The organism is Mesorhizobium sp. WSM1386 (assembly GCF_055901595.1).
In genome coordinates this window covers 6,202,216-6,259,886 of sequence record NZ_CM148373.1, presented here as the reverse complement: position 1 = coordinate 6,259,886, position 57,671 = coordinate 6,202,216, and the positions used below count along the sequence as shown (strand labels likewise).

The window sequence follows — 57,671 nt, the reverse complement described above, 5'->3', positions numbered from 1 at the left end:
TGGCTCATTCCATCGGGAATACTCGGAAGCACCGTGTCCGGGCTAATCAGCCGTTCGATACTGAACGAGGAGGTCACAGGTCCGGAAGACTTTCACGGTACAGTCAGATGGGATCACTTGATCTCCCACGACATCTCAGCTGCTTTCGTAGACAATGTATGGACACATGCCGTCACCGCATTAGACCAAAATATTGATCTCGCGCAGTGGACGGTCAACGACCGCTCAAGCCATCAGAGACGATCGCGGCAGGCAATCAATCGAATTGCTGCAGACTTTGCCGTTGAGAATACCAATCGGATCAAGCCAGGAATTGCGGAGGCCACGAGGGCAATTCTGCGCCGCATGCCTCAAATTGTACTCCTGTCTTCCGTTGAAGACGCTGAGCTGGCAGCGCTGCGGCATTTGATCCGGGAGAAAAATGTCCTATTTCAAGTCGTCCCGAAAAAAATCCAGCCATATCGCGCCATTACCTTGATCCGAAAAGTATGACAAAGTTGATTAAAAATATATCGCCTTTCGATCCAAATTTCCGCACCGATTCAACCGATCGAGCGCGGGGCGGGCATTCGATTCATCCGGCTTGCTGATCGGCGTCGTGACTGCAACTCTTGTTGGCGGACAGAATGTCAATTTGCGATTGTAACAGGGCTGGCCGTCGCTTTGAGGGAAGCGGTTGGCATAGATGTGAACGCAAAATCAAAGCATCTGCCCGGTAACTTTCCGAGTTGACGAAAACGGATTCCAAACATGTATGACGGATCGAGTGCAGTGCCTGATCAACCCGTCAAATTCGCAGATCACGCCATGCAGCCCATCGTCTTTGCCGATCTGGATGACACATTGTTCCAAACGCGCGCAAAGTGTCCGAAAGGCAGCCAGCATAAATTGGCGCTAGCTGCGATCTCCTCGAACGGACATCATTCGATGATGACCCCGCGGCAGGTTGCGATGGTCGATTGGCTGCTGAGTACGTCACAAGTCATTCCCGTCACGGCACGTGGCACGACGGCCTACGGGAACGTCAAGATCGCGTTCAACAGCTATGCAATTGTTGCCAACGGCGCTGTCATACTTAAACCGGACGGTGCGCATCTGAAGGAATGGCACGATGTCATTTCTAAGGAACTGATCCCTCACAGGGAGGCACTGAACAAGGTACTTGAAATAGGTCGGCAAGGAGCCGAAGCTGGCAAAATATCTGTTCGTTCGTGGCTCGTTGAAGAAATGGAGATGGCCACATACGCAGTCTTCAAAGAAAACAACGGCGATGGCAAGAGGCTGGCGGAACTGAAATTTGAGTTCGACGATGCGGGTTGGATACGGCATCACAACGGAAACAACTTCGCGCTTATTCCCCCACCGGTTTCAAAGCGCCGGGCAGTAGAGTTCCTCTTGAAGAAAATCCGCTCGGAGTCCGGAGATAGGCCAGCGATCGGGTTCGGTGACAGTGCAAGCGATCTCGGCTACCTCAATTTGTGCGACTGGTGGGGTGCGCCATCGCGCTCGCAGATTTCGGCGATGCTAAACGCGCCAACGAAGACTTTTTTTGCGAGCCTTGCTTGAACGACGGTTGTCGCTTGGCAGTTAATCAGGTTCTTCCTCAATTTGTGTGGCGCGGTGGCAGCATTCGTGCTCTCAGCAGTTCGGGGCCTGCCCTGCCGTACATTGCGCGCTTGAGGGTCTTGAGGCGGTTGATCTGACCTTCGGCCTGTCCGTTGCTCCAGGGCAGCTCGATGGCGTTGTTGACGGCATCGATGTCTCTGCGCAAAACACGGGCGAATCGCATGATCGGAATGATGTCGGAATCGATTGCATCGTCGATCCAGGGGTCCAGTGTTTCCGACCTCCTGCTCCGAAGGATACCGTTGAAGCGCATTGCCAGGCGTCGCATCTCGGCGAATGCGTCAGATCCCTGCTTCAGGGCATCGACTTTCCTTGCTTGTCGAGGCGTCAGCAGGCCTCTTGGCCTTATGCACAGCGCCGCGGCAATAACTGGCGAAATCGCGTGGCCGGTATCCGGATCTCGAACGGGTCCCAAGCTGATCGCCATCGAAGGAACATCATCGGCGCGCACTCTTTCGGCCCGCCGCCAAGCTCCCAGCAGTCGCTCCAGATTGGAGAAGCGCCGGTGTAGCCGCGCTGCTTGACATCATGAAAAAGATGCCGTGCGCCAGCTCCAGTCATCGATGCCAACCACCCGAATCTCGGAGGCGCGGTGAGTAACCGCGGCATCCCGCTTCAGTTGCCGCAGGATGGTGTCGTCACTGACCGGAATGCCGAGCCGTTGCATGAGGCGTTCGCCAGGACGTCAACCCGTGCTATGGCCGAGCAAGCCGACAATCTCCACGACCCTCGTCGTCCTGCGCGTATAAGGGGAAGCAACCGTCGGGAGTCGAGGCTCCTCAGTTCATTGAGACATCCTGGCGAAGGGCTTAGGCGAAGCCCAGCTTGTTCTGCGGTCGCCGGCGGAGTTCGCATTCCAATCTATCTGCCGGGTCCAGTGTAAAGTGACGGATCAGACTATCCTCGTTCGTCGCTATGCCCAGAAGTATCGCCGCTTCCTTTGAACTGACAAGCCGTCTTCTACCCACTCGCCTTCTCCCTCGGCACATTAAATGCCAAGGAGAATTGGGTCGCCATCGGCCGGAGGCTTTCAACCACCCCGGTGGCTTCATCTACAGATCTACACGCGTGTTCGCGCTTCGTTCGACCTTAGCGTGTCTGGCCTTTATCAACCAAAGACCGCAATATCCTTGTGATCTATGGCTTGTCATGCGATTCTTCAGCCGGATTTGAAGGAGGTGAGAATGCCTGAAATGCTTGCAACGCTTTCCAGCATTCGGACTGTTGAAGAAATGATTGCGGCCTTCCGGGATGAGCAGCATTGCCGTCGATGGCTGGAAAGCATGGTGTGGCCGGATGGCCGGATCTGCCCAGCCTGTGGTTTCAAACGCTCGATCGCGATAGCCGGCCGCGACATGGGCAAGCGGCGCGCCCGACCGGGTCTTTATCAATGTTCCAGCGGCGATTGCCGGTTCCAGTTCACTGTGACGACACACACGCCTCTGCACTCCACGAAGCTTCCCTTGCGCGTCTGGTTGAAGGCCATGTGGCTGCTGCTGCAATCGGATAAGGGCTTGTCGTCAGTGCGTCTGGCCGAGGCGCTCGGGGTCAGTCAGCCAACGGCCTGGCGGATGGGACATGCACTGCGTCTCATGGTGGCACGGGAGAACATGCTCACCGGCACAGTGGAGATCGACCATTTCCATCTCGGCGGAAGGTCCAGAAAGAATCCCGACGACCCGCCTCCGGGCCGCGGCCGGAAAGGCCAGGCGAATACGGACAAAACGCCAGACCGATGTCATGCCTGGCACTCCAGCCGGTGATGCGCGTGCCGCGGTCGTGACCGGTCTCTCGGTGCGGGCAAGCGCGCGTCATTGAAGCGCAGATTGAATCCGGAGCTCATTTGATGAGCGACGAGTGGAAGGCATTCATGGCCATTGGTGAGAGCTTTGCCAAGCACGAGACCGTCAAGCATTCCAGCGGCGAGTATGTTCGCGACGCCGTCCACGTCAATTCGGTGGAGGGCTTCAACTCCCGCGTCCGCCGTACCATCACCGGCGTCTTTCATCATATCAGCCCGCAGCATGCCGACCTGTATTTCCACGAGATCGGCTTCCGATGGTCGCAGCGCGTCGTCACAGGAAGCGTCATTCGTAAAGCGCCGGGCATGGCCGGGAGAGCGTGCGAACCCTGTGGTCGCGCGTGCCGCCTGCACTGCAATTAACGAATGTTTTTCGCACCGCCACGGGTCGTCAGATGCGCCGAAGCCGGTATGGCGGCATCGTCATCAAATCAGCCGTAGCGGTCTTTGGTTGATAAAGGCCGCGTGTCGCTGGGAACAGTTCTTGTTTTGCCCCCAATATTGCGGTTTCGTCACTTTTGTGGCACCATATGGTGTGCTTTTAATCCACTCATCTACTAAATGGAGTGCGCCACATGCGTGAACCGGGACTTGACGGCCGCCACCGCGACCAGGACGGACGAATCAGCGAAAAACATGGAAATACCGAGGTCGAGACGCTGCGTCAGACCTACGGCGAGGACTTCGCCCCCGGGGGCCGGGGCGATGCCAAGCTGTCGACACTGCTCAAGCGGGAAGGCGTCTCGTCGTTGAGCCAGCTTCTGAAGAAAAACTGGTCGAACTGGCCACGGGCGCTGGGCCTCTAGCGGCGGCTTCGGTAATAGGGACGGACATATGAGCTATGAATGAGTGGGACGCAGCATGGCGGACGATGGCTCCAGTGCAAAGAACGACCCGATTATTGCCCCCACCACGGACCCCAAGCGTGAGCTCGGTCGCACGTTCGTCGAGGTTATCGCATCAACAAACCCAATCACGGACGGCTTGGCGCGGCTCTATCAGGTTACCCACCCTTCCAAATCGACGCGGGATCGCGAAGAGTGGCAACGCGCGATCTCCGAACGCACCAATGAACACGGTAAGCGCCTTGATCGCCATTGGGCGCTGCTTTCACCGCCGGCAGAGACGCTGGCGGGCCTATCGGCCCGACTCGTTGAGTTTTTGGCACGCGCATGTCCAGACGGCCTAGCGGAACATTTCCACGACCTCGATGAAGTGTTGGCCGCCCTGCCGGGAACGACCGCAGACGAACTTCGCGAAGCGGCCGAGGATTTGGTCTCGTTTGAACTTGTTGATAAACAGTCGCTGATCGGCGCCGACAGGCTGCGACCCACTCAACGTTTCTATGAGCAGTTCGATCATCAGGTGATGGTCGAATGGGGTAGCGAGGGAACCCGTTGGGATGCCGCCAAGGTTGCGTCGCTCATACTTGAAACGGGTGAAAGCCAATCACCCGAGCTCCTGGCGCTGACGGGGTGGCCGTTGCGTCGCTTCAATCCCGCTCTTGCCCATTTGAAGAACGAGCATCCCGACTGGGGCTGGCGGGATCAATCCGGTTCCGATTTTCCGAGCTTGGGACTGCTGATCGGCCCGAAGGAAAAAATGGGACTTCGCCGATTCACCGGAGCGGTCGAGCGAGAAGGCAGTACATGAACCAGTGTCTCGGTTCTCGACGCCCTCTCCCGCCCTGATCGAGGCTGCATGCGTGAGACTGAGACCGCACGTGGAGTTCTGGACCGAGGCGTGGCGCTCACTGCAAGTTGTGGGTCGCATCCTATTGGCGAACTTCGATGCCGCACGATGAGGTACTTTGCGGCTAATGCCCTATGAGGGATGGATCAAGGACATCAGGGCATACCATCGCGCGATGGCCACCGATGATAAGGACGCGGCCCCGCCATCATTCGAAGGTGTTCTCTCCGCGATTGAGGAGTTCCGGAGACCATTAATAGCGCGGTCCGATTTGCCTTAATGAACTGACGACTAACCCTCGCAGAAACGACATCGGATCAAGGTCGCATTCTGCCATAAACGCTTCAGCCGACCAGCGACCGTCATCGAACTGGGCAATAATCTCGTCAACTATCGAATTCTGATAAGCGGCAAGCCACTCGAACTTCTCGCGTACCCGGCCGCTCGTCGCGGCCAGCTTGCCGCGGACGAGCTCCGCATGGCGTTCGAGGAAAACGAAATAGCCGGCAGGGTCGTCAAACTCGGACTCGCTTGCCCCAAGATAGTCGATGAAGCGTTTCCCGTCCGCGTCGACCCGCAGCAGACGGTCCACATATCGCAGCTCCTCCTCGAGGTCGTGGTCCTGCTGGCGCAGCCGCGCATCGTCGAGAAAGCTCTGATATGCGGCCTCATCCACGAGGATGCGGGGGTGAACCGCCTCATCGGTCTCGATTTCATAGGCGCGGACCATAGCAGGCCCGAAAACCGGTCCTTTGCCGTCGAGTCCGACATGAGCATTGCCAACGGCGACGCCGGCGCGGATCACCACCCCGTGTCCAATGCACTCGACTTGGGCATGAAGCAGATCGAGCAATTCGTGGAAGAAGGCGCCATCATTGTACTGGGTATCGAAGACCCGGACCCGCACGACCGCGTCCGATACAGAGTCTGCAAAGGCGCGGCTGAGCAGGCGGGCCTCCTTCACCGGCGGATCGGGAGTTCTTCGACCGGCGCGGTGAACTCTCGCAGTTGCAGCAGCACATCACGAATGTCATAGGCATGCCGCGTTTCGAGGAGATTGCGGAAGCCCATCACGTCGATGAAGCTCACAATGCACGGCTCGTAGCCCTCTCCTGGCACGCGAGCGGCGCTCTCCGCTGCGCGCTTTGCATGCGCCCTTTTCTTGCGCGCAGAAGATCGCTCGACCGAACGCAATGCTTCGTCGAGCGTTTCATATTGCTTTGCTTTTCTGGGCACCCCCTCAAACTCCTTATCATCCGCAGCGCCTGATACGTTATTTTGTATCGATGAAGCGCCTTCAATCATCATTCTATATCAGGCGGTTGACACAAGCCGCAGATCATAGATATATGATCCTGATCACAGCAGCTTTGTGATCGGGATTCTATATCATGTCCTATCAGAGCGATAGCCTGATCGCGCAAACTCGCGAGGTCCGCGAGGCCTCCGGCGTTAGTCAGCGTGCGCTCAGCGAGCGGGCCGGGCTCACGCAGAGCCATATCTCGCAAATCGAGAGCGGCAAAATGGAGCCGGGGCTGTCGAGCTTCATCGATATGACCCGAGCGCTCGATCTCGAGCTCATGCTCGTGCCGAAGAGACTAGTGCCGGCGGTGCTGAGCTTAGTCAAGGCCCAAGCAACGCCGGACATGCATATCCACGCCGGTCAGCCAAACGACAAGCGCTTTGCCCGCGCGGAGCGCTTGGTCAAGAAAATGAAGCACCTCTACGGGAGCTCGGCCGACCTTGATCGCATCGAGGAGACACTGCGATTCCTACGCCGGGCGAGCGTCGGGGATCAGGAGATGCAGCTGGTACGCGAACTGATTGCCCGCCTCGAGCGCTACCAGGCCAGCGACCAAGCGGCGCCCATCGCCCGAGACATCGCGCAGAACCTGCAGCGGTTGCGCAATTCCATCGCCCATCGCGCGATCTCTGAGCCGAGGCCGGCCTATTCGCTGGATGGAGACGAAGATGCCTGACGTCTCTGTTCTCGAGGTGCGGCTCTACAACGAGCCCATCGGAACTCTGACCCATCTGCAGGGAGACCGGACGATCTTTGCCTTCAACGAAGCCTACGTCGAGAACGCGGATCGGCCCACCCTCAGCCTTTCGTTCATGGACGATCTGGGCGGCCTCATTACCAAAATTCGACCCACCCAGCGAGTCGTGCCGCCATTTTTCTCGAACCTGCTGCCCGAGGGAAGCATGCGGCGCTATCTTGCCGAGCGAGCAGGCGTGAACCAGCAGCGGGAATTCTTCCTACTCTGGGTGTTGGGCCTCGATCTCCCAGGAGCTCTGTCGATCCATCCCGCGGCCGGCGAGGCCCTGCCGCCGGGTGCCGACGATGCCTTGCCGGAGAATGCCAAGCCCAACGCCTTGCGCTTTTCGCTCGCCGGCGTGCAGCTGAAATTCTCCGCGTTCGAGAACGCCGGAAAGGGCGGCGGCCTCACAATTCCCGTCGAGGGCGTCGGGGGCTCCTGGATCGTCAAGCTCCCCTCCCAGCAGTTCGCCGGCGTTCCGGAAAACGAGTTCTCGATGATGACGATCGCCGGTATGATCGGTATGGAGGTGCCCGTCATCAACCTGATCGATCTCGATGCGATCGCCGGTATTCCAGAAGGCATCGGCGAGTTGAAGGGGCAAGCGCTTGCGGTCAGTCGTTTCGACCGCACCGCCGACGGCCACGTTCACACCGAGGATTTCGCGCAGGTCTTCGGTGTCTTTCCGGACGACAAGTACAAGCGAGCGAGCTACGCAAACATCGCGCGCGTCATCGGCACGGAAGCGGGAGACGCCGGGGCCATCGAGTTTGTCCGGCGGATGGTGTTTAGCGCGTTGATCGGCAATGGCGACATGCACCTCAAGAACTGGTCGCTGATCTATCCGGACCGGCGGTCGGCCGCGCTTTCGCCGGCTTACGACCTGGTGTCGACCATTCCCTATATGAAGGGCGAGGACACGGCTGCGCTCAACTACTCTCGGACAAAGAAGATGGCCGAGCTCAATGCCGATGAACTACGCCACCTGGCGGCCAAGGCGCTCCTGCCCGAAAAGCTCGTCATCGACACCGCCGCCGAAACCGTCCAGCGATTTCGGCTGGCGTGGCAGGCCGAGAAGGGCCACCTTCCCCTCACGCATACCGTAGTGGAGGCGGTCGATGCCCACGCCCCGACCGTGCCGCTCTATAGTGAACTCGCATAGTAGGGAGTGATGGGAGCGTTCGTCAGCACCCAGCACCCGAGCATCAATCGAGAGGGCAGGACATGTCGCCTCAGGAGCCATCGCTAGAGTTTGTATGCCCGCGATGTGGGGATACGAGCAGCGAGACCATTGAGGAAGTCCCGAGCTATGACGTCTTGGCGGACCGGGAGTCCGACGCGCAGGGCTATGTCGAACAGACGGTGACTTGCAGTGGCTGCGAGCACCAATTCGCTGTCAGTATCCGAAACACCGGCGCCTGCCTCGTGGCCGAACTCGCGGATCACAAGACGCATGTGAGGGTGATCGATGATCCGATCCACGAGCCTGACGGCCCATGGGAAGCGGAAGCCTACCAGCGCGAGAACCTGCCGGAGGATCCTGCAAAGATCTTCAAATTCGCAACCTACGACATCGGTCACGTCGCAGCCGAGATGGAGGGGCGCGGGCTCGGTGACGCGCTGAACCGCATGCTGCTCGTCCAGTACTTTTCCGCCATCGAAGCATATCTCAGCGATCGTCTCATCAGGCTGGTGCTCGACGATCCGAAGGCAATGTCAGCTTTGGTGAAGGGCAACAAGGAGTGGGTTGGGGATAAGATCGAAGTCGTTGAACTCGCGTCCAATCCGAATGCTTTTCGGGATTGGGTACATACGCGGTTGCGCGAGCTGATGTACCATAACTTCGTGAAGATCGATCTGTACTATCGGAGCGCCCTCGGCTCGACCATTTTTCCAGATGAGGCGACCAAGAAAACGCTTATGGCGTTCGTGCCGGTGCGGCACGATTGCGTCCACCGCTACGGCCGCGATCACGACGGCCGAGAGCGATCCATAAGCAAGCCCGACCTTGAAAGGCTGAGCGACGCCCTCGAAGGCATGGTCACTCATCTCGAGGCTGCATTCGCTCGACGCGGGAAAGAGGGCTGAGGCGGGCGCCATGTCTATTCATTCCGTGGTCGTCGACGGGCCGCTGGCCATGCGAATGCAACGGCTCAATGCGGCTCGTGAAGGAGCCCCGGGGCGCCAGATACTGACCCTCCCCCCGCCGATACGCATCGCGCTGTACTCGTGCAGGAAAGCGGAAAACCAGCCCTTCGTTCCTCATAGAACCATGATGCTTATCCTAGTGGCATGGCAGCTCTGGTGCGCGTCGACGGGACATTTTGAAGCTGCCCATCGCTTCCCGAAACAATCGTGTCAATCACGAGTGGGGGGATCGCTGCCCGTTCATCCCCCAGCTTCGGTATTCCACGCCTCGGGGAGGGCGTCCGCCGCAGTGTGCATCAGGCATGCCAGCACACGGACTGCCGCGCCAAAAAGAGCGGGACGAGGCACGAATTCGAGGTGGATGCCTGGAAACTCAACCCAGGGAACGCCAATCCGCCGCGCAATTTCGACGGATGGCCGGGCATAGAACAGCCCGCGGTCAGCTGAACCCGCGCCGAGAATTATAGGGAATTTGGCGCTGCGCAGTGCTGCCTCGTCGGGAACAAAGCGTCCCCAAGCCGCCCATTCATTCCCAAACAGGTGGTCGGCATTCCCAAGGAACCTCGCCTGGAGATCTTCCGGCCAGATATATGTGCTTTCGCTGCCCTCGCCCCGGACGGCCTGGAGGAACTCGAAGACAGTAGCTTGAGCGCCCGCTTCACGGTAGCGCGCGGCGATGCGGTCGAAAAAACCCCGCAACGGGTCCCCGTCAGCGAGCATCCCGGTGACGGGCGGCTCATGCGCGATCACGCCGCGCAGGACATCGGGGTGGCGGGCTGCGATATCAAGCGCGACGATCGCTCCGGCGCTGTTTCCAAAAACCAGGGCCTTGCCGCCGGCAAGCTGGTCGATCAGCGCACGCGCATCATCCGACTGCTGCGCGACCGTGATCGGCGTCTCAGAGCAGCCCGTACTGCGTGAGTTGCCCCGCCTGTCGTAATTTATGACTGTGAAGGCGCTGGCAAGATCCTCAGCCAGACCTGAGAAATACCCGGCGTCACCGCCGGCGCCCGAAATCAGCAGAAGATGTGGACCGCTTCCACGAACTTCATAATATATCTGAGCGTCGCCACGGTCGGCCATTCCACTGAGCATCGTTTACTCCTCAAGATTACTTCTGAGAACGAGGGAAAAAGGAAACTGACAACCGGGAAGTCGAGCCCATTTTTCCGTCTCGCTCTTGCCCGCATCACCCGGTGGGACAACGCACGTCGGCCCGCCGGCATCGTGACCGGCGGCCAGGTGATCTCCCAAGACCTCGGCATCAAGCTCGAGAATGTCGGCATCAACATGCTCGGCCGCGCCAGGAAGGTGTCGATCCGTCTTCTCCTTGGTCGGGCACGTGTTTTCGAATGACGGGCGAGGCTGGGCTGGACCCCTTGTAGCTCGCCAGGGCCTGCAGCAAATCCGTTAGAAGGTGCTGTTTCAGTCCGTCCTCTCAAAGACGGGCACACGGGTTCAACGGAAGAGATCATGCTCGTCTTGCCGGTTCGCGTGCAGTCACCCTGATTCAGTGTCGCACTTATATGTGCAAAGCCCGTGCCAGCGCGCTCAGCGCGCAGTAAGCGCATGGATATGCTTTGAAAAACCTCCAAAGTGCCCAGATGGCGGGTTGTAAGAACCTGACATTTCGCCAATGTTTGTTTTGAACCTGGCATTTGTGTGCCGCTGTCAGGTTGTGGACACGCATCACGCGCCTGGCGGCGCCAGAACAGCGTGGCCCGCCCGCGCGGTCGCGAAGCGCCAAGACCATGAGGGCGCGTGCGGCACGCAGCCTCTGCCCGTCTTCCCGAAGCCGTTCGTTGCGCGATACCGGGCTTGGGTCGCGTGGCTCAGGGGTTTCGCCGCCAATGTTGATCGCGGAAGGGCTGGCGCAGCAGGAACGTGATCGTATCGTCCATCGCGCCAACATGGTGGCCGCGCTGCGTAGCCGCGAACCTAACGGCACGAACAAGCCGCCGTGAAGTATGAGCCAGCGCAAAAGATTCTGGCTAAGCACGGCCTGTCTTTTCAGCCAGGTCGAAAGCCGGTTCCACCGCAGGCCTATCACGAGCTCGACCATGACCTCACAGGTGGTGACGAATAATGTTCGTCGATGCATGTGCGATCGTCTCGATAATGGTGGGGAGGACACGGCCGACGCCTATGAAGCGGCGCTGCTCGATGCGGCATCGCCGCTCACATCGACACTTGCTCCCTGGGAAGCCATCATCGTCCTTTCACGGCCGGATCAGTTGAATTGCGCCTACAAAGCGGCTGAGGCGGTTGTCGTCGAATGGCTCGAAGCACGAAAGATTCGGCTCCGCGAGCCCGGTTCGCCCCGACGCGTCCTGTCCTACGCGGTCGCCGTCGCCGAACAGCACGGCATAGGAAAGCGGCGCCTCAGCAATTTCGGTCGCTTCCACTACGCCTAGCCAAGGCGATGCGCTCGCCGCTGCTCACCCTGCACCAGCTTTTAGGTCGAACAGACGTGGCAACCTTGCCGAAAGGATCCGATGACTGAGCGTCGTCGAAAAGTTGACTGAACTGCCGGAATTGACCGGGGCTCGTTGCCGAGCAGGTAAGCGAGGACATGGCCTGCCGAACGGCCCGGGCAAGCTGTCGAGGTCCGACCGGGCTACATAGCCGAGCTCCGGCCATCCCATGCCAAGGTCGCAAACACCGACGGCGACTCCGGGTTCGCGGTCGAACTCGGTCAAGAGCCAAGTCGCGCGCCGGTTGGCAGGAGAAGCTTCACGACGGGCTCGTGATCAAGCTCGGGCTGTTCGACCTCGCGGACAACGCAATTCGCTTGGTGATGGCGCTCCAGGCGGGCGTCATTTCTGCAGGAAGGTGAAAGAGGATCTCGTTTCGTCTCGATGACGGGAAGGGCGCATTTCGCGCGCGACAGGGGGAAGTACGATCCGATGTCATTGAGATGGGCAACCAAGGCCGCGACCAGCCTGATCGAGAGCTGGCCACCGCGCCTCCATCGCTAGCCCGCTCGCAATCGTCCGGTTGGCGGCGTGGTGCTTACCTCAACATAACGAATTCGGACCGGCCCGGCATCTGGCGATGTCATGCTTTGTGCGCGATGTTGCAACCAAAGTTCGAATGTCACGGCGCCAGCAAAGTAGAATGTCGCATGGCGGTGGGGACGGCCACAACGAGAGCGCGCGACTCGCGGCCGACCTGCATCTCGGCAACCATCTCCAGGGCGGCGTCCAGCCGCTTGTTCTCGACGATCGCCGAACGGTGAACCGAGCGCAGCTCATCGAAGGCTCTGTAGGGCAGGGCGACACCCTCATGCATGATCTCGAGACGGCCATCAGCATAGTCGCAGACGACCACCTTCTTGCAGGCAAGCTTCTTCGCCAATTCGGTCGGGTGGAGAATGAACATCACCTTATCGTAACGCAGCGTCAGAGCCTGCGTCAGCGTGCGGACCTCCTTGCGGCACAGGGCCATCAAGAATGCGGTTCTTGGAGGGACGGCCACGCGCCTTGTGGCGAAGAGCCGGCGCGCCTTCAGATTGAAACGTCTTCATTAGCACCTATCCCGCTTGTCGCCATCCTTGTTTTCGCTGGCGGCCTTGGTGCAATCGCGCTCGACATACTCATCTTGAAGGAAAGGGTAACGACGCGAAAGGCGTTCGCCATGACCATGGTCTTTCTTGGTGGCTACTTCGTGATTGCTGGGGACGGCCTGATGACCGGAAGCATTATCGGTGTCAGCCTCGCCCTTGTCGCGGGTCTAGGCTACGCCAGCTTTATCTTCGCCTGGAAATTCTTTAAGCTGCGCTCATCCCTAGAAACCTTCTGGTGGTTCCTGGCTTATGGCCTCGTTATGCTCGCTGTTCCCTATGCTTGGAGCGGAGCAGCAATCCCGTCAATGAACGCGCTGCCAAGCTTGCTAGCACTGGGGGTTATCACCTCGTTCTTTGGGTTCTACTGCACAATTCTCGCTCTTCAGCATATCGAGGCATACAAGACGCAGGTCATCGAAGAGCCGTTCTTTTCTGCGCTCTTCGCCGCCGCCCTCTTCGGCCAATGGCTGACAGGTCCAGGAATGTTTGCAGCGTTGGCCATTATCGTCGGTGCGTTGATTACATCCATGCCAGAGCGCCGTGCCGTCTCTATGCAAGTACGCCCAATTGGCGAAGAGGATTAGGGCACGTGCTTATTATCTATCCGAGGACCAATATGCTCATGAAAGCGCGGGCGGGTTATGGCGTGGACAGGGGTGCCCTGCTTCGACACACCAGAACGGCCGAAACGAATAATTGCTGGCCTTCGCAATGTGGGGTTCGAACGGATTCTAGCGCCGAAGCCGATTACGTCCAGGTCCCTGCAGACAGTTCACGATCCAGGCTTCATCCAGTTTTTAGAAGTCGCCGAGCGCTGGTGGCACTGTCGTTGCAGGACCCGCCTGGCGAGACGACGCACTGGACCGCCGACATGAGGGTGGCCGCAGCCGGCAGGGCGCACGGGCTGCAGCCCAACCGCTGGCGCCAGTTACCAATGATGCGCAGTTCGTCGACAAACTGCGCAATGTCGTCGGCCTCTACGTTGATCCGCCGGCTCACGCCATCGTGCTGTCGGTCGACGAGAAGAGCCAGATCCAGGCGCTCGACCGCAGCCAGCCCGGCCTGCCCATGAAGAATGGTAGACCCACCGAGAGGATTGTTGGATTGAAGAGGGCACTTCGTTCATCCGGCGGCTTGTTCATCATCCCAAGTGGCCGAAATCTCACTTTGATTAGCAAGGGTGTTTAATACGTACTTCTTGGCATTGGGCACGCTTTCTTCCAGCGACGCCCCAAGCGCAAGAGAGGCGGCAAATGGGTTCTGATCAGTGAGGAAGCGTATTATATTACATATGAAACGTAATATTACTTCACTGAGCGGGAATTTAGCGATAGAAAGAAAATAAATAATATTGATCGTTAGCAAGCACTATTAGAAGATATCGCGCGCGAGTATTTGGAACATGCTCGGTGGCAGGAGAGCGCCTTCCCCATATGAGAGGAATGCGACGTATTTAGGCTGAGAAATCGATTCTAATCCAAATGAATATCGCGGCAATCGCCGGCTAGCAGGATGCGTCTGCAGTGATTATTATCACCAAGTACAGAAAATGGCAAAGAGATCTTCTGACGCGACGTTAATTGCGCCTCCGGTGATCAGAAATTGTTATGCTGTGGCCAGCGTCTAATTTAACGGGGGAGGCGTTCTGAGGGCGGCCACGCTAGATCTCAAGAAATATAGCTATCACCGGAGAGCGGTATGCTGAACAATACCATCGCAAGAAATTCATTGCCGAGTATCGATCTTCTGTATGATTATGGACCGTTCTTGCGATTGAGCGAGTCTGAAGGTGGTATTGGGAGCTTTGCTCAAAACAGCCGGCGCCCGCGGGTTGGCATTGTGGGCGCCGGCATCAGTGGCTTGGTGGCGGCGACTGAACTTTTGCGCGCCGGAATAACGGACATCGTGCTATTTGAGGCGCGGGATCGTATGGGTGGGCGGGCTTGGTCACAAATCTTCGACCCGCGCGAACCGCATCTCATTGCCGAGATGGGCGCTATGCGCTTTCCTTCCAGCGCAACCTGCCTGTTCCATTATCTGGACAAATTGAGGATAGATACCGCAGCTTCCTTCCCCGATCCGGGCATCGTGGATACCGAGGTGCACTATCGAGGTGCGCGTCATTTATGGCAGGCCGGCGAGTGTCCGCCGCCACTGTTCAGACGCGTTCATCAAGGATGGCAGGCTTTGATAAGCGACGGTTACGTGCACGAAGGGATCCAACTGCCCGCACCGGCGAAGATCACAACTTTGCTTCGGTCGCGTCGCTTTGACCAAGCTCGTGACGCATGGCAGGCCTGGCTAGATTCGTTTCGCGACATCTCCTTCTATTCGGCCCTCGTCACCATCTTTACCGGACCGCAGCCACCAGGACGCGTACCTTGGAAAAGGCCGGAAGATTTTGAGCTTTTCGGATCGCTAGGGATTGGATCTGGAGGCTTTTTACCTGTGTACCAAGCCGCGTTTACTGAGATACTGCGTCTAGTAATTAACGGGTACGAGGACGATCAGCGCCTGATTATGGGAGGGATCTCTCTGTTGGTGAAACGGTTGGCTGAACAGGAGCTTAACGGTGTGAGTTTGCGGCAGCGTGTCCGCTACGGTCATGTAAGCCGTATTTACAAACAGGGCGGTCAGATTCTCGTAACATGCGCAGGAGGGCAGGTCATGCCTTTTGACCGCGTCATCGTCACTACCAGCAATCGAGCTATGGAGCTGGCCCATCGTCTCACGGCGGATGGAACCTTTCTTACTCACGAAGTTTTGCGAGCGGTCAGAGAAACTCACCTTACCGGCTCTTCCAAGCTGTTTATGCTGACGGAAAACAAGTTCTGGTTAAAAAAGGGCTCGCCGACAACCATCTTGTCAGATGGCCTTGCCAGAGGGGTTTACTGCCTAGACTATCAGCCAGATGATCCGGATGGTAAGGGCGTGGTACTGTTAAGTTATACATGGGAAGACGATGCTAACAAAATGCTTTCCATTCTGGACAAAAAGAAACGGTGCCAGCGTCTGGTCGATGATCTGGCCACCATTTCCCCTGATTTCGCCCGTCATCTAGTCCCGGCTAACGGTGACTATGAACGTCATGTCCTGCAGCACGATTGGCTGATGGATCCATATTCAGTAGGTGCCTTCAAGCTCAATTATCCTGGTGAAGACATCTATTCAGAACGGTTATTTTTCCAATTCGCTACCGCAAAAAGACCGGAAGAAGACACGGGCCTGTATCTCGCAGGATGTGGATGCTCCTTTACCGGCGGGTGGGTCGAGGGCGCGGTACAAACGGGCTTGAATGCCGCATGTGCTGTTATCCGCAGCAGTGGCGGCCAGCTCTTGAGCGGAAACCCTATTGATTCGATGAATTCCGCTTATCGATATTGAGAACCGGGAATTTAGCGTTCTTTAGAAAAGGCTTCTTAAATGTTTGCAACGTCCACACTCGAGGAGATTTGCAATCAAATACTGGCTGGGAAAACTTCGGCGTGGATATCAGGGAATCGGCACTTTAGGGCGCAAAAATCCATGGTCGACCGGTTAGGATGCGATTTCCTGCGCTGACAGGCGCGGGATGCAGTAGCATCGGTACTGGAACCGCCGCAACACCAAAGCGGCCAAGCGCTTGCTGACGCGGCTGCTGAAGAGCAAGGCGTCGCGCCGAAGCGCATGATCACCGACAAGCTGCGCTCCTATGGAGCAGCCAGGCGACAGGTGATGCCGGACGTCGAGCATCAGTCGCATAAGGGATTGAACAACCGTGCCGAGAATTCGCATGTGCCGCTGCGAAAACGGGAGCGGATTATGCAAGGCTTCCGATCACCAGGAGCACTGCAACGCTTCGTTTCGATCTTCTCGGCACTGCGCAATCTCTTCGTCCCGCCCCGCTCAAAACGCTCCGCTCTCGCTACACATATTCACCGCCTGCAGGCCATGGCGGAAGTGGCCATGGTCAGCTGACATCAGCGGCCTGCAGGTCTCAACGCGTGTATACGCAGACAACGTGACATCCCCCTCATCCCGTTGAAACGGGGCGACAGCCCCGGAACTCAGCGAAATGAGTCAATTGTCGGCGGCCCTTGCTGAATGCATGCTGCCGGAAGAGGGAGCAACTTAACCAACTTTGACCTAATAAGGGCGCGGCGACGCATGGCTATATTTTGGGCATAGCCATAGGACGCGGCCTAATGAGTACCGTCGTGGCGAAGCCAGAGCAAGCGTATTGGATGGGTTCCCGTCCTGCGGTTGCTGACGGCAAGAGCACAGGCCTGCTCGACCAGCCGCGTCGGATAGCTTCGCCATTTTGCCCGACAGAACAGTCGGCTTTCAAAACTGGGTTCACGGCGTGAAACACGACTGCTCCCTCCTTCGCGTTGTTCCAGAAACGCAGCGGCCAAAGGTTCTAACCTGACACACTCCTGAGATAGGCGATGACGTTTTTGAGGTCCTCGGGATTCGTGAGGCCAGGGAACCCCATTTTGTTCGCCGGGACTTTCACCTTGGGATTGGCCAAATATGCCATCAGGTTCGGCTCATCCCATACGAGGCCCACTGCGCCCGCATCCTTCATGGCTTTCGAGTACGAATAGCCCGGGACGGTGCCAGCTGTCCGGCCTACAACGCCTTTCAAGGTTGGCCCGACCTTATTCGCGTCGGTATCAGCGCTGTGGCAGGCGGCACACTTTTTGAAGACTGTCTTTCCGGCCTCGATATCCTGAGCCCGGGCGACCGGAGGCAAGCACGCCAAAACCATTGTGGCGCCGACGAACAGATATTTCACGCGGGAATTCCCCGAATGAAGGTACGGCAGGCGGTCGATATGTTCATAAGCCATGATCCAATCCTCGCTTAAAGTACGTTGCTCAGGAAGCCGGGGATGTCACGTTGTCTGCGTATACACGCGTTGAGACCTGCAGGCCGCTGATGTCAGCTGACCATGGCCACTTCCGCCATGGCCTGCAGGCGGTGAATATGTGTAGCGAGAGCGGAGCGTTTTGAGCGGGGCGGGACGAAGAGATTGCGCAGTGCCGAGAAGATCGAAACGAAGCGTTGCAGTGCTCCTGGTGATCGGAAGCCTTGCATAATCCGCTCCCGTTTTCGCAGCGGCACATGCGAATTCTCGGCACGGTTGTTCAATCCCTTATGCGACTGATGCTCGACGTCCGGCATCACCTGTCGCCTGGCTGCTCCATAGGAGCGCAGCTTGTCGGTGATCATGCGCTTCGGCGCGACGCCTTGCTCTTCAGCAGCCGCGTCAGCAAGCACTTGGCCGCTTTGGTGCTGCGGCGGTTCTGGACGATTTCGTCGAGCGGCGCGCCACAACCAGTGTTTCCTGCCGGCGATGGTGATGACGACCTCGTCCAGGTGCCAGACATCGTTTCGGCTGTGCTGCTTGCGGCGCAAGCGGCGAGCGTAATGCGGGCCGAACTTGATGCCCCACCGGCGGATTGTCTCATACGAAACCACGATCCCGCGCTCCAGCAGCATTTCCTTGACCAGACGCAGGCTCAAGGGGAACCTGTAGTAGAGCCAGACCGCATTGGCGATGATCTGCCGCGGGAAACGATGGCGCTTGTAGCTGACTGTTGCGGTGTTCATGACATCGGGTCTATGCCGCAAATCCCTGAACGCGAGTTAAGTTGATTACGCCCCCCGGTGACCTTGGCTACGGCATCCATCCTAAAACGCGGCCGACCGTCCGGTCCGATCCAGTTTGGCGAACGGGGGGCGAATTGGCAATGGGCGCAACCGATGGGGCTCGGCCCAGAAAACTGATCTTGATCGCGATCCCCGCGATAGCCACCTCTGCGATGAACTGGCGCCGCGAAACCCTGCCCTCATGCCGTCTCCCCCAACTGCCCATAGCCCGATCCCACACCCGGCCGGCCCGCCGTATAGTCCCGACTCGGGGCCGTTCCGTCATTCCAGCGTCGCCGACAAATGCAACGGCCTTGCCCGGTCATGAAAATCGCCGAGCCTTTTCCATCAGTCCGCAAGCTTGGAGGGCATGCCTTCTGCTTCGGATCCGCATGTCCTGATAGACGTGTCCTCTGTTGTGAGCCCTTCCGAAGGAGATGGTCGAATTCGATGCGGGCGAGCCGCGCCGGCTGGCTTGTGGTGGTAGGTCGCCCGGCGCCCCGCGGAACAACATGCGAGCTTTTCCCTTCCTGCGTCCGACGCCTGATCGGGCGGCTAATTTTCACAGCCAAGAGTGGCCGCCCACCTGCAGAGCTCCTGCCAAACCCAGCAGCGCGGCGCGGTTTCCGAAACGTCCAGTCACGTTTGCAACGCGCGTGTTGGAATCGGTGAATCTGCGACACGTTACCGTCACGGTTTGGCCACGAAGCTGCCACAACTTCCCACGACATAGCCGGCGTTGCCTGAGACGGTTCGGTCCGGCACCGGCTCACCCCAAGCCCCCCGCCCAAGGGTCAGTGCCGGATCGAACCACTTCCTTCTTGAGGGACTCAGGTCCGAGCCCGAATGCGCTCAGCAGAAGCAAGCTGATCCGCTTCATTGACGCGCGGTTTCCCAAATCGCACAGGGCAGACCTGTACAGCAACAATGGTTTGAGGCGCGCCTCGGCTTCAGGCGAGAGGCAACTCTTGCCGGCTCCCCGATGCCTTTTCTGTTAGAGACTCCTTCAAATTAGCAAACTGATGCTGGTCGCAAAGCAGGCTATGCATACCGCTCGCCGCTGTCGGTGCTTCGATCATATTGGTGTCCTCAACTGTGTCTGATGATCCAACGATCACGTCGATGTTGCAGTGATCGTGGTAGATCTCGGTCTCTGTGCCTGGCTCTGACCGTAGATCGACTCCCTGTTCCCGATCGTGGTCGAATGAATTTTGGAACCGAGTACAGCCACGTCCGAGGCTTCCCCACGTGAAAACACGCTGACCGTCTATGTTGCTCTGCGCAACCAGGGCGCCCGGGACGTGAGATGCCGCTTTGTAGGATCGGCCTCTAACGATATCAGGCTTCCGTCCCTCATGTTCCAACCTCTGGTAGCCGGACAAAGTCGACAGCGCGACCGACGCAATGATGCCTGTCATGTCAATTCCTGGGTTGCCCTCTCGGTATATCGCGGTTCCGTGTGATCTTTGAGGATCATCTGCTGCACTGAGCGTGCAAAAGAAAAAAGCTTTCAACGACACGGTTGTGGGCCGCCTATGTCAGTCGGACTTCCGACATTGTTGCACAGTCAACACTGACGTCCTGGCTGGCCATAAGGCTTGGATCTTCGGTCGCACCACGCAAGCCCAGAGCCGCCTCGGGACGAGGCGCGGGGGCATCGGCAAAAGACGCAACAAGGACCGTGCACATGCTCCCTGGCGAATACATCATTGCGGTCGGATGCACTCGAGACCTGGCGTGAAAGTTTGCGTAGATCCTTTGCCCTGGCATTGCGCAGAAATGGGGATGGTGAGAGCGTGCTAATGCCCGATCGCGACCGTAAGCTGAAACGTCCTTGAGTCTTGATGGGGCGTTCAATTCGGGCTGTGCCCAGAACAGGCATGGTGTCGGCCAGGATGGCTGCATTCGCTCACTCATGCAATCGCGTCTGACAAGCAGTGCGCGTCGCACACTTGCACCCTCCTTCATCCCCTTGCACCCGATAGTGTAGGACCATGCACAATTGGCCCAGGTGCTGGAGTGCGCCCCTCGGACCGGACAGGATGAACAAGCAGAATTGACTTGGAAGCCGGGCTTTCGAAGGATGGAAGCCCATGGTGACTTATCGCACGCACAGCATCGAGTTCAAACGTCAGGTAGTGCAGGAGTTCCTCTCCGGCGAGACTCTGCATGGTCTCGCCAAGCGGCACGAACTGCCGCGTAACCTGATCCGCATCTGGGTCCAGAAATACGAAGCCGGCTCCTTCGACGAGGACGTGGCGGCGGCCGACACGATGCAGACCTATGAGGCGCGGATCGCAGCGCTGGAGCGGCTGGTAGGCCGGCAAGCCTTGGAAATCGAGTTTCTAAAGGGGGCTCTGAAAAGCGCAGCACGTCCGAGAAGCGGGACTACATCCGTGATCACCGGCCCGGCGGTGTCTCCATCGCTGAAGGATGCCGGCTGATGGGGATCGCGCGATCAACCTACTACGATCAGCCCGAAACCGCCGTGGATGACACAGCGCTCGTCGAGACGATGGGTGAGATCTCCGACAGCTTCGAAGCTTACGGCTATCGCCGCATGCAGGCGGCGCTGCGGCAGCGCGGCATCGTCGTCAACCACAAGAAGGTCAGACGGTTGATGCGCGAGCACGATCTGCAGCCCAGGATCAGGCGGCGCTTCATCGCCAATACGGACAGCGATCACGAGTTGCCGATTTTCCCGAACCTGGCGAAGAACGTGACACCCGACGGCCCGAACCAACTCTGGGTGAGCGACATAACCTACGTGACGATTGCGGCGGGCTTCGTCTACGTCGCGGTCATTTTGGATGCCTGGTCACGCAAGGTCGTTGGTTACGCCATCGGCCGGTCGATCGACGCGCGCTTGACCGTTGCAGCATTGAAGGCGGCAATCGAACGACGAAACCCCCCGCCGGGCTGCGTCCATCACTCGGACCGAGGGTCCCAATATGCCGCACTCCTCTACCGCAACGTTCTCGCCGAGCACGATCTTATTGGATCGATGGGCCGGCGCGGCAATCCCTACGATAATGCGAAAGCGGAAAGCTTCATGAAGACGATGAAGGTCGAAGCCGTCTATCCGATGGCCTACGAAACCTTCGCCGACGTCGCTGAGGACCTTCCCCGCTTCATTGATGAGGTTTACAACACCCGCCGATTGCACTCAGCGCTCGGCTATCTCAGCCCGCAACAATTCGAGGACCAACACGCCCGGCAGATGGTCAAAACTGCGGCTTGATCCTGTCCGGTCCGACGGGCGCACTCCATGCAGCGTGAAGAAACTGACCGTCTTTGGGGAATTGAAAATTTCTGTGAGCCCTGGTTCGTCGAGGGCGTGGAAGGCGAGGGGTGTTGCAAGCCAAAGCAAATGATGTCGATGGTGCGCCTGCATCAATGCGGTTGGGGCGCAAAGCCGCGCAGCAATTGCATTGGTCACGGTGGCGCTGAAGTATACCGTCCGTTCCAAGGTGGCTGCGCCAGGCGACTCCCGTTGAGAAAACCCCGGCACAAAGGCATTGAAGAAGTCGCGATAGCCCAGGCGGCGGTTGGCTCGCCACCGGCTGGTGCTGACGACCGCGGCACTCATAGACGACACACTGCCGCGTGCGGACGGGGCGGCATTGCGCGACCGTGCGGCCCCCCGCGCGCGATTTTCCTCGGGACCTTTGCTCCTCGCCTGGCGCCGGCTGGGTCGGCAGATTGCCACGGGCCTCCAGCAGGAATGCCTTTAGTCGTGGGCATGGCACAGCGATGCCATTGCGCGGCGTGGCGCAAATTGTCGATCAGCTCGACAGATTCTTTGCCAGACAACACGACAGCTCGCCGCGCTGATCAGCCGGAGCGGGCGATCCTCGTCATCGAAACCTCGAGCATGTAAGCCTGCGCTCAAAGGAGAAGGTGCTGCGCGAGAGGCGGCACCGGCGTGCCATTCGTGCCGTCGGCTGCGAAAACACGCAACATCTTTGAGGCCAACTTCACCCTATTTCTTTGGATGCGCTCTCGGCGTGACCCAGAGAGCTGGGAGAAGCCTCGGCGAGACTACAAGTGTAACACCATATTGGTTTAGCAGACCAAGCTTCGGTGGTAACCTCATGGGGTGGAGAAACGCCTTTGGAGGCCGAGCAATGGATCGCGATAGCAGACGGACACGTGCAGCTGGAAATTCATCCGGCGGCGCGAGGAGGGCCGAGGAAAGCCGTAACCACCTCCTGCCAGACGGGCCACTGAACGATGTTGCAGAACGGTTAGTAACCGCTAATCCGCGCGATACAGCACGTGACCTTGGGAGCTTCAAATCCGCCGGAAGGCAAACGCGACGTGCAGTTCAGGACGTTGCACCCGGGCAAGAATCTGACCTCAGCAGATTTGATAGGCGCAACGCCCAGCTCGGAGGATCAGCCAACGTTCTGTCCGACAGATTGACGGCCGGATTGGGGTTCAATTCGGATGATGTAGCATTGTTCCAGGTCCAAGCGGCCAGTAATATAGGCCATTTTCTAGGATCCCAGAAGCAGGCTGCTCTTGTGAATCGCATTGGCAACATGGACCCAATGGAGCAAGCTCTAGGCGTTATGTTTGTGGCGCAAAACTTCAGTAGGTTCAATGACCAAAATAAATCTCGCATTTTTGAGCAGGCCATTGAATTGGCTGCTGATCCTCAGCAGCACCACATGGTCAAGATGACCGCCCAAAATGCTATCGTCACCGCGTATCACCAATTAAACGCAAATCAGCAAGCGCGAGCTAACTCACTTCCCGACCTGCGTGGCCTTTTGCAGAACATGCCTCCGCCGCAGCATGCAGCAGAGGAACGGAGTGCGAATTTGGACGGCCACATAGCAAGTATTGCGGCTTCAGTCCGTGATACAGTAGGCCCGCAAACCTCCTTTGAACAGCTGCAGCGGGGTGGTCGAGTCGGGCAGTCCATAAGCCACGCCTACAATCACGCCCGCGAGGATCTGATGGCTGCCTCCAGAAGCAGAGATCGCTCCGGCCGTTGAGGTCTCGGCCATGGTAAGTGACGCCTTCTCCCCGAATTCCGTTCGCGGCTTGGCCGTTTCCAATGCGCTGGCCGTTGATGTATCTGCCTTGAGGTAACTTTCAGAAACACGTCTGCCGGGTGGTCGATGCAAGCATCGCACCACCCGCTCCGACATCGATCTGTCGAGGGGCGACATCGCGCGACCTCGGTCCAGTGTCTGAAGCAAGCGCAAGATTAGCCACATCTAATACGCCATTGGAACAATGCCTTCAACCAAAACGACGCCCCCCAACATAGCCATTAGCATCGCCTGCTCTCTCGCCTTCGGCTTCTGCGCGGCAAGTCTGTACGCAACCTTCCGCCATGGGGGTAGCGGCGAGGCTTTGATGACGTTTGACGTCCGTGCCTTTTGGTTCGAGACGCCTTTCTATCGGGGTTTCGCAACCCCCGTCTTCTATCGGGGCGTAGCTATCGCACTCGCAACGTCCGCGGTCGTCTTGCTGATTCAGCAGATCGTATTACGGCGCAAACTCGAACATCACGGGACAGCGCGCTGGGCGCGAGTGGATGAAATGCGACGCACGGCTTATCTACGACGATACCGCGGCGTGACAGGCCCGGTATTTGGGAAAACGAGTGGCCCTTTCTGGCCTGGCTACTACCTGACCAATGGCGAGCAGCCTCACAGCCTTATCGTTGCACCGACCCGTGCTGGTAAGGGCGTCGGCATCGTCATCCCAACGCTACTTACATTCAAAGGCTCGGTAATAGCTCTCGACGTCAAGGGGGAGCTCTTTGAGCTTACCTCGAGAGCGCGCCAAGCCGCCGGCGCCGAGGTGTTCAAATTTGCGCCGCTGGATTCGGAGCGGCGCACGAATTGCTATAATCCGCTGTTGGACCTCATAGCGCTGTCTCCACAGCATCAATTCACCGAGGCCCGCCGCTTGGCGGCAAACCTAATTACGGCGAAGGGGGAGGGCGCGGAAGGTTTCGTCAATGGCGCGCGAGATCTGTTTGTCGCGGGCATCCTCTCCTGCATCGAGCGGGGCACGCCAACAATCGGCGCAGTCTATGATCTCTTCGCCCAGCCGGGGGAGAAGTTCAAACTCTTCGCGCGACTCGCCATGGAGACCCGGAACAAAGAGGCACAACGCATCTTCGACGACATGGCCGGGAACGATACAAAAATCCTAACCTCCTACACGTCCGTCCTTGGCGATGGCGGGCTCAATTTATGGGCGGATCCCGCTGTAAAGGCGGCGACAAGTCGCTCAGATTTTTCGGTGTACGATCTTCGCCGCCGCAAAACGTGCATCTTTCTTTGCGTTGGTCCGAACGATCTTGAGGTGGTCGCGCCTTTGATACGCCTGTTCTTTCAGCAAGTCGTTTCAATTCTACAGCGGTCGCTGCCTCGCCGGGATGAAAAATACGAAGTTCTGTTTCTGCTCGACGAGTTCAAGCACTTGGGTAAGCTGGAGGCGATCGAGACCGCAATTACGACCATCGCGGGCTACAAGGGGCGCTTCATGCTCATCATCCAAAGCCTCTCGGCACTGACGGGGGCCTATGGCGAGGCTGGCAAGCAGAATTTTCTCAGCAATACCGGCCTGCAAGTGTTCATGGCCACGGCCGATGACGAGACTCCAACCTACATTTCCAAAGCCATCGGTGAATACACGTTTGAAGCCAAGTCGATTTCCTACAGCCAGGCGCGAACGTTCGATTGGAACATTCAGAATTCGCATCAAGGTGCACCGCTGTTGCGTCCCGAACAGGTTCGGCTGCTCGATGACGACTACGAGATTGTTCTCATCAAAGGCCTGCCACCGTTGCAATTGAGGAAGGTGCGATATTTTTCGGACCGCATCCTTAAACGCATCTTCGAAAGCCAGACAGGCGCCCTCCCGGAGCCGGCACCCTTGATGGAAGCTCATCCAGATGACACTGACGGTTAAGCGCCCGTCTCGCGTATCCCGTCCCTCGGCAATCAGAAACTCCACTACAGGTGAACGGCTATGGGAATTTGCATCTCCAAATCCTCCGGATCGACTCGACATGCCACATATGACACGGAAGAGTCGCCGCGAGAATACACGGCGCCGCTGAGGGTCTCCCTGGGCACGCCTGCCGACAGGTTGCGACGGGGCGGAGATGCGCCTCTGGAGCCACATCAGATCCAGCAGGCCGCCTACCATATGGGGGCGTGTGTCGTTGGTGACGAGGTCACCAGCCCGGTAAGACTCGCGACAGCGGGGCAAACAGTTCACGACGTTCGCCTGCTGCTCAAGCATGGCCGGGGAAACGTTAAGGTGGACGACATTCCCTCTCACGGCCACAACGGCATCGGATCGTCGGTTGCAATGTCGGGAGCAGACGGCGACAATAAGGTTGCAGTGGCCGTAGTCATGGGAGCGGCGTGCTGCAATCAGACCGCTCCCCTTTCCGCTATCGTCCACGCCCCACACATGGCGGCCGACGAGCGGAGCATGACCTTAAGTGCTTCGGTGTCAATGAAAGAGATAACCAAGGAAGGCGACGAGATCCCAGTCAAGGCGGGTCACCTTTGGAACGAACTGCGGCGCGGAAGCCGCGACCCGAGGTCGACAGTGGTCATGGACGCCTGGGCCAACGGTCCCGCTGTTCGGTTGAAAGACAGCGCATGGAGCGGAGTCACGGCCAAAGAAGGTCATTGGTCGATGGACAAAAGCACCGCCGAATTCCTGAAAAACCGTGTTGAGGGGTTGATTCCGTTCGTGCATCCGGACACAAATGAACAGACTGCCAACAATTTGCGCCGGAAGCAAAACGCACCCGTATCGTGGGAAAAATATGCAGAAGTACAAGTGATCTCACCCGAGTTCGCTGATAGTGTACGCAACGCATTGTCCCGTATTCCTGAAGACCGACAAAGGGAAATCGCATCACTGATGATTCAGGAAGCCTACGGAATGGATCCTTCCTCGTGCACGCACCGAGGCGCAGTGGAATCAGTTCTGGTGGCCGCCAACCAACTGGACTCGCTGCCCCGGCCTCCTGTCGAGCCGCCGGAATTGGCGGCGTATCGGCAGTTCGACGCAAATCAACAGGCCCAAGCTCATGCAGTTCCCGGCATGCAAGACATCTTGCCGCACATCCCTCCGCCGCGGTATGCAGCAGCGGAACGGAATGCGAATCTGGACGGCCACATAGCAGGTCTTGAGGCTGAAGTCCGTGCGACAGGCCCGCAAACCTCCTTTGAACAGCTGCAGCGGGGTGGTCAAGTCGGGCAGTCCATAAGCCACGCCTACAATCACGCCCGCGAGGATCTGATGGCTGCCTCCAGAAGCAGAGATCGCTCCGGCCGTTGAGGTCTCGGCCATGGTGAGTGACGCCTTCTCCCCGAATTCCGTTCACGGCCTGGCTGTTTCCAAGTCGCTGGCCGTTGATGTACCTGCCTTGGGGACTTTCAGAAACACGTCTGCCGGGTGGTGCGATGCAAGCATCGCACCACCCGCTCCGGCACGATCTCGTGGAACGGCGACATCGCGCGACGTCGCTCCGGTGTCTGAGAAAAGCGCAGCAGTAGCTATGGCTAATACGGCAATGGAACAATGCCTTCAACCAAAACGACGCCCCCCAACATAGCCATTAGCATCGGCTGCTCACTCGCCTTCGGCTTCTGCGCGGCAAGTCTGTACGCAACCTTCCGCCATGGGGGTAGCGGCGAGGCTTTGATGACGTTTGACGTCCGTGCCTTTTGGTTCGAGACGCCATTCTATCTGGGTTTCGCAACCCCGTCTTCTATCGGGGTCCTCTTCGCCCAGCCGGGGGAGAAGTTCAAACTCTTCGCGCGACTCGCGATGGAGACCCGGAACAAAGAGGCACAACGCATCTTCGACGACATGGCCGGGAACGATACAAAAATCCTAACCTCCTACACGTCCGTCCTTGGCGATGGCGGGCTCAATTTATGGGCGGATCCCGCTGTAAAGGCGGCGACAAGTCGCTCAGATTTTTCGGTGTACGATCTTCGCCGCCGCAAAACGTGCATCTTTCTTTGCGTTGGTCCGAACGATCTAGAGGTGGTCGCGCCTTTGATACGCCTGTTCTTTCAGCAAGTCGTTTCAATTCTACAGCGGTCGCTGCCTCGCCGGGATGAAAAATACGAAGTTCTGTTTCTGCTCGACGAGTTCAAGCACTTGGTAAGCTGGAGGCGATCGAGACCGCAATTACGACCATCGCGGGCTACAAGGGGCGCTTCATGCTCATCATCCAAAGCCTCTCGGCACTGACGGGGGCCTATGGCGAGGCTGGCAAGCAGAATTTTCTCAGCAATACCGGCCTGCAGGTGTTCATGGCCACGGCCGATGACGAGACTCCAACCTACATTTCCAAAGCCATCGGTGAATACACGTTTGAAGCCAAGTCGATTTCCTACAGCCAGGCGCGAACGTTCGATTGGAACATTCAGAATTCGCATCAAGGTGCACCGCTGTTGCGTCCCGAACAGGTTCGGCTGCTCGATGACGACTACGAGATTGTTCTCATCAAAGGCCTGCCACCACTGCAATTGAGGAAGGTGCGATATTTTTCGGACCGCATCCTTAAACGCATCTTCGAAAGCCAGACAGGCGCCCTCCCGGAGCCGGCACCCTTGATGGAAGCAGACGAGGGGCTCTCGGCAGAATTTCAACCCCGATCAGGAGCTGCGTGGATTGGCGCAGAACTTTGACGACATAGTTTGATGTGAGGCTAGTATGAACCCGCGACATAATAACCCATCCTGGGCATCAGCTTTGTCACAGGTGCAGGACGCCGGCTTGGAAGCCGGGCAATCGGACCAAGCAAGGCAAGTGAGCGATGAGCAGCACCTTGCCGAGGCCCGGAGGCTGTTCGATCAATCTGACGAGTCCCCAACCAATCCAGAAGAGGTTCTGCGACTAGAACAATTGAGCGAAGGGCTTGAGCGACGGCACGATGATCAAGCCGCCTCATCTATTTTCAGCGACCTAGGGATGCCCGCTGGACCGGGGGACCTCAACAGCATCGTGACGGACGCTTTCGCGGCGGCCGGCTCTGGGCACGCCGGAGTTGAGATCGCCGCCCCGCCGCCGTTAGCTGCCAGCCAACAGCAGATCCGGCCCTGGCCGAATGCGCTTGACCAGGGCAATCACCTGCCACCCGGGTGGGTCATCATCAACAACGAACACTCCACAGTGCTATTGAGGCCAGCGGAGAGGCAGAGGGCCCTGAATACGCCGCAAGCCGCCGCCATTCAGCAGCCGCTAATTGAAATCGGCAATTCAGGCGGCCGCGTGCCGATGCAGCCCCCCATGCAGCAGTTGGGTGAAGTGTCATTGGAAGGGGTACCTGTTCAAGGGACATGGTCCGAACACATCGGAAGGCTGCATGCGGAGGCAGCGCCATCCGCAAGGTCTGAGGCACTCCCCGCTGCCATCGAGAACTCCATAAACGTCTCATTCGCCCTCCCCAAAGGCTTCTCCCACGGGATTCAACGCGACGCGATACTCTCTTCCTTGGACCATTATGGCCTCTTGCCGGATGCGGGCCAGGCCCGGCAAGTGGGCTTTGAGCAGCACGTGGCCGAGCCGCGCCGAGCCGATCCTGTTGCGAGTGGCGCCCGTGCTACCGGCTATCCCCATTTGTCCGACGAACACCGGGACGTTATTGATAAGGCGATCACTCACGTTGCGGCTCAGCAAAAATATAGCGAGAGCACGGTCCGAAAATACACGTCTGCGCTTCGCCGATTGGCGAATGATCTCGGCGCTCGCGGCCAAGCGACTGATCTAAAAAATCACCAGCTCCTGTTCGATCACGTCATTGCTTTCTTTCCGAAAGACGATGATGTGAAGAGGGCGTTGAACGTCCTGCGTGCGTATCATGAGCCGGGCTATTCAGCGACTGCTGGCGCCCGTGCTACCCGCTATCCCCATCTGTCCGACGAACACCGGGACGTTATTGATAAGGCGATCGCCCACGCTGCGGCTCAGCAAAAATATAGCGGGAGCACGCTCGAAATATACTCCTTTGCGCTTCGCCGATTGGCGAATGATCTCGGCGCTCGCGGCCAAGTGACTGATCTAAAAAATCACCAATCCCTGGTCGATCAACTCGATACTTTCTTTCCGAAAAACACTGACATAAGGTATATAAGGCCGGCGTTGAACGTCCTGCGTGCGTATCATGAGCCGGGCTATTCAGCGACTGCTGGCGCCCGTGCTACCCGCTATCCCCATCTGTCCGACGAACACCGGGACGTTATTGATAAGGCGATCGCCCACGCTGCGGCTCAGCAAAAATATAGCGGGAGCACGCTCGAAATATACTCCTTTGCGCTTCGCCGATTGGCGAATGATCTCGGCGCTCGCGGCCAAGTGACTGATCTAAAAAATCACCAATCCCTGGTCGATCAACTCGATACTTTCTTTCCGAACACTGACATAAGGTATATAAGGCCGGCGTTGAACGTCCTGCGTGCGTATCATGAGCCGGGCTATTCAGCGACTGGCCCGTGGCGAGTGCCGGTGCCCTCAAAGGCAGACGCGCATGTCTTGGAACAAGTGGCCAGTGACAGCAGCTTGGCCTCAAGCACCCGTGTTGACTATGGTCGTGGTCTTCGCAGATTTTCTGAGGCGCTGGAGAGTCAGGGCCTAACGATCTCTGGGCTGGATCATGATTCACGGATCAAATTCGCCGAGACGTTGTTTCCAGGCAACAACAAGCTCCGCTGGGCGTTGGGACGGGTTCGCGATACGGAGTCTGCGTCACACAGGAGCGTGACGGACGCTTTCGCGGCGGCCGGCTCTGTGCACGCCGGAGTTGAGATCGCCGCCCCGCCGCCGTTAGCTGCCAGCCAACAGCAGATCCGGCCCTGGCCGGATGCGCTTGACCCGGGCAACCACCTGCCACCACCCGAGTGGGTGATCATCAACGATGAACATTACACAGCGCCGTTGCGGCCAGCGGAGAGGCAGAGGGCCCTGAATACGCCGCAAGCCGCCGCCATTCAGCCGCCGCTGAGCGAAATCGGCAATTCAGCCGGCCGCGTGCCGATGCAGCCTCCCATGCAGCAGTTGCCATTGGAAGGGGTACCTGTTCAAGGGACATGGTCCGAACACATCGGAAGGCTGCATGCGGAGGCAGCGCCCTTCGCAAGGTCTGAGGCACTCCCCGCTGCCATCGAGAACTCTATAAACGTCTCATTCGCCCTCCCCAAAGGCTTCTCCCACGGGATTCAACGCGACGCGATACTCTCTTCCTTGGACCATTATGGCCTCTTGCCGGATGCGGGCCAGGCCCGGCAAGTGGGCTTTGAGCAGCACGTGGCCGAGCCGCGCCGAGCCGATCCTGTTGCGAGTGGCGCCCGTGCTACCGGCTATCCCCATTTGTCCGACGAACACCGGGACGTTATTGATAAGGCGATCACTCACGTTGCGGCTCAGCAAAAATATAGCGAGAGCACGGTCCGAAAATACACGTCTGCGCTTCGCCGATTGGCGAATGATCTCGGCGCTCGCGGCCAAGCGACTGATCTAAAAAATCACCAGCTCCTGTTCGATCACGTCATTGCTTTCTTTCCGAAAGACGATGATGTGAAGAGGGCGTTGAACGTCCTGCGTGCGTATCATGAGCCGGGCTATTCAGCGACTGCTGGCGCCCGTGCTACCCGCTATCCCCATCTGTCCGACGAACACCGGGACGTTATTGATAAGGCGATCACTCACGTTGCGGCTCAGCAAAAATATAGCGAGAGCACGGTCCGAAAATACACGTCTGCGCTTCGCCGATTGGCGAATGATCTCGGCGCTCGCGGCCAAGTGACTGATCTAAAAAATCACCAGCCCCTGTTCGATCACGTCAATGCTTTCTTTCCGAAAGACGATGATATGAAGAGGGCGTTGATCGTCCTGCGTGCGTATCATGAGCCGGGCTATTCAGCGACTGTTGGCGCCCGCCATCCCCATCTGTCCGACGAACACCGGGACGTTATTGATAAGGCGATCGCCCACGCTGCGGCTCAGCAAAAATATAGCGGGAGCACGCTCGAAATATACTCCTTTGCGCTTCGCCGATTGGCGAATGATCTCGGCGCTCGCGGCCAAGTGACTGATCTAAAAAATCACCAATCCCTGGTCGATCAACTCGATACTTTCTTTCCGAAAAACACTGACATAAGGTATATAAGGCCGGCGTTGAACGTCCTGCGTGCGTATCATGAGCCGGGCTATTCAGCGACTGGCCGGTGGCGAGTGACGGTGCCCTCAAAGGCAGACGCGCATATCTTGGAACAAATGGCCAGTGACAGCAGCTTGGCCTCAGAGACCCGTGTTGTCTATGGTCGTAGTCTTCGCAGATTTTCTGAGGCGCTGGAGAGGCAGGGCCTAACGATCTCTGGGCTGGATCATGATTCACGGATGAAATTCGCCGAGACGTTGTTTCCAGGCAACAACAAGCTCCGCATGGCGTTGGGACGGGTTCGCGATACGGAGTCTGCGTCACACAGGAGCGTGACGGACGCTTTCGCGGCGGCCGGCTCTGTGCACGCCGGAGTTGAGATCGCCGCCCCGCCGCCGTTAGCTGCCAGCCAACAGCAGATCCGGCCCTGGCCGGATGCGCTTGACCCGGGCAACCACCTGCCACCACCCGAGTGGGTGATCATCAACGATGAACATTACACAGCGCCGTTGCGGCCAGCGGAGAGGCAGAGGGCCCTGAATACGCCCCAAGCCGCCGCCATTCAGCAGCCGCTGAGCGAAATCGGCAATTCAGCCGGCCGCGTGCCGATGCAGCCTCCCATGCAGCAGTTGCCATTGGAAGGGCTATCGGTTCAAGGGACAAGGTCCGAATACATCGGAAGGCTGCATGCGGAGGCCGCGCCCTCCGCAAGGTCTGAGCCCCCCGCTGCGATCGAGCGCTCTATAGACGTCTCATTCGCCGTCCCCAAAGGCTTCTCCCATGGGACTCAACCCGCCCCAGACGCGATGCTCTCTTCCTTGGGCCACTATGACCTCTTGCCGGATGCGGAAAAGCCGGAATGGAACTACGAGATTAAAGGTCACGGCTACACCGCCGAGAGGCCGGAAGGGCGCAACGACTTTTGGCTCGTTGATCGCGGTCCGCTGAGGGAAGCTGCAGCGGCAGCAGTACCGGCAAGGACCCCAGAACCCGCCTCGCCAGCAACCGTCAGGCTGTCAGACACCTGTCGCGGTGTTCCGTTAGTCGATCTGACCACCTCCTCCGATGCTCAGATCGGAGCTTTTCCGTCAGGCTCGTCCATCCTCCCCGAGGGGGCGGTACTCGGCGCCGACCTGCTGAGCGACGCCCATATCCACAGGGATTATCGGTTGCTGGAGCAGGACCTGCAGGAGGCCCACCCAGCGCTCGCCGCCCGAACGCGGCTGGTGGATGCGTTGGTCGCCCATCAGCTGCGCCGTTACGACGGGGACGTGCAAGGTAGGTTGCTGTCCATCTATCATCAAAGCGACGCCCCAGCCGAATTCGTTTTCCTGCCAGTGAACAGTGCCGATCCTATGGATCCGGCGCCGGATTCTCGACGCGTCGAACATTGGTCGCTGCTGCTCGTAGATCGCCGCGACCCGGAAAGAGCGGTCGCCTATCACTACGATTCCATCCAGCACAATGGACAGGGATACAACGACGCGCCAGCACGAGAGCTCGCAACAAGACTGGACGCGACCACCGTGGTGACACCCGCCATGGCCCAGCAGAACAACGGTGTTGATTGCGGTGTCTTCGTGGTGGGCGGCACGCGCGCGCTGGTTCGGAGATTGGCGAACCAAGAGTGGCCGGAACGGCAGCGGCCGCTGCACCTCGACGACCTCGTTGCCGACCGGCAGGGGCTGCAAAACCGACTAAGGCAGGGCCGCTTGCCGCACGAGCTTGCCGCAATCCCCGCGGAAGCTTTTGCAGCAGCCGGGTCGCAACAAGCCGTGTTGCAAGAGCAGCAAGCCCGACAAGTCGCGCCAGCGCCGTTTGACCAGCACTTGAGCAAGTCGCGCGAGGCCCAGGGCGAACTGACGAGACCACTTGACAGGAGCAACCGCGCGAACAGCGGGGGCGTCATCATCAACACTGAACATTACACAGCGCTGTTGAGACCGGCGAAAAGGCAGAGGACTGACAGTCCGCAAACCCTCGCCACGGGGCGGCAAGCGAGCGAAGCAAATACGTCGCCCATCAGGCAAGACCCCGATCAAGCCCGAGCAGACCTCATGGCTTCCTCCAGAAGCAGAGAGCGCTCCGACGCGGGGCGTTGAGGTCGATTGCGGATAAAGCAGACCAGCTCTTTTGGCAAGGTTTTGTGCGTCAAGTGTCGTAAGCACATTAGTTGTCCGGGTTAGGTAGCACGCGAGTTGTCCGGTTTTATTGGAGTGCACCCCCAGACTGAGACGAGGAAAATCGCGGACAGTTTCCCTGCAAGAGAGGAAACTGGGGCATGGCCGGACGGCAAAGAGTTATTGATGAGGACCAAAAGCTGGAGCTTCTCCAGCGCATGGAGGCGGGCGAAAACGTCAGCAAGTTGGCAGACGAGGTTGGCATCAGTCGCCAACGACTTTACGAGTGGCGTGATCACCTCAGGCTTCGTGGTAATCTGAAGTCACGTCCGCGCGGCCAGCGGGCCAGATCGATAACAGGAGTTAACGGGGCCGCGGAGGGGCAGAGCGCGTCGACACGCCGGCACCTCAGATAAGGCGCTGACCAAGGCCAGCGCCGGATCAGGGAATTGGAGCAGAAAGTCGGGTAAACAGCAACTCGATCTCGATTTTTTTCGCGAAGCCTTGCGGCATTTCGGAGCAGCGCTCCTGGCGAAACGGGATCTTCAAAGTCATCGAAAAGATGATGACCGGCCTGTCGCAAGGCGAATCAACATCGACAGAATGTGCTGGCTCGCTGGCGTTAGCCGCGCGAGTTACTACCGTCATTGGCTGGATTCGACGCCTCGGCGGGCCGAGACAGGGTTGCGCGATCTTATTCAGAAGATGGCTCTCGGCAACGCGCACTACGGCTACCGCCGGATAGCAGCCCTGCTGCGACGCGAGGGATGGCAAGTCAACCATAAGTGCATTCTACGGATCATGCGCGAAGACAATCTGTTGTGCCTGCGTGCAAGACCCTTTGTTCCTGCGACGACGAACTCGAGGCATGGTTGGCACGTCGTGCCGAACCTTGCCAAGGGAATGATCCTCAATGGGCTCGACCAGTTGTGGGTGGCCGATATTACGTTCCTGCATCTGGCTGAGGAGTTTGCTTTCCTTGCCGTTGTCCTGGATGCGTTTAGCCGCAAGGTGGTGGGATGGGCGTTGGATAGGCACGACCATGCTTGAGCATGAAAGCGCTCACCTGCTGGCGATGGACCCGCAGCGTCTCGACCGCGGCTGCCGGGCGCGAACGAGATCTCGCATGGCTTCGTGATCTTCATCGGGAACCCATACCGCCGTCAGTTCACCGGCGCGCAGCAGCCTTGCCAATGAAAGAGCATCCCGGCGGTTCGTCTTCACCCGATCGCCAGGCTTCCTTGGAATCAGCGATGGCGCGACCACGGTGCATTCATGGCCAAGGGAACGGATCAGCCGGTAAAGGCCATAGCCGGTTGGGCCCGCCTCGTAGCAGAGGTGGATGCGATCGAACTTGGCGGCGATCCGTTGGATAACGCGGCGCATACTCGTATCCGATGCGTCGACCTCGCCGAAGAACCGAACCTCTCCCTCCCGGCCGGCTTCCGCAATCGCGATGGCATTCCTCAGCTTAGCGACATCGATTCCGACAAACGCTTCCCTATAATCTGCCACGGCTCGTCCTCCTGTGATGAGGATCGGCTCGGACCGCCCGAGCAACCCTCGGACGCGCAGTGTAGGGCGACACCTCACCGGCAGAAGCGGACATACGGTCTTACGCTTGATCAGCCATCAGCTATCCAGAATAGCTCCTGTCACGCGGCCAAGGTGCCTCCGTAGCTAACCTCTACGTCAGCGTTGAAGAAGTACCCCGCACCACGGCACGTCTTGACCAGGCGAGGATTGGCCGCGTCAGCCTCCAGCTTTCGTCGTAACCGCAAGATCAGGACGTCGATACTTCGATCGTAGACCTCTTCTCCACGCACCCGGCTCGCGAGCAAAAGCCGTTCTCTGGATAACACGTTGCGGGGGTTCTCCAAGAACGCGATTAAGAGATTGAACTCACATGCCGTAAGCTTGACCTCGCCACGCTCTGAACAGATCAGCCGCCGCTGCTTGACGCTGAGCTTCCAGGCTCCAAACCGAAATGAGCGATGATCTTTGGTTGGCGGACTGGCAATGCGCTGGCGTAGCGCTACGCGAATGCGGGCCAGGAACTCGCGCAGGCCGAAAGGCTTCGGGATGAAATCGGTTGCGCCGAGCTCCAGAGCAACAACTTTTTCCGCCTCATCAAGCCGGTCGCCGCTGATCACTATGATGGGTAAATCCGATTTTGTCGCCAGATTGCGGACGATCGCAAGCCCATCCTCCCGGCCCAGGTTGAGGTCAACTACCACGAGGTCGACAGGCTCATGCGATAGAACGTAGTTAAAGTGCTTGCTATCGTTGACTGCGGTCACCTTTAAGGCATGCATCATGAGATACTCGGCTATGAGGCGCCGCATTGCGGCATCATCGTCAATGACAAGAACATGTTTCAACGGCTCACCTTCAATCTTGAATCCCCTTGTCAAAAGCTGTTGCCGAGCAACCTTGTGGCACCGACGCAAAACAGCTGCCCCTTGCTACACTCGCCGTCGCCTGCGGCCAATGAGGCCGTTGCTCGTCCTGGTCTTTTCATCCACAGCGAATTAACTTATCCAGGCAGCCCGTGACGATCAGACATGTTCCAAGCGCCGGCATGACCCCGCCCTGGGTCCTTCGCTTTTTCGCTTTGAGCTTATATGCAGGCCTGCCAACACGACTCGACATCGACGGCACGCACTCCCAGGCCTGCCATGCCCTTGCATCCTTGGCGCGTTTCTGGCGCTTGCGGAGCTGGATCATCTCGAAACCCTCCCGCTCGCGTCCGGCTCGGACGCGGTGCTGCAGCGCGGCGTTTGATTAACCACAGGGCCGGTCGGCGCAAGGGGATTCTCAACAGCGGCCTTGTTCCAGTGGTATGTCTCCTGCCTACGGCGGGTTCTTCCGAAGCGGCCGGCAGCGCCTGGTTCGGGCGACAGGCAGGTCCGGTCGCGGCTACCGTCCGAGCTAACATATTCTCAGTTGAATGCACACCCTCCCTTTGAGCCAGTCACTTTGCTTGCCGGCTGCGCCGTCGGACGCCACCGATTGCGTGCGGTTCTTGTGCCGATGGACGGTCGTGTCCCATCAGGTGGTGTAGCTCGGCAGTTACGAAGCCGCTCACGAGCGCGCCGTTAGTAGCGCTGTAGCGAGTGAGCGGCGTGTCGGTGGTCATCGGCGCTTTCCGGTAGGGTTTGGTTGTTGACGCCAACCCAATTCGGAAGGACCACCGATGACCGACGACATGATGAACCTGCGCACGCTCGTGGAGAAGACCCCGGATGCCGATCTGCTGCGGGAGATGATCGGCTTTGCCGCCGAGCGGTTGATGGAAATGGAGGTTGGGGCCGCCACCGGCGCCGCCTATGGCGAGAAGAACCCGCTGCGGATGGCCCAGCGCAATGGCTACCGCGAACGGGACTGGGAGACGCGGGCCGGCACGGTCGAGCTGCGCATCCCCAAGCTCAGGAAGGGCTCTTGCTTCCCGGGTTCCTCGAACCGCGCCGCATGGCCGAGAAGGCGCTGACCGCCGTCATCCAGGAGGCCTACGTCCAGGGCATCTCGACCCGCTCGGTCGACGACCTGGTCAAGGCCATGGGCATGAGTGGCATCTCCAAGAGCCAGGTCAGCCGGCTGTCCGAAGAGATCGACGGCAAGGTGAAGGCCTTCCTCGAGCGGCCGATCGAGGGCGATTGGCCCTATCTGTGGATCGACGCCACCTACCTGAAGGTGCGCCGCGGCGGCCGCATCGTCTCGGTCGCCGTCATCATTGCCGTCGGCGTCAATGCGGACGGTCGGCGCGAGGTGCTGGGCATGGAGATTGGCACCTCGGAGGCCGAGCCGATCTGGACGGAGTTCCTGCGCAAGCTGACCCGCCGCGGCCTGCGCGGCGTCAAGCTCGTCGTCTCCGATGCCCATGAAGGCATCAAGGCGGCCGTCACCAAGGTGCTGTGCGCGACATGGCAGCGCTGCCGCGTCCACTTCATGAGGAACGTGCTGGCCCATGCCGGCAAGAGCGGCCGCAGGGTCGTCTCCGCTTTCATCGCCACCGCCTTCGCCCAGGAAACGCCCGAGGCCGCAACCGTGCAATGGCGCGCCGTCGCCGACCAGATCCGGCCGAAGGTACCGAAGCTGGCGACAATCATGGACGACGCCGAGCCCGACGTGCTGGCCTACATGACCTTCCCGAAAGAACACCGCGCCAAGCTGCACTCGACCAATCCGATCGAGCGTCTCAACGGCGAGATCAAGCGGCGCACCGAGGTCGTCGGAATCTTCCCGAACGACGATGCGATCGTGCGCCTCGTCGGCGCAATCCTGCTCGAACAGAACGATGAATGGGGAGTGCAGCGGGCCAGATATATGACTCTGGAAACGATCAGCCAGATGAGCGATGATCCCCTCATCAGTCTGCCGGCAAGTGGCGCGCTGATCAGTCCGGCCCATGCCGGAGAGCACGGCGTCCAATGCCGCCAGCTACACTACGCCGCGGGACACGATCCGATGGACTGTGCATGATCCCCTGTTGGCGACCGGCCGAGACAGCTGAGCCAGGCTCGCCGCAGGCTGGGCTGCGCCGCGACGTCTTCAGTTGACCCCGCGCCGCGGATTTGCGCCTTCGAGCCAGCTTCGCGGAGACCTCGCGGTGTCGATGACCTGACCTTGGAGGGCCGCTCATGGCTGTCTCATAGGCAAATGACAGCATACGCAACGTTGGGCAGCTTGGCGCCTTTGTCGGTTCTCCCGTTCGATCGACTCACGGCACCCGCAGCCTGGATAACCCGCCGAGCTTCCATTGCCTTTGACCAGCGCCCGTAGAAAATCCCATCATCATCCATGACGCCGAAGCCGCGGCTTACAGTCCAGGAGCAACGGACCCGCCGGGACGGGCAATCCCGCACAGGGCGTCTCGTACCAAGATGCTTTGGATGTCGCCGGCTTGATCACGCCCCGCGCCATCCACGCATGCACAAGCTGGTACCCACGCTGACCAACACGGTCTTTGCTTCAATTGAAACCGAAAAGCCGAACCTGAACATCACGCAGTAACAAACCTTCCCGATAAGCGCGTGCCGGACAGGGCCAGAACCCGTCCGGCGGCTTGGAAAGGCAGGTGATAGGGAATGTTTATTGCAGTTTGGCCGCTGGCCATTGTCCTGTTGACATCCATGTCACTCCCGGCCGCGCCCGCGCCACTTTCGCCCCGTGAGTTCCACCGCCTATCGCGCAAATGCGCTCCCTGGGTTGCGCCGTCCACGCTCGCCGCGATTGCCAAGATTGAAAGTGGCTTTGAAACGCTGGTGGCCCATGACAACACAACAGGCGAGCAGCTTCGCTGGATAGACCACCTGGAAGCCACGCGGGGCATCAAGGACCGTCTCGACGCACAACATTCTGTCGATGTTGGATTGATGCAGATAAACAGCAAGAACTTTTCCATGCTCAGTCTCACGCCGGAAAAGGCTTTCGAGCCCTGCGCCTCCCTTTCGGCTGCCGCCCACTTACTTGAAAGCCGGTATGCCGGGGGCACGACTGCTCCGGCGCAGCAACTGGCCCTTCGCCGTGCCATCTCGGCCTATAACACGGGCGACGTCACGCGTGGCTTCGCCAACGGTTATGTACGCAAGGTCGAGTCGGCCGCAAAGGACATCTCAAGTCAGCTTGAGCGAACACTGGAGCCGACCGCCCGAGATGCGCCAGATCTTGAGGCACCCGGTCGGAAAGCCGTGCCGCCTCTGCTCCAACAGAGCCAACAGGCCAATAGAAAGCAGCCCAACCAAAATTCCTGGGACATCTGGGGCTCCTATCAGCCAAACGGCTCCGGGGCCGATCCCTCCGGTCCGACCGGCAGCCAGGCAGCTGAAGAGCGGGAACCCTCGAACCCGAACAAACTCATATTCGATTGAATCATGGAGATACAATGATGAAGCCACTCGAAATGCTTCGTGCGCTTAAAACGCATGTTCCTTCGCCTTTTTCCATGCTGCGCATGGCGGCTGAATATGTACCGGCCGTTGCTGCAGGCGTGGCGTGGGCGGTCTTCTCCAGCGGGCCAGCCGCGGCCCAGGTGACCGGAGGGACGGATCCTGCCAAGATGGTCCAGAATATCTGCACCTTCATACTTGGCCCCTTCGGACAATCGCTGGCCGTGCTCGGACTCGTGGCCATCGGTATCTCCTGGATGTTCGGTCGTGCTTCACTTGGCCTGGTTGCGGGTGTCGTTGGAGGGATCGTCATCATGTTCGGCGCCAGCTTCCTGGGCAAGGCGCTCATAGGCGGTGGCTGATGAGCGACCGGTTGGAAGTGAGCACCCTCTATGTGGCGGCGACACGCCCTGCACTTTTTCTGGGGGTGCCGCTGACGCTGGCCGGAGCGCTCATGATGTTGGGTGGGCTCGTCATCATTATCCTTAAGAACCCACTTTATGAAGTCGTGCTCGTGCCACTCTGGTTCGGAGCACGGTTGATCGTTGAGCGCGACTACAACGCGGCAAGCGTCGCGTTCCTCTATTTACAGACCGCCGGCAGAAGCGTGGACGGACAGGTGTGGGGCGGCGCGAGCGTCAGCGCCAATCCGATCAGAGTGCCGAAACGCGGAAGAGGAATGGTGTAATGTTTGGCGCCAGTGGCCGGACCGAGAGATCTGGCGAGATCTACCTTCCGTATGTCGGTCATCTAAGCGATCAGGTTGTCCTTCTGGAGGACGGATCCATCATGGCCATGGCACATGTGAACGGGCTGCCGTTTGATTTGGAAGACGCTGAGATGCGCAACGCGCGCTGCCGCGCGTTCAACACTCTCTTGCGCAACATCGCCGACGACAATGTCACGCTGTACGCCCATCTTGTGCGAAACAACGATGTGCCGGCGCCGGCATCGCGCCAGTTTCAAAGTGCATTCGCTGGCAGTCTTAGCGAGGCCTATGAGAGCCGTGTGCTGTCGGGCAAGCTCTTTCGCAACGATCACTTCCTCACGGTCGTCGTGTTCCCACGAAGCGCAATCGGCAAGATTGGCTGGCGCATTGCCAAATACCCCAGGCGGAATGACAACGATCTGGCCGCACAAATACGAATCCTGGAGGACCTCTGGCAGATCATTGCTGGGTCACTCGGCGGTTACGGTCTGCGCCGGCTGGGTATTCGTGAGAAAGGCGACGTGCTCTTCACGGAAATCGGCGAGGCGCTTCGGCTGATAATGACTTGCCGGTTTCTCCCGGTTCCGATGGTTACCGGCTCACTTGGCGCCTCGATCTACACTGACCAGGTCATATGCGGGAAGCGGGCGCTTGAGATTCGAAGACCCGGGGATAGCTCCGTGGGATCATTGTTTTCGTTGCGTGAGTATCCGGCGACGACGCGGCCAGGCATGCTAAATCCGTTGCTGTCCGCCAACTTCCCGCTTGTCCTCAGCCAGAGCTTTTCCTTCCTCACTCGGCCACAAGCTCATGCGAAGCTTAGCCTTAAGTCCAGCCAGATGACGAGCGCCGGCGACAAGGCTCTCACCCAGATTAATGAACTTGCCGAAGCAGAGGACGCACTGGCAAGCAACGAATTCGTCATGGGTTCACATCATTTGAGCCTGTGCGTCTATGCCGACAGCCTCAACAGCCTTGGAGATCGCGCAGCAAATGCCCGCGCAAGGCTGGCCGATACGGGCGCCGTTATTGTCCAAGAGGGTATCGGCATGGAGGCCGCGTACTGGTCCCAACTTCCGGGGAACAAGAAGTGGCGCACGCGCCCCGGGGCGATCACTTCGCACAATTTTGCCGGGCTTGTCTCTTTTGAGAACTTCCCAAGTGGTTCCACTACCGGCCACTGGGGCAAAGCTGTTGCGCGCTTTCGTACGAACGGTGGAACTTCTTTCGACTACATCCCGCATGAGAATGACGTCGGCATGACGGCGATATTCGGACCCGTCGGCAAAGGCAAGACGACGCTGATGACCTTTATCCTCGCGATGCTTGAGCAAAGCGTGGTCGATCGCGATGGTGCGATCGTCTTTTTCGATAAGGACCGGGGTGGTGAACTGCTGGTGCGAGCCACCGGAGGGACATATCTGGCGTTGCGCAGAGGCGCTCCGAGCGGCTTGGCCCCTCTGCGTGGACTGGACAACAGCTCCGCCTCGCGGGACTTTCTTCGCGAGTGGTTGGTGGCCCTAATCGAGAGTGACGGTCGTGGTCCGATCTCGCCGGAGGAAAGCCGTCGACTGGAACGTGGCATTGTTCGTCAACTTTCGTTCGAACCCGTAATGCGCTCAATTGCGGGCCTGCGCGAATTCCTGCTGCACGGCCCCATCGAGGGCGCTGGAGCGCGGCTACAGCGGTGGTGTAGAGGCAACGCGCTTGGATGGGCCTTTGACGGCGATGTCGACGAAGTAAGGTTGGATGCCTCCATTACCGGGTTCGACATGACGCAACTCCTGGAATATGAGGAGGTCTGTGCGCCGGCCGCGGCATATCTTCTGCATCGAGTGGGCGCTGTCGTCGATGGCCGTCGGTTCGTCATGAGCTGCGACGAATTTCGCTTCTATCTGCTCAACCCCCAATTCTCGGCTGTTATCGACAAGTTCTTGCTCACCGTCCGCAAGAACAACGGCATGTTGATACTTGCTACGCAGCAGCCTGAGCACGTGCTGGAGTCGCCTCTTGGAGCTAGTCTCGTTGCGCAATGTATGACGAAAATTTTCTACCCGTCACCGACGGCGGACCGATCCGCGTATGTCGATGGCCTGAAATGCACTGTGCCGGAGTTCGAGGCAATCCGCCAGGAAATGGCAATCGGCAGCCGCAAGTTTTTGCTCAAGCGCGACAGCGGGAGTGTTGTTTGCGAATTCGATCTTGGGCAGATGCGCGAGTATGTAGCCGTACTCTCGGGGCGGGCCAACACCGTGCGCTTTGCCGACCAGCTTCGCGACCAGCACGGAGATGCCCCAGATAGGTGGCTCGACAAGTTCATGGCCCATTGCCATGAAGTTAAAGACTGACGGAGAATATTCATGCAAGTTGCTAAGCTTGCAGCAACGACGCTTGCTGCTTCCCTTCTGCTTCACGGACAGGCCAGGTCGCAATTTATCGTCAGCGACCCTATAACAGAAGCACAATCGACCGCGACCGCGATTTCCACTGCGGCGATCCTTGAGAGTGCAATCGTGACGCTCAGCAACACAATCACCATGGTGGATATGCTAACGTCGTCGTTCGGTGTCATGGGACTGCTAGGCTCACTTAACCAAAAAAATCAGTACCCGTCGAGCAATCAGCTAGAGAGGCAGATGTTTGACAGCCAGACGCCAGCTTCGAATATAGCGCGTGCGATTGCGCAGGACCCAAATCGGAAAGTCGACGGCACCGACCTGGAAGCGAAGCTGTTACAGGGACAGGTCGCCGGTGCTGCCAATGCTGCAGGTCTCGCAGCTGAGAATCTGGTTATGATGGACAAGCGCCTTCAGGAGAACGCCAGCACTCTTGGTCAGCTTTCCCGCTCGCGAAATATTATGCAGGCCACAGTGACCAACGGTCTGGTCCTCAAGCAGATTCACGATGCGATCATCCAAAATGCCCAGGCCACGAGTCTGCTGACGATGGCCACTGCACAAGCAAGCCTTCACGCCGCAGAGGAGGCCGCGATGCAGCGTCGCGAACGCGAGACGACTGCTAGCATTTTTTCGCGCCCGTAAACAGACGCTGAGTTCATCCGGCTCAGCTGGGCTGATCAGGGACAAATCAGGCTCACGCCATGGCTTTTAAGATTTCCGCGCCATTCACGGCCATACATACGATCTTTCATGTGGCCTTTACGTCAGGGCTGCACAACGTGCTTGAAAAAATCCAAGAGGCGGTCAGCGCGCCTCTGGTTGCGTGTGTGACGCTTTGGATAATAATCCAAGGCTGTCTGGTTATGCGTGGTCAAGTCGATGCGCGTGCAGGTATCTTGCGCGTAATTATGGTGTCGATTGTAGTCGGCCTTATCTTAGGGCAGGCCAACTACCACAATTACATTGAAACGGTCTTCGACGACACGATTCCAAGGCTTGCTCACCAGATCAGTGGCAGCGACTTGCCCTTCATCAATATTCCCCAGAAGCTCGACTGGATGTTTGCTTCAACTCAGTATGCCTTTCAGATGATTGCTTCCGAAATTGGGCCTATGAACGGCCAAGACATACTTGCTTTCGAGGGAGCGCAATGGATTTTCTACGGCTCGCTGTGGACAGCGTTCGAAATCTATGATGCCGTTGGGATTTTGACGAAGGTGCTCTTGGCGATCGGCCCCCTGGTTCTTGTCGGCTACCTTTTTGATCACACTCGAGACATGGCTACAAGATGGATCGGCCAACTGCTCTCGTACGGGCTGCTGCTTCTCCTTCTCAACATCGTTGCCACGATAGTTATCGCGGCCGAAGTAGTCTCGCTGGCAGCGATGCTTTTGATGATCAAATACTCGGGCACGACAGCAGCCAAGATCATCGGGCTTTACGAGCTCGACATGCTTTTCCTGGCTGGCGATGCTCTGATCGTCGCGCTTCCGACGATCGCCAGCAGCATCGCCGCCGGGTCTTGGGCAGGGACGAACCGACCTCTTAACAACCTCAATCGCTACTTTGCCAGAACGGCGGGCGGTTAAAATCAACGCGCGCGGTGCCAAAAACATGAAACGCTATCTACTTTTGTCAATCCTCGCTTTGGCGGCCTGCAAGACAACCGATCGGCTTGCGACCTGCACGGGTACGCCATTCCAACTGAACGCGGGACAATGGGAAACCACCCCTGAGGATCTTCAGGTCGAGTGTGCGGAAGAGCCCAAATGAGATTTCCTGAACATGCCCTTCTAGTGGAGAGAGAAACGCTAGCCGCTCACTACAAGAAGGTGGAAGCGTTTCAAACTTCACGAGCGAAGTCTGCGGGGCGCTTGTCAAAGGCCCTTATAGCCTTTGCGGCAGCGGCGGTCCTAGGAAATGTTGCCCAGGCATTTACCCTCGCTGCCATGGTCCCGTTGGCTAAGCTCGTACCTGTGTTCCTCTGGGTACGGCCAGACGGGACCGTTGACAGCGAAGTGTCAATCTCTCGATTGCCCGCAACCCAAGACCGAGCCGTCATAAACGCTTCGCTGTGGGAATATGTACGCCTGCGCGAGGGCTACACGGCAGATACAGCCCAGTACGCCTATGACCTCGTATCCAGTTTCAGCGCACCGGCTGTGCAACAGCAATATCAAGATTTCTTCAACTATCCGAATCCTACTTCGCCGCAAGTCACGGTCGGCAAGCGCGGCAAGCTCGAGGTCGGGCATATTTCATCGAACGACATCAGTCCCGACGTTCAACAGATCCGATACAAACGGACGCTTGTTGTCGATGGGCAGATGCCGACAGTGACCTCCTGGACAGCTACCATCCGCTACGAGCGCTTGACGGGTCTGCCTGGCCAATCGAGGCTCACCAATCCGGGAGGTCTACTCGTCACGTCCTATCAAGCCTCGGAAGATACCGTATCTAACCTGGGCTACGTGCAGCCATGACAAAAAGAGCATTTCTCGCGCTGGCCTGTTCACTCCTCTTCGCGATGGAAGCGCGCGCGGAAGACACGCCACTTGCTGGCAAACATGATGCGCGGATGCGCTACCTGGCTTACCATCCCGACGAAGTGGTGCGCCTATCGACCGCAGTGGGGGCGACGCTGGTCGTCACATTCGCGGCCAACGAGACAGTCGCAGCCGTAGCCGTTTCCAATAGCAAAGACCTGGCTGCGCTCCCACGGGCCAACTATCTCTTTTTTAAGGCTAGCCGGATCCTGTCGCCGCAGCCGGTCATCGTGCTGGCCGAGAGTGAGTCGGGTACACGGAGATACGTATTCAGTATTTCAACGAAAGCGATGCCAAAGCTCGATGAGAAGCAACCAGACTTATACTACAGTGTGCAGTTCACCTATCCAGGAGATGATGCTTCTGCTCAGAGAAAGGAAGCAGAAAGGCGCTCGAGTCTTGGCCGGGTCCGGGCAAAAGTGCTGCAAGACGAGAGAGTTCAGGATTTGTTGAATCGCCCCGCCGCAAATGCAAGTCCGGACCAAAGCAATTTTCACTACGTCGCAAAGGGCGATCGATCGCTGGCGCCGCTGGAAGTTTTCGATAACGGCTTTACGACCGTATTTGGCTTCGCAAGCAATTCCCGCATACCCTCCCTCTACGTTATCAATCCCGACGGAAAGGAAGCCGCTGCCAATTACACGGTCAAAGGGGACTATGTGGAAGTGTCCGCAGTCGCTCGGGAATGGCGTCTGAGAGATGGCAATACGGTCTTGTCCATTTTCAACAGGGCTTATGATCCTTTGGGACGAGCGCCAGGGACCGGTACAGTGACACCCGACGTGTGGCGCGTTTTGAAAGGCTCGGGTCGATGAATGATACCGGCCCACAGGCGGGACATGATGTCCATGCATCCGGATCGATCGTGTCGGAGCCGACCCGCCGGCATGTTTCGGGATCGCAGAAGTTGGCCGTCGCTGCTCTTGTTCTCGTCTCATCTCTATCGCTTATCTGGCTCGGAGGTCGTTCCAGCACAGAAGACGAGCTATCTCAGCCAAAGCCGCCAATTGTCGCCAACGCCGAGCCATTCCGCCCCGTGCCAATTGAGATTGCTCCCGAACCTCCAGCACCCGTTCAGGCGGCGCAGGCGGCAGATCCTGCGCCATCCACGCCGCCCCCAACGGCGCCAGATGATGTGCAGCCGGAGGAAACACCAATCTTCGCTTACACTAGCAGCAGTCAAATGCCCAATAACGGTCAGCGGAGCCAAGACGACCATAAGGATGCTCCCACGACACCGGATGAGATTTCAATCGGTGGCGATCTGTCAGGCCGATTGAAGCCAGATGTACAGGAGCCAAGCCGGGCCACACTTTTGCCGCACCCTGATCTCGTGATTACGCAAGGAGCGATCATTCCCTGCATTTTGCAAACAGCAATTGACACAAATTTACCCGGCTATGTGAAGTGCGTTTTACCTCAAGACGTCCGCGGCACAACCAACAATGTCGTGCTCTTGGACCGCGGGACGACGGTGATTGGCGAGATCCAGCGCGGTCTCCAGCAGGGTGACGCGCGTGTCTTCGTGCTGTGGACGCGCATCGAAACACCTGACCATGCCCTCGTTTCGATTGCATCGCCGGGCGCTGACGAGCTCGGCCGCTCCGGAATGCCTGGCACGGTGGACAATCATTTCCGGGAACGCTTTGGCGGAGCAATTCTCATGAGCGTCATTCAAGGCGCGTTTCAGGCCGCAGGTCAATACGCGGCCAGCTCTGGTGGAGGAAGCGGCATCAACAGCTTCCAGAGCAATGGTGGACAAGCCGTCGAGACGACATTGAGAGCGACGGTTAACGTTCCGCCAACCCTGAAGAAAAACCAGGGAGATGCTGTATCCATCTTTGTGGCTCGGGACCTCGATTTCTCAGATATATACGATCTTAGAGCGACTGCCGCGGCGCCAAGCCCCCAACATCGCGAACGCAGGAGAGACAACAATGCGGTCGGAGGCTGATCCTCAATTGCGTTTGCTTCTCGAGCCCGTTCTAAAATGGCTTGAGGAGCCAAGAACCGAAGAGGTCGCTATCAACCGGCCTGGGGAAGCCTTTGTCCGACAGGCCGGCGTGTTCACGAAACATCCGCTGCCACTGTCTTATGATGACCTTGAGGACATCGCGATCCTCGCTGGAGCGCTGCGCAAGCAAGATGTCGGACCGCAAAGCCCCCTCTGTGCGACTGAGTTGCCGAACGGAGAGCGGCTGCAGATCTGTTTGCCGCCCGCTGTACCATCAGGAACAATAAGCCTGACGATACGGCGTCCCTCAAGTCGTGTGACCGAACTCAAGGAAGTTTCATCTCGCTACGAATACTCGCGTTGGAATCAATGGCGCTCGCGAAAAGAGCGCCAAGAGCGGCAGGACGAAACGATTCTTCAGCACTACGACCATGGTGACTTGGAGCAATTTTTGCGAGCCTGCGTCTGCGGGCGGCTCACGTTGCTGCTTTGCGGACCTACTGGAAGCGGCAAAACGACAATGAGCAAGACTTTGATCAACGCTATACCCCCGCATGAGAGGTTGATCAGTATCGAGGACACGCTCGAACTTGCAATCCCGCACGAGAATCATGTCCGGTTACTCTATCCGAAGGAACGAGCAGGCGCAGGTGGGGTGACGGCCGAGCAACTGTTGCAAGCCAGCTTGCGCATGCGCCCTGATCGAATTTTGCTTGGCGAGATGCGCGACGATGCCGCTTGGGCCTACCTTAGTGAAGTCGTCTCCGGTCATGCGGGATCAATATCAACGATCCATGGGGCTGATCCGGTCCAAGGTTTCAAAAAGCTCTTTTCACTCGTCAAGAGCAGCGCGCAAGGAGCCGCTGTGGAAGACCGCACGCTTCTTGACATGCTGTCGGCTGCCATTGACGTCATTGTACCGTTCCGTACCCAAGGCGACGTGTATGAGGTGGGAGAGGTATGGCTCGCCGCCGATGCCCGGCGACGGGGAGAGACAGTGGCCGACCTTCTCAACAAGCACTAAGGCTGGAACAACGTCTGGGGATCGATCAGTTGGTGAACGTGACGCCTCAGTTTGTTCTGCTTCGATGTCTTTTTTGACGGGCCTTCTCGGAGTGCTTGGATAGCTGAGCGAGTCGGCGGCATCATGCCATCATCATTGTACGAACCGCATGCTCCATTGTCCGGGACGAGACCGGCTTCGCTAGCCGAAGGACGAAGGCCTGATTGGCAGATGTGACCGGCATGGGGTCGATTTCACCGACAATTATAACAGGCACCTTCACGAGGGTGGGGCATGCGGATACTGCCTGTCCTCGCTCGAGGAAAGGCGCTTTACCGAAAATCAGCAGGTCGGCTGCTTTCCCGCTCTCGATCCAGCCGCAAAGGCTTTCGAAGGTCGCGAAGCCGACCGGCTTATAACCCAGCGCGGCGATATTCTTCTTGTAGATCTCCAACTCTGCTCGGTCGGACTCCACGACCGCAATAATTTCTCCGTTGCCAAGTGATCCGTCGTATGGGCCGACAGCGATGTCAGCGCTGACGGGCTCCTCCTCGGAGGCCGGTAAGTAGATATCGAAGCGGGTACCTCGGCCAACAGCCGAGGTGACGTCAAGGCATCCTGCGAGCGCGCTCACGTGCCTGTCAACCGCGGCAAGACCCAGCCCGGTCCCGCCGAAGCGAGAGCGGGTGGTAAAAAAGGACTCAAAGATATGCGGAAGTATCGAACTTGCAATTCCTGGGCCATCGTCGCTGATGGACAGGAGAACGTAATGTCCAGGTCTCAAGGTGCCCTGAGCCAGCGGCTTTGTTTGGCAAACCTGGGCGCGAGAAACGCTAATCTCGACACGGCCCTGGTTCAAGACAGCCTCCGACGCGTTTTTGCATAGATTCATAAGGATCTGCTGTATCTCGGTTGCGGTGCCCTCGACCACGGTTTGCCACTCGTCGATTTTGAAGTTCAACTGAACATTCGCTCGAACTGTCACCCGCAGCAATGGCGCAAGATCCATAACAATCTCGGAGACGCTGATAGGGGCCGCCTCGCGCTTCCGGTTTCGGCTGAGTGACAAGATCTGGTCAACGATCAGCTTGGCTCGGTGTCCAGCTAAGATGATTTGGTTGATGTGGTTCCGAACTCTGGAGGGGCGACGTACAAGACCTTGAGCAATCTCTGAATAGCCGATTATTGCGCCTAAAATATTGTTGAATTCATGTGTGGCGGCGCTTGCGATCGTGCCGATTGTCCTTAGCCTTTCCACATGCTCCCATCGACTCACCAGAAGGTCGCGTTCGGCATTTACACGTTGCATCTCAAGATGGTGGCTAAAACGCGCAATAGCACTGGCAAGAACCCGCAGGTCGTCAGCTGAGGGGAGTGAGCGATCTTGTTCAAAAACAAGGATGCAAACCGCAGCCTGCTGATCGGAGGCCCTGCAAGCAACAATTTGACAAACACCTGAAGCGCCTTTGGCGGTCCGAACCACTTCCGCCGCAGGAAAGACGCGAAACACTGGCCGTCCGGCGCGGACAAGTGAAACGACTTCATCAACAAGTGCGACGTTCCAGACGGGTATGCACGTGTTTGCCACAAAGCACTCGGTGTGCCTGCTGAGGCTCGGATCAACCAGAGCAAGCGCGCATTGATCCGCATCGAAAACGCGTTGGACGAGTCTAAGCGCTGCTTCAGTGGAAAAGCGCGCCGCGTCGTTCTTTGCTCTACTGTCGTTGAAGCGAGCTTCGATCTCACTCATCGCCTCTTCAACCTCCAGCCGCCTTTTCAGTTGGTTCGTCCGCAGATGCTGTCTGGAGGATCGAATGATCGCAAACAAGCAGATGCATATGGACAAAAAGCCAAAGAAAAGTCGCGTACGCTGCGCTTGCGCACTGGCTAGGCGATAGCCTTTCAGATGCTCTCGCTCCAGTTCGGTGGCCTTGGATGACGTGTCGAGGGATGCGATCTGATTGGCAGCTTGGTCCAACCTCCATAAAGAAGACGCGGCAGCGCCGGCCTTGACCACAACATCCGCGGCAGCCCGGGCCTGGCTGGCAGCACCCCGGTCCGGAGGCCGATCCATCTGTGATGCGAGCGTGAGCCCCGGTTCGGCCGAAAATGCGATCAGCTTGGACAACACAACCCTGCGCGACGGTGCCCCCCCCCAAAGGCGACCAAGCGAGCGAGCAAGATCTGCGAGACAGTTTTGCACAAGCTGATCTTGCTTGACCAAGGCTGAGACGGCAGCCTCCTTGTTTTCGATCGAGTTTATGAGCTGCGCGCGCAATCTGGATTGCACGGAGCTCTCATCAGGCGAAACCTCGGGAGAGCGTTGCAAGTTTTCACGATTCCTTTGCAACGCCTGTCCGGCAGAAGCAACCGACCGGGAGTCCAATACCATAGCCGTCCCGGCGCGGGCGACGTCGCGCCGCAGCAATGCATCGTTGATCTGAATCGTTCGCAGCTGGCTTAGGATCGCGTCGTCGATCTGCGGGGGCTGCCCCTGCGTCCCGATCAAGAGCGCAATCGTGGCGGCTAGGGCGATTACAATTGCTTTGTCGGAACTGAGCCGTGTTTCCCAAGGAAACGGCGTTTGATCCGCGGTGCACGCCTTGCGAAGGCCCAACCTGAAGTCCAGCTCGCCATAGGTTCGGTATGCGGCCGGATGCTGCTGGAACAGGAAAGCCACGCCTACCTCTCCCCTTATAAGGACGGCTTAAACACCGTTTGCCGAATTTGGTGTTGGTCCGCTTCCAGGAATAGAACGAGCCCCCAGGGGCGCCTCTGCGACGCGGAGCTCATCCTTACGATCTTGGAAGCAGATGAATATGACGCGCAGGCGGTGCTTCGCCCCCTCGCGGCGGGAGGGGCCTCAACTGAGGCCAAGGATGAATCGCCGATTGAGTGAACGGATAGGGCGCGCGTTCCGGGGATAGTGCGAGGTAAATCGCCCGATATCCGCTGGGTCGACCTCAACCGGTTCCGTCGCCACCATCCAGTCAACGTTTTCCGTGCATGGCGGCGTCGTCAAAGACCCTTCATAAGTCCAGTAGTGAAGCGAAGCCGGCAGAAGCCCATTCGGGTCGACGTCGTCGACCGCTGCCTCTTCGCCTGACGTTGCTGGAAGTGCTGCAGCAAGCCTGGCAAAGCTGGCATTTGTCCGGCCTGGCGTCAAAAACACGGCCAGCACACCCAGAGTATCGCTGTTGCGGTCCTTATGGACAAAATGCGCTTCCATCGGGAAACTCTTGCCTGCAACGTGGTGCTCGCTTGGCGAATGGAAATGGAACTGTAGCAGTTCATAGACACGGTCCCCCCGAGTGAGCGTGCTGCCTCGCGGCAGATTGATCTGAATGGTGTGGCCGTTGTTCACCATCCTACCGCCGTCCCTGTGCCAACCTATGGCGATGTGGGGAATATCCGCTTTGACCGCGCCTTTGATATTGACCGGCGATTGCTGCATGCCCGCCGAGCAGACCAAGTTCTTCTTGTCCAGATGCCCCCATTCTTCGGGTCCGACCGGGCCGGCATATCCCCATTCGGTGCTAGCCGCCCGCGCGGCTTCAGCGCAAACAGGACACGCGCCGAGTGCAACGAATCCCTTAATCAGACTACGGCGGTGCATATTGCTTTGGCTCCTACTGAACACGTCAAATTTAGCGCTAGCATGGGGGACTGCAGGCACAGCGGTGATGTGGGCGATGCCTTCCCAATTTGCGGCCGAACAGTTAGCTACGCCATCATCGCGGCGCAAGCCGATGATTCTCGACGTGGATTCCGACTCCCGCGGGTGTCCTTGCCCGCCACCACATGCGGTTTGTTTCAGCTATTATTTTCACAAGGTAGACCACCTGGCAGAATCCATGCTCACTATCTCCACGACGGCAGATTGCCGTTGGGTTGCAGATCACATGGTCGACCTCACCGAAGATTGCCTCGGCACCCGGGCCACACTGGACAAACGATTCCATGCAACTACTCCGATGGCGCCCACCATGCCGAGTCTACATATTCATCATCGGACAGCCAGGGAAATCGATTGCTACGATAAAGAACATCCACGACATGGATGCCCTAATGCCCAATTTGCGGTGCTGCGGAGGACGCCGGCTCGAATCGGAGCGTCCACCATATCTGCGCGACAATAATGCGGGGGAAAACTACGCCAGTAGCACGAACGTGGATTAAAGATCGACCTTATGCTGTAACGCTTTCGATCAGGACTAAAGGATTGCGCGCCTCTGGGCGATCCACTGCGACTCGGATTCCGATTGAGTTGCCTTTCAAGATGGCCCGGCCAGAACTTCTACTGAACTGAATTGATTTGCAACGACCCCTGCCGAAAACTGATCCTGAACCACCGAGGAAACTTGACGAGTGCCAGGACGAAGCGTCCAGATGTCTACCGTTCTTGCCCTGCCGGCGAAGCTCTCGATATCGAGCGGCTCATCGCAATGGGGTAGCACAACAGGATGCAGATGGACCAAAGACGCCCCGGACCAGCTGTTGAGTGGCATTGCTGAGCGCTATGGGGCCTCGCTGAGCAAGCTATGAAGTCCACCAACAAATCCGGGCATGATCGTCCGGGACGACATTTTGAACATCGCAAGGCCAGGCACCGAGGCCAACAGTCGGGACCACGACATTCAGATTCGTTGCGTTAGAACGAGCTTTGGAATCGCAGTACGCCGCCGAGGCTGTCCGCTTTGCCGACATGAGTTGGATTCATGCCGGAACGGTCGAGGGCAGTGAGATTGGCGTAGCGGGCATAATCGACTTCGGCTGTGATCGTGAAACCTGGAATGGCCATATAGGCGACGTTTGCAGCCAGTCCGGAGTTGCTGAGCTGATCACCGGAGACCTGGAGGTTCAACGACGTTTTCTCGTTGAGCGTGTAAGTGGCGCCCACCCACAAAGCCCAGTCGCCGCTCCAATTCTTGTAGAAGCCGCGACCATGAGCGGCGACTGCCTTGGTTGGATCGTCGTTGAGATTGCCAACGGAGCCGTAGCCGAACATACCGAATAGCGACAGGTCATCGGTAACATTGACGTCTATGCGGACCTTGCCTACCAAAGCGTCGTAATTGCTGTCACCAGCGATGACGCCGGCGATCGCGCCGCCGGCCTGCGTTTGTCTCACGCCTAGTACGACGTGGGGAACATGGCTGTCGAGAGAACCGACCTTACCCGCCCCTTGTTCAAGTGAAACCAGAGCGGAAAAGCCATTGGCGAAATCCAAGTAGTACTGAGCCACGTTGGTATCGAAGTCGCCATACGGAATAGGTGCGTTATTGACGCTGTTCCCGGCGTATCCGATAAATGTGTCGAAGGCCGATTCGTCCTTCCCGACTCGGAGACCACCAAGCTGGATCCAGGCGGAAGCCAAGTTGGCGCCGCTGTTGAACGCATAGTTCTGAGCACTGTCTGGACCCGGATAAGGGTTGCGGTTGCCGAAGTTCAGGCGGCTTTCAGTATAGGTCTTCAGTGGTCCGATTTCGGTTTCCTCGCGCGTCCAAGTCTTGAACGCGAAACGCGTGTTGTTTCGCCAGGTGCCCTGAGCCTCCCCGGTTCTCGCACTGGATGTTCTTGCCCCCTCATGCGAATGGACACCGCCGATGCCGACGTCATATCGGATGTAGCCGCCGATGCGCAGGCAGGTGTCGGTGTTGGGGACATGGAAGTAGCCCGGACCGTAGACGTCGCAGATCCGGACGTATTCGGTCCGGTCCGACGCGGAGATTTCGGCCGCCGCGCGAGCCACCGAAACGGAGCTCAGGGCCGCAACCGAGCCGAGAAGAAGACTGCTTACGTTCATTCTGGATCTCCATTCAAAAGGGGTCCGCGTTCTTTTTTGCAATCTGACCGACCTGCGTCCGGCCAAAATAGACGTCACAACGCCTATTGCCCGCCCCGCTGCGCTTCCACACGGCTGTTCGGCCAAACTCTTCGGGCACACCGGAGGGGTAGCCGTTGTGACTCAATCGCCATAGTCATCTCCGCTGTTCGTGGGCTAGCAGTCTGCGTTCCAGGCGGAGCAGCAAGCGACGTGCCATTCTGACGAGCCGGCTTCGCGACATTAAAATTGGCCACTGCTGCTCGTCGCGCTCTCTGTCGGCGCAGGCTGGGCACGAAAACCAGACGTTGGGACAACTTCGTATGTTTGGAATGTGACACTTTCGCTCGATGCCGACAGCATTTGCTCGCTATGAAGGGTCGGGTCGAGACAGCGTGCGTGGCTGCTCAGTGCTGGAATCGAGCCAAGCATGGCCCGTTCCGTTTGCAGCGGCACGTGCGAATTCCCGGGCTGTGGAGCTCACCTGGCGCCGAATACGGTGGATGCATTGCGCATCGCCTTCTCAATCCTTATCACCAATGTCGATGACCACCTCCACAATCACGGCTTTATCCATGTGCATCGCGGGCAATGGCGCTTGGCGCCTGCCTTCGACATCAACCCGTTCCCAGAGCGTGTGCGAGAGCTGAAAACCTGGATATCGGAGGAAACCGGACCCGAAGCGACGATCGACGCGTTGATGTCCGTCACTGCCTATTTCCGGATCAAGACCGATCGAGCGAAGACGATCCTCGCAGAAGTCGAGAGGGCGGTCGCCACATGGCGTGAGGAGGGGCGCGCGCTTGGGATGACCCACCAAGAACTCGATAGCTTCACCGACGCGTTCGAACATCGCGAAAGGCAAGCCGCCCAACCGGCGCGGCAATGATATTTGATGCGTTCTCGTTCCGGGCCGCCCTTCAAGGGCGTCAAGTCGGCTGGTCTCCGTCTGGCCACCATCTCGAGGGCTATGCGTGCGCTTCGCCAGGTGCAACTCGAAACGCTTGGGCTCGAACAGCCCCCGGTTCTGGCTAGCCCCGCGCCGCCTGGAGTGAGTCAGATCCTCTTGCCGGCCAACCGAGCCGCGAAACTGGCTGAACCGCCCGCCGAAAGGCGCTGTCGGCGATCACCGGCACCCATGCGCTTCTTTGCGTGCTCGCGCCGCCGGAACAACCAGAGCAAAGTTCCCGACCTCGACGCCGCGGGGCAATTCTCGAGAGAGCGCCGGCCGCATCAGCTCGTGTACTGCCTGCGGCCTTCACGCTCCGCGAACTCGACTGGCGCCGCAGATCCAATGCCCGATGCGACACGTCATCTCGGAGGGCGAGAAAAGAGCGTCGGGGAACGGCTACGAGCTGCCTCAGTCGTGCGTTCGATGGAAAGCACTGTGTGAGGAGGATGCTCCCCATCATGCAGGGACAGGAGATGATCACCGATTTCCTTATCCGCTGCCGTGAGCCGATGGTTCAGGCGAAGAAAATCCATCCAGGTTGGCGTGCGGAATGTCTCTGTCCAAATCGAAGGCGTTTGAAGATTTCGCTGCAATGTCCAGTTTCGCGCACCGGCACGGCTCTGAACATGCCGCCTTGCGCGCATGTAGCCCAGAAAGGTCTCGATATTCTCTTCGGATATACGATATTCCACCTTCACCACTATGGGTCCACTTCTGGGCTTCAAGTCGAGTGCCAGCTCCGGCGGCCGAAAACCCGAACTTTCCTGGTCCGTTTCCTCCCATGGACCGACCGGAAACAGTATTCCCGCAGCTGCAACCAGCAACAGAGCGCCTGCGGCGCCCTCCAAAGCCCAGCCTAAGGAGTAGTTCTGTGCGACAGTACCCCAGATCCAGCTGCCGGCCGCCATCCCGCCTGCGCTCAACGCGTAGTAGATCGACAATGTGCGGCCGACCACCCACCTGGGGCTTGCGAGCTGCACCGACACGTCGATGTTAGTCCAGGTGATGAGCCAACCCGCGCCGCCAAGTGCCAGCGAAATCGCCGCCACAGGGATCGACGATGTGAGTGCAAGCGAAAGGCAACATGCTGCACAAGCGACGGAGGCGAAGGACACCAGCCTGTTTTGAGACGTGACCCGCCTCAGAAAGCTATTGCTCATGCCCGCTATGAAAGCACCCATGCCGAAGCCGGCCAGCAAGATGCCGTAGATAATGGGTCCGCTTTTCAGCTGGTCCCGGACAAGCAGAGGCAGCAATGCAAGGATGGAGATGCTTGCCAGGCCGAAAAGGGTCGCACGGGCAATTGCTGCCCTGATCTCCAGGGACATCACCGTGAAGCGCACTCCGTCATGAATTGCCATCGTCATGCGTTCACGAGGGAGAGGGGAAGTGCGAATATCCCATCGAGTACGCCATATTGCGCTTAGCGGCGCCAGATCACTCAACGCTGCCAAGGCGAAAGCGGCCAGCGGTCCAAAGAACGCCAAGACCATGCCCCCCAAGGCCGGACCGAGGCTGCGCACAATGTTGTATCCGACCGACATGAGGGTGACCGCGGCCGGGATATCCCTTTTGTGAAGGATATCGCCAACAGAAGCGTGCCAGGCCGGATCATTCAAGGCAAAGCCGCAGCCGGCCAGGAAACCCAATCCGAGAATTAGCCAGGGACCGGCAAATCCGAGACCCACAGAAATCATCAGCGTCGTTGACGCCAAGGCTATCAGGCAGTGTCCGGCAAACATCACCCATCGGCGGCTGAAATTGTCGGCAATGGCTCCTGCCAGGATCGAAAGGAGAAATACCGGCAAGGTGGATGCAGCCTGCACGAGTGCAACCATCAGATCCGAAGCGGAAATCGTGGCCATCAGCCAGCTGATGGCGACCGTTTGCACGAGCCAGCCGAGGCTGGATACTTGTGTAGCCGTCCAGATCGAGCGAAACACCGGATTTCGAAAGGGAGCCAGCGTTGTTGAGGCAGGCAGATGGGTATTTTTTTCGGACTGCATGATGATGCCTTCGAGGGCCGCTTATTCAAATTCTCGGCTGCACTGCTGCCGCTACAATGTTGATCAATGCATCGGAAGGGCCGACCACCCGACCAGGATGACCCGTCGAACGAGGAAGCTGTGCATGAGCTCTGTCCTCTCCCAGGCGCCGACGACCCTTGCGGCAAGACAACATTGCCGATTGTGCTGATCGACAGAATAGCCTGCAACTTTGATCGCTCTCGCGTCACCGCGCCAGCGCCCGTGAATCTTGGCGGCGACCTTCTTTGGCAGACCCGTTTGCTGGATCATCCGTGACCACTCCTGTGCATGGCCGCCGTGCGGCTAAATTCCTAGGATGAGGGCGCCTCCGCTGAGACCGGCACCGGCTGCCGTAAGAAGAATCTTTTCACCGGGCCGAAACGGCTGTGCCTGATGCGAAAGCGAGAGCGAGAGCGGGATGGTCGCGGCGGAAGAGTTGCCGTAGTCGGCGATCGTCTTGACGATCGCTTCATCGGCAATGCCGAGGTTCCTGCCAACTGCATCGAAAATGCGCGCATTGGCCTGATGCGGCACGAAACGATCGATGTCTTGCGGCCTCATTCGGGCAGCAGTGAGCGCGGC

At 58.4% G+C, this 57,671-nt stretch carries 45 protein-coding genes and 10 pseudogenes (2 of these 55 only partly in view); 35 read left to right on the top strand and 20 right to left on the bottom strand.

Annotated features, from left to right (window positions below; genetic code table 11):
• Positions 1-492 carry the 3' end of a cysteine protease StiP domain-containing protein gene (locus tag AC0NIH_RS30505; protein ID WP_473469783.1) on the top strand. It extends 594 nt beyond the left edge of the window, so 492 of the gene's 1,086 nt are visible here — the last part of the coding sequence; its start codon lies beyond the left edge, outside the window; it ends in the stop codon at positions 490-492.
• A gap of 258 nt (positions 493-750) precedes the next feature.
• Positions 751-1,566, top strand: a complete 816-nt coding sequence (locus AC0NIH_RS30500; protein ID WP_473469784.1) for an HAD family hydrolase — start codon at positions 751-753, stop codon at positions 1,564-1,566.
• Positions 1,567-1,603: 37 nt separating this feature from the next.
• Here the strand turns inward: AC0NIH_RS30500 and AC0NIH_RS30495 are convergent, their stop codons facing one another.
• From AC0NIH_RS30495 to AC0NIH_RS30485, 3 genes and pseudogenes are all read right to left on the bottom strand, one after another.
• Positions 1,604-2,053, bottom strand: a complete 450-nt coding sequence (locus tag AC0NIH_RS30495; protein ID WP_474025276.1) for a transposase — start codon at positions 2,051-2,053, stop codon at positions 1,604-1,606.
• Positions 2,054-2,152: 99 nt separating this feature from the next.
• Positions 2,153-2,293, bottom strand: a complete 141-nt coding sequence (locus AC0NIH_RS30490; RefSeq protein ID WP_474025099.1) for a hypothetical protein — start codon at positions 2,291-2,293, stop codon at positions 2,153-2,155.
• Positions 2,294-2,438: 145 nt separating this feature from the next.
• Positions 2,439-2,594, bottom strand: a pseudogene (locus AC0NIH_RS30485) (DUF4158 domain-containing protein); the annotation flags it as partial.
• Between the two features lie 216 nt (positions 2,595-2,810).
• Here AC0NIH_RS30485 and AC0NIH_RS30480 point away from each other — a divergent pair.
• From AC0NIH_RS30480 to AC0NIH_RS30470, 3 genes and pseudogenes are all read left to right on the top strand, one after another.
• Positions 2,811-3,882, top strand: a pseudogene (locus tag AC0NIH_RS30480) (IS1595 family transposase).
• Positions 3,883-4,002: 120 nt separating this feature from the next.
• Positions 4,003-4,233 carry a hypothetical protein gene (locus AC0NIH_RS30475; RefSeq protein ID WP_473469564.1) on the top strand — a complete coding sequence of 77 codons (231 nt, stop codon included), beginning with the start codon at positions 4,003-4,005 and terminating at the stop codon, positions 4,231-4,233.
• Positions 4,234-4,288: 55 nt separating this feature from the next.
• The gene (locus AC0NIH_RS30470; protein ID WP_473469565.1) at positions 4,289-5,080 is read left to right on the top strand and encodes a hypothetical protein; all 792 of its coding nucleotides are present in this window, start codon (positions 4,289-4,291) and stop codon (positions 5,078-5,080) included.
• A gap of 292 nt (positions 5,081-5,372) precedes the next feature.
• Here the strand turns inward: AC0NIH_RS30470 and AC0NIH_RS30465 are convergent, their stop codons facing one another.
• Positions 5,373-6,083: a hypothetical protein gene (locus AC0NIH_RS30465; protein ID WP_473469567.1), complete on the bottom strand. Its 711-nt coding sequence runs from the start codon at positions 6,081-6,083 to the stop codon at positions 5,373-5,375.
• Complete coding sequence (locus AC0NIH_RS30460) at positions 6,080-6,427, bottom strand: hypothetical protein (protein ID WP_473469569.1); 348 nt, start codon at positions 6,425-6,427, stop codon at positions 6,080-6,082. The genes AC0NIH_RS30465 and AC0NIH_RS30460 overlap by 4 nt, the downstream gene beginning before the upstream one ends.
• Positions 6,428-6,510: 83 nt before the next feature.
• Between AC0NIH_RS30460 and AC0NIH_RS30455 the strand changes: the two genes are divergently transcribed.
• From AC0NIH_RS30455 to AC0NIH_RS30445, 3 genes are all read left to right on the top strand, one after another.
• Complete coding sequence (locus AC0NIH_RS30455; RefSeq protein ID WP_473469571.1) at positions 6,511-7,098, top strand: helix-turn-helix domain-containing protein; 588 nt, start codon at positions 6,511-6,513, stop codon at positions 7,096-7,098.
• On the top strand, positions 7,091-8,320 hold the full coding sequence (locus AC0NIH_RS30450; protein ID WP_473469573.1) for a type II toxin-antitoxin system HipA family toxin: 1,230 nt from the start codon (positions 7,091-7,093) through the stop codon (positions 8,318-8,320). Before AC0NIH_RS30455 ends, AC0NIH_RS30450 begins: the two co-directional genes overlap by 8 nt.
• A 155-nt stretch (positions 8,321-8,475) precedes the next feature.
• The gene (locus AC0NIH_RS30445; protein WP_473469575.1) at positions 8,476-9,246 is read left to right on the top strand and encodes a hypothetical protein; all 771 of its coding nucleotides are present in this window, start codon (positions 8,476-8,478) and stop codon (positions 9,244-9,246) included.
• A 300-nt stretch (positions 9,247-9,546) separates the two neighbouring features.
• Here AC0NIH_RS30445 and AC0NIH_RS30440 read toward each other — a convergent pair whose 3' ends face one another.
• Entirely contained in the window at positions 9,547-10,401 is an 855-nt protein-coding gene (locus AC0NIH_RS30440; RefSeq protein ID WP_473469577.1) for an alpha/beta fold hydrolase, read from the bottom strand.
• An 872-nt stretch (positions 10,402-11,273) separates the two neighbouring features.
• On the opposite strand from AC0NIH_RS30440, the gene AC0NIH_RS30435 reads away from it, so the two are divergent.
• A complete protein-coding gene (locus tag AC0NIH_RS30435; RefSeq protein ID WP_473469579.1) occupies positions 11,274-11,720 on the top strand; it encodes a type II toxin-antitoxin system VapC family toxin in 447 nt (148 codons plus the stop codon).
• Between the two features lie 24 nt (positions 11,721-11,744).
• Here AC0NIH_RS30435 and AC0NIH_RS30430 read toward each other — a convergent pair.
• Positions 11,745-12,008 (bottom strand): annotated as a pseudogene (locus AC0NIH_RS30430) (DUF2958 domain-containing protein); the annotation flags it as partial.
• A gap of 451 nt (positions 12,009-12,459) precedes the next feature.
• A pseudogene (locus AC0NIH_RS30425) lies at positions 12,460-12,750 on the bottom strand (ISNCY family transposase); the annotation flags it as partial.
• A gap of 192 nt (positions 12,751-12,942) precedes the next feature.
• On the opposite strand from AC0NIH_RS30425, the gene AC0NIH_RS30420 reads away from it, so the two are divergent.
• Both AC0NIH_RS30420 and AC0NIH_RS30415 read left to right on the top strand, forming a co-directional pair.
• Positions 12,943-13,455: an EamA family transporter gene (locus AC0NIH_RS30420; protein WP_473469581.1), complete on the top strand. Its 513-nt coding sequence runs from the start codon at positions 12,943-12,945 to the stop codon at positions 13,453-13,455.
• Positions 13,456-13,685: 230 nt separating this feature from the next.
• Positions 13,686-13,954: pseudogene (locus AC0NIH_RS30415) on the top strand (IS630 family transposase); the annotation flags it as partial.
• Positions 13,955-13,993: 39 nt separating this feature from the next.
• On the opposite strand, the gene AC0NIH_RS30410 reads toward AC0NIH_RS30415, so the two are convergent.
• A complete protein-coding gene (locus AC0NIH_RS30410; RefSeq protein ID WP_473469585.1) occupies positions 13,994-14,236 on the bottom strand; it encodes a hypothetical protein in 243 nt (80 codons plus the stop codon).
• Between the two features lie 333 nt (positions 14,237-14,569).
• Here AC0NIH_RS30410 and AC0NIH_RS30405 point away from each other — a divergent pair, with 333 nt between their 5' ends.
• Positions 14,570-16,255: an NAD(P)/FAD-dependent oxidoreductase gene (locus AC0NIH_RS30405; RefSeq protein ID WP_473469583.1), complete on the top strand. Its 1,686-nt coding sequence runs from the start codon at positions 14,570-14,572 to the stop codon at positions 16,253-16,255.
• A 211-nt stretch (positions 16,256-16,466) separates the two neighbouring features.
• Positions 16,467-16,828, top strand: a pseudogene (locus AC0NIH_RS30400) (IS6 family transposase); the annotation flags it as partial.
• Positions 16,829-17,270: 442 nt separating this feature from the next.
• Here AC0NIH_RS30400 and AC0NIH_RS30395 read toward each other — a convergent pair.
• On the bottom strand, positions 17,271-17,621 hold the full coding sequence (locus AC0NIH_RS30395; protein ID WP_473469892.1) for a c-type cytochrome: 351 nt from the start codon (positions 17,619-17,621) through the stop codon (positions 17,271-17,273).
• Between the two features lie 173 nt (positions 17,622-17,794).
• Entirely contained in the window at positions 17,795-18,379 is a 585-nt protein-coding gene (locus tag AC0NIH_RS30390) for an IS6 family transposase (protein ID WP_474025098.1), read from the bottom strand.
• Positions 18,380-20,598: 2,219 nt separating this feature from the next.
• Here AC0NIH_RS30390 and AC0NIH_RS30385 point away from each other — a divergent pair.
• The 8 genes and pseudogenes from AC0NIH_RS30385 to AC0NIH_RS30350 all read left to right on the top strand — a co-directional run bounded on the left by AC0NIH_RS30385 (position 20,599) and on the right by AC0NIH_RS30350 (position 34,203).
• Entirely contained in the window at positions 20,599-20,949 is a 351-nt protein-coding gene (locus AC0NIH_RS30385; RefSeq protein ID WP_473469738.1) for a transposase, read from the top strand.
• Positions 20,898-21,746 carry an IS3 family transposase gene (locus tag AC0NIH_RS30380; RefSeq protein WP_473469739.1) on the top strand — a complete coding sequence of 283 codons (849 nt, stop codon included), beginning with the start codon at positions 20,898-20,900 and terminating at the stop codon, positions 21,744-21,746. Before AC0NIH_RS30385 ends, AC0NIH_RS30380 begins: the two co-directional genes overlap by 52 nt.
• Positions 21,747-22,965: 1,219 nt before the next feature.
• On the top strand, positions 22,966-23,508 hold the full coding sequence (locus AC0NIH_RS30375; protein WP_473469736.1) for a hypothetical protein: 543 nt from the start codon (positions 22,966-22,968) through the stop codon (positions 23,506-23,508).
• Between the two features lie 244 nt (positions 23,509-23,752).
• Positions 23,753-25,444 (top strand): type IV secretion system ATPase VirD4, encoded by a 1,692-nt coding sequence (virD4, locus tag AC0NIH_RS30370; RefSeq protein ID WP_474025097.1) that lies wholly within the window; start codon positions 23,753-23,755, stop codon positions 25,442-25,444.
• Positions 25,445-25,798: 354 nt separating this feature from the next.
• Positions 25,799-26,836 (top strand): type III secretion protein, encoded by a 1,038-nt coding sequence (locus tag AC0NIH_RS30365; RefSeq protein ID WP_473469851.1) that lies wholly within the window; start codon positions 25,799-25,801, stop codon positions 26,834-26,836.
• A 441-nt stretch (positions 26,837-27,277) separates the two neighbouring features.
• Positions 27,278-28,200, top strand: a pseudogene (locus AC0NIH_RS30360) (type IV secretory system conjugative DNA transfer family protein); the annotation flags it as partial.
• Positions 28,201-28,321: 121 nt separating this feature from the next.
• Positions 28,322-33,769: pseudogene (locus tag AC0NIH_RS30355) on the top strand (C48 family peptidase); the annotation flags it as partial.
• A 179-nt stretch (positions 33,770-33,948) separates the two neighbouring features.
• On the top strand, positions 33,949-34,203 hold the full coding sequence (locus tag AC0NIH_RS30350) for a helix-turn-helix domain-containing protein (protein ID WP_473469012.1): 255 nt from the start codon (positions 33,949-33,951) through the stop codon (positions 34,201-34,203).
• 25 nt (positions 34,204-34,228) lie between these two features.
• Here the strand turns inward: AC0NIH_RS30350 and AC0NIH_RS30345 are convergent, their stop codons facing one another.
• On the bottom strand, positions 34,229-34,435 hold the full coding sequence (locus tag AC0NIH_RS30345; RefSeq protein WP_473469086.1) for a hypothetical protein: 207 nt from the start codon (positions 34,433-34,435) through the stop codon (positions 34,229-34,231).
• Between AC0NIH_RS30345 and AC0NIH_RS30340 the strand changes: the two genes are divergently transcribed.
• Entirely contained in the window at positions 34,391-34,837 is a 447-nt protein-coding gene (locus tag AC0NIH_RS30340) for an IS3 family transposase (protein ID WP_473469080.1), read from the top strand. The two genes, AC0NIH_RS30345 and AC0NIH_RS30340, sit on opposite strands and share 45 nt — an antisense overlap.
• On the opposite strand, the pseudogene AC0NIH_RS30335 reads toward AC0NIH_RS30340, so the two are convergent.
• Positions 34,815-35,302, bottom strand: a pseudogene (locus AC0NIH_RS30335) (IS110 family transposase); the annotation flags it as partial. The gene AC0NIH_RS30340 and the pseudogene AC0NIH_RS30335 overlap by 23 nt on opposite strands.
• Before the next feature lie 140 nt (positions 35,303-35,442).
• The gene (gene virG, locus AC0NIH_RS30330; RefSeq protein ID WP_473469014.1) at positions 35,443-36,168 is read right to left on the bottom strand and encodes a two-component system response regulator VirG; all 726 of its coding nucleotides are present in this window, start codon (positions 36,166-36,168) and stop codon (positions 35,443-35,445) included.
• Positions 36,169-36,983: 815 nt separating this feature from the next.
• Between virG and AC0NIH_RS30325 the strand changes: the two are divergent.
• The 12 genes and pseudogenes from AC0NIH_RS30325 to virB11 all read left to right on the top strand — a co-directional run.
• A pseudogene (locus tag AC0NIH_RS30325) lies at positions 36,984-38,176 on the top strand (IS256 family transposase); the annotation flags it as partial.
• 698 nt (positions 38,177-38,874) lie between these two features.
• Positions 38,875-39,657 (top strand): type IV secretion system lytic transglycosylase VirB1, encoded by a 783-nt coding sequence (locus AC0NIH_RS30320; RefSeq protein ID WP_473469017.1) that lies wholly within the window; start codon positions 38,875-38,877, stop codon positions 39,655-39,657.
• A 74-nt stretch (positions 39,658-39,731) separates the two neighbouring features.
• Positions 39,732-40,037 (top strand): pilin major subunit VirB2, encoded by a 306-nt coding sequence (virB2, locus tag AC0NIH_RS30315; protein WP_473574027.1) that lies wholly within the window; start codon positions 39,732-39,734, stop codon positions 40,035-40,037.
• Complete coding sequence (locus AC0NIH_RS30310; RefSeq protein WP_473469022.1) at positions 40,037-40,363, top strand: type IV secretion system protein VirB3; 327 nt, start codon at positions 40,037-40,039, stop codon at positions 40,361-40,363. Before virB2 ends, AC0NIH_RS30310 begins: the two co-directional genes overlap by 1 nt.
• Positions 40,363-42,732: a type IV secretion/conjugal transfer ATPase VirB4 gene (gene virB4 / locus AC0NIH_RS30305; RefSeq protein ID WP_473469024.1), complete on the top strand. Its 2,370-nt coding sequence runs from the start codon at positions 40,363-40,365 to the stop codon at positions 42,730-42,732. Before AC0NIH_RS30310 ends, virB4 begins: the two co-directional genes overlap by 1 nt.
• Before the next feature lie 12 nt (positions 42,733-42,744).
• Complete coding sequence (locus tag AC0NIH_RS30300; protein WP_473469026.1) at positions 42,745-43,425, top strand: TrbJ/VirB5 family protein; 681 nt, start codon at positions 42,745-42,747, stop codon at positions 43,423-43,425.
• 59 nt (positions 43,426-43,484) lie between these two features.
• The gene (locus AC0NIH_RS30295; protein ID WP_473469028.1) at positions 43,485-44,372 is read left to right on the top strand and encodes a type IV secretion system protein; all 888 of its coding nucleotides are present in this window, start codon (positions 43,485-43,487) and stop codon (positions 44,370-44,372) included.
• Between the two features lie 25 nt (positions 44,373-44,397).
• On the top strand, positions 44,398-44,556 hold the full coding sequence (locus tag AC0NIH_RS30290) for a type IV secretion system lipoprotein VirB7 (protein ID WP_095814513.1): 159 nt from the start codon (positions 44,398-44,400) through the stop codon (positions 44,554-44,556).
• Positions 44,553-45,266, top strand: a complete 714-nt coding sequence (locus AC0NIH_RS30285) for a type IV secretion system protein VirB8 (protein ID WP_473469030.1) — start codon at positions 44,553-44,555, stop codon at positions 45,264-45,266. Before AC0NIH_RS30290 ends, AC0NIH_RS30285 begins: the two co-directional genes overlap by 4 nt.
• On the top strand, positions 45,263-46,144 hold the full coding sequence (locus AC0NIH_RS30280; RefSeq protein WP_473469032.1) for a TrbG/VirB9 family P-type conjugative transfer protein: 882 nt from the start codon (positions 45,263-45,265) through the stop codon (positions 46,142-46,144). The genes AC0NIH_RS30285 and AC0NIH_RS30280 overlap by 4 nt, the downstream gene beginning before the upstream one ends.
• The gene (gene virB10 / locus AC0NIH_RS30275; RefSeq protein WP_473469033.1) at positions 46,141-47,283 is read left to right on the top strand and encodes a type IV secretion system protein VirB10; all 1,143 of its coding nucleotides are present in this window, start codon (positions 46,141-46,143) and stop codon (positions 47,281-47,283) included. Before AC0NIH_RS30280 ends, virB10 begins: the two co-directional genes overlap by 4 nt.
• The gene (gene virB11 / locus AC0NIH_RS30270) at positions 47,267-48,307 is read left to right on the top strand and encodes a P-type DNA transfer ATPase VirB11 (protein ID WP_473469035.1); all 1,041 of its coding nucleotides are present in this window, start codon (positions 47,267-47,269) and stop codon (positions 48,305-48,307) included. The genes virB10 and virB11 overlap by 17 nt, the downstream gene beginning before the upstream one ends.
• 121 nt (positions 48,308-48,428) lie before the next feature.
• On the opposite strand, the gene AC0NIH_RS30265 is transcribed toward virB11, so the two are convergent.
• The 3 genes from AC0NIH_RS30265 to AC0NIH_RS30255 all read right to left on the bottom strand — a co-directional run bounded on the left by AC0NIH_RS30265 (position 48,429) and on the right by AC0NIH_RS30255 (position 54,092).
• On the bottom strand, positions 48,429-50,966 hold the full coding sequence (locus tag AC0NIH_RS30265; protein WP_473469038.1) for an ATP-binding protein: 2,538 nt from the start codon (positions 50,964-50,966) through the stop codon (positions 48,429-48,431).
• Between the two features lie 183 nt (positions 50,967-51,149).
• Positions 51,150-51,902, bottom strand: coding sequence for a carbonic anhydrase (locus AC0NIH_RS30260; protein WP_473469082.1), 753 nt, complete (start codon positions 51,900-51,902; stop codon positions 51,150-51,152).
• A 1,035-nt stretch (positions 51,903-52,937) separates the two neighbouring features.
• A complete protein-coding gene (locus AC0NIH_RS30255) occupies positions 52,938-54,092 on the bottom strand; it encodes a porin (RefSeq protein ID WP_473469041.1) in 1,155 nt (384 codons plus the stop codon).
• A gap of 448 nt (positions 54,093-54,540) precedes the next feature.
• Between AC0NIH_RS30255 and AC0NIH_RS30250 the strand changes: the two genes are divergently transcribed.
• A complete protein-coding gene (locus tag AC0NIH_RS30250; protein ID WP_473469044.1) occupies positions 54,541-54,999 on the top strand; it encodes a HipA domain-containing protein in 459 nt (152 codons plus the stop codon).
• A gap of 422 nt (positions 55,000-55,421) precedes the next feature.
• Here the strand turns inward: AC0NIH_RS30250 and AC0NIH_RS30245 are convergent, their stop codons facing one another.
• The 3 genes from AC0NIH_RS30245 to AC0NIH_RS30235 all read right to left on the bottom strand — a co-directional run.
• A complete protein-coding gene (locus AC0NIH_RS30245) occupies positions 55,422-57,068 on the bottom strand; it encodes an MFS transporter (RefSeq protein ID WP_473469046.1) in 1,647 nt (548 codons plus the stop codon).
• Positions 57,069-57,131: 63 nt separating this feature from the next.
• A complete protein-coding gene (locus tag AC0NIH_RS30240) occupies positions 57,132-57,359 on the bottom strand; it encodes a hypothetical protein (protein WP_473469048.1) in 228 nt (75 codons plus the stop codon).
• A 33-nt stretch (positions 57,360-57,392) separates the two neighbouring features.
• Positions 57,393-57,671: the 3' end of a beta-ketoacyl-ACP synthase III gene (locus AC0NIH_RS30235; protein ID WP_473469050.1), read on the bottom strand. 705 nt of this gene lie beyond the right edge of the window; the window shows 279 of its 984 coding nt (coding positions 706-984); the start codon falls outside the window, past its right edge; the stop codon is at positions 57,393-57,395.

Bases quoted from the DNA above. Each gene is read 5' to 3' on its own strand.
- AC0NIH_RS30500 (WP_473469784.1), top strand. From the start codon at position 751: ATGTATGACGGATCGAGTGCAGTGCCTGATCAACCCGTCAAATTCGCA.
- AC0NIH_RS30495 (WP_474025276.1), bottom strand. From the start codon at position 2,053: ATGGCGATCAGCTTGGGACCCGTTCGAGATCCGGATACCGGCCACGCG.
- AC0NIH_RS30490 (WP_474025099.1), bottom strand. From the start codon at position 2,293: ATGCAACGGCTCGGCATTCCGGTCAGTGACGACACCATCCTGCGGCAA.
- AC0NIH_RS30475 (WP_473469564.1), top strand. From the start codon at position 4,003: ATGCGTGAACCGGGACTTGACGGCCGCCACCGCGACCAGGACGGACGA.
- AC0NIH_RS30470 (WP_473469565.1), top strand. From the start codon at position 4,289: ATGGCGGACGATGGCTCCAGTGCAAAGAACGACCCGATTATTGCCCCC.
- AC0NIH_RS30460 (WP_473469569.1), bottom strand. From the start codon at position 6,427: ATGATGATTGAAGGCGCTTCATCGATACAAAATAACGTATCAGGCGCT.
- AC0NIH_RS30455 (WP_473469571.1), top strand. From the start codon at position 6,511: ATGTCCTATCAGAGCGATAGCCTGATCGCGCAAACTCGCGAGGTCCGC.
- AC0NIH_RS30450 (WP_473469573.1), top strand. From the start codon at position 7,091: ATGCCTGACGTCTCTGTTCTCGAGGTGCGGCTCTACAACGAGCCCATC.
- AC0NIH_RS30440 (WP_473469577.1), bottom strand. From the start codon at position 10,401: ATGCTCAGTGGAATGGCCGACCGTGGCGACGCTCAGATATATTATGAA.
- AC0NIH_RS30435 (WP_473469579.1), top strand. From the start codon at position 11,274: ATGAGCCAGCGCAAAAGATTCTGGCTAAGCACGGCCTGTCTTTTCAGC.
- AC0NIH_RS30420 (WP_473469581.1), top strand. From the start codon at position 12,943: ATGACCATGGTCTTTCTTGGTGGCTACTTCGTGATTGCTGGGGACGGC.
- AC0NIH_RS30405 (WP_473469583.1), top strand. From the start codon at position 14,570: ATGCTGAACAATACCATCGCAAGAAATTCATTGCCGAGTATCGATCTT.
- AC0NIH_RS30395 (WP_473469892.1), bottom strand. From the start codon at position 17,621: ATGGTTTTGGCGTGCTTGCCTCCGGTCGCCCGGGCTCAGGATATCGAG.
- AC0NIH_RS30385 (WP_473469738.1), top strand. From the start codon at position 20,599: ATGGTGACTTATCGCACGCACAGCATCGAGTTCAAACGTCAGGTAGTG.
- virD4 (WP_474025097.1), top strand. From the start codon at position 23,753: ATGCCTTCAACCAAAACGACGCCCCCCAACATAGCCATTAGCATCGCC.
- AC0NIH_RS30350 (WP_473469012.1), top strand. From the start codon at position 33,949: ATGGCCGGACGGCAAAGAGTTATTGATGAGGACCAAAAGCTGGAGCTT.
- AC0NIH_RS30340 (WP_473469080.1), top strand. From the start codon at position 34,391: ATGTGCTGGCTCGCTGGCGTTAGCCGCGCGAGTTACTACCGTCATTGG.
- AC0NIH_RS30345 (WP_473469086.1), bottom strand. From the start codon at position 34,435: ATGACGGTAGTAACTCGCGCGGCTAACGCCAGCGAGCCAGCACATTCT.
- AC0NIH_RS30320 (WP_473469017.1), top strand. From the start codon at position 38,875: ATGTTTATTGCAGTTTGGCCGCTGGCCATTGTCCTGTTGACATCCATG.
- virB2 (WP_473574027.1), top strand. From the start codon at position 39,732: ATGCTGCGCATGGCGGCTGAATATGTACCGGCCGTTGCTGCAGGCGTG.
- AC0NIH_RS30310 (WP_473469022.1), top strand. From the start codon at position 40,037: ATGAGCGACCGGTTGGAAGTGAGCACCCTCTATGTGGCGGCGACACGC.
- virB4 (WP_473469024.1), top strand. From the start codon at position 40,363: ATGTTTGGCGCCAGTGGCCGGACCGAGAGATCTGGCGAGATCTACCTT.
- AC0NIH_RS30300 (WP_473469026.1), top strand. From the start codon at position 42,745: ATGCAAGTTGCTAAGCTTGCAGCAACGACGCTTGCTGCTTCCCTTCTG.
- AC0NIH_RS30295 (WP_473469028.1), top strand. From the start codon at position 43,485: ATGGCTTTTAAGATTTCCGCGCCATTCACGGCCATACATACGATCTTT.
- AC0NIH_RS30290 (WP_095814513.1), top strand. From the start codon at position 44,398: ATGAAACGCTATCTACTTTTGTCAATCCTCGCTTTGGCGGCCTGCAAG.
- AC0NIH_RS30285 (WP_473469030.1), top strand. From the start codon at position 44,553: ATGAGATTTCCTGAACATGCCCTTCTAGTGGAGAGAGAAACGCTAGCC.
- AC0NIH_RS30280 (WP_473469032.1), top strand. From the start codon at position 45,263: ATGACAAAAAGAGCATTTCTCGCGCTGGCCTGTTCACTCCTCTTCGCG.
- virB10 (WP_473469033.1), top strand. From the start codon at position 46,141: ATGAATGATACCGGCCCACAGGCGGGACATGATGTCCATGCATCCGGA.
- virB11 (WP_473469035.1), top strand. From the start codon at position 47,267: ATGCGGTCGGAGGCTGATCCTCAATTGCGTTTGCTTCTCGAGCCCGTT.
- AC0NIH_RS30260 (WP_473469082.1), bottom strand. From the start codon at position 51,902: ATGCACCGCCGTAGTCTGATTAAGGGATTCGTTGCACTCGGCGCGTGT.
- AC0NIH_RS30255 (WP_473469041.1), bottom strand. From the start codon at position 54,092: ATGAACGTAAGCAGTCTTCTTCTCGGCTCGGTTGCGGCCCTGAGCTCC.
- AC0NIH_RS30250 (WP_473469044.1), top strand. From the start codon at position 54,541: ATGGCCCGTTCCGTTTGCAGCGGCACGTGCGAATTCCCGGGCTGTGGA.
- AC0NIH_RS30245 (WP_473469046.1), bottom strand. From the start codon at position 57,068: ATGCAGTCCGAAAAAAATACCCATCTGCCTGCCTCAACAACGCTGGCT.
- AC0NIH_RS30240 (WP_473469048.1), bottom strand. From the start codon at position 57,359: ATGATCCAGCAAACGGGTCTGCCAAAGAAGGTCGCCGCCAAGATTCAC.